At 39.8% G+C, this 57,535-nt stretch carries 53 protein-coding genes and 1 other RNA gene (1 of these 54 only partly in view); 38 read left to right on the top strand and 16 right to left on the bottom strand.

Annotated features, from left to right (window positions below):
• The 7 genes from AC559H_RS09855 to AC559H_RS09825 form a co-directional block, all read left to right on the top strand.
• A partial coding sequence (locus tag AC559H_RS09855) for a DUF559 domain-containing protein (protein ID WP_167331305.1) occupies window positions 1-2,009 on the top strand: 2,009 nt, incomplete at its 5' end.
• Window positions 2,010-2,033: 24 nt separating this feature from the next.
• Window positions 2,034-2,654: a type I restriction endonuclease gene (locus AC559H_RS09850; protein ID WP_036831804.1), complete on the top strand. Its 621-nt coding sequence runs from the start codon at window positions 2,034-2,036 to the stop codon at window positions 2,652-2,654.
• A 7-nt stretch (window positions 2,655-2,661) separates the two neighbouring features.
• Window positions 2,662-3,267, top strand: coding sequence for a Uma2 family endonuclease (locus tag AC559H_RS09845; protein ID WP_026794457.1), 606 nt, complete (start codon window positions 2,662-2,664; stop codon window positions 3,265-3,267).
• Window positions 3,257-3,859 carry a hypothetical protein gene (locus AC559H_RS09840; protein ID WP_026788984.1) on the top strand — a complete coding sequence of 201 codons (603 nt, stop codon included), beginning with the start codon at window positions 3,257-3,259 and terminating at the stop codon, window positions 3,857-3,859. Before AC559H_RS09845 ends, AC559H_RS09840 begins: the two co-directional genes overlap by 11 nt.
• 54 nt (window positions 3,860-3,913) lie before the next feature.
• Window positions 3,914-4,558, top strand: a complete 645-nt coding sequence (locus AC559H_RS09835) for a Uma2 family endonuclease (protein WP_026788985.1) — start codon at window positions 3,914-3,916, stop codon at window positions 4,556-4,558.
• 65 nt (window positions 4,559-4,623) lie between these two features.
• A complete protein-coding gene (locus tag AC559H_RS09830) occupies window positions 4,624-7,623 on the top strand; it encodes an ATP-binding protein (protein WP_026794456.1) in 3,000 nt (999 codons plus the stop codon).
• A gap of 479 nt (window positions 7,624-8,102) precedes the next feature.
• A complete protein-coding gene (locus AC559H_RS09825) occupies window positions 8,103-8,708 on the top strand; it encodes a hypothetical protein (protein ID WP_026794455.1) in 606 nt (201 codons plus the stop codon).
• A gap of 89 nt (window positions 8,709-8,797) precedes the next feature.
• Here AC559H_RS09825 and AC559H_RS09820 read toward each other — a convergent pair whose 3' ends face one another.
• A complete protein-coding gene (locus tag AC559H_RS09820; protein WP_026794454.1) occupies window positions 8,798-9,001 on the bottom strand; it encodes a hypothetical protein in 204 nt (67 codons plus the stop codon).
• Window positions 9,002-9,375: 374 nt separating this feature from the next.
• Between AC559H_RS09820 and AC559H_RS09815 the strand changes: the two genes are divergently transcribed.
• From AC559H_RS09815 to AC559H_RS09790, 6 genes are all read left to right on the top strand, one after another.
• Entirely contained in the window at window positions 9,376-9,822 is a 447-nt protein-coding gene (locus tag AC559H_RS09815; RefSeq protein ID WP_026794452.1) for a hypothetical protein, read from the top strand.
• A 266-nt stretch (window positions 9,823-10,088) separates the two neighbouring features.
• Window positions 10,089-10,217, top strand: a complete 129-nt coding sequence (locus AC559H_RS09810) for a hypothetical protein (RefSeq protein WP_267879825.1) — start codon at window positions 10,089-10,091, stop codon at window positions 10,215-10,217.
• Window positions 10,218-10,395: 178 nt separating this feature from the next.
• Complete coding sequence (locus AC559H_RS09805) at window positions 10,396-10,650, top strand: UPF0175 family protein (RefSeq protein WP_026794451.1); 255 nt, start codon at window positions 10,396-10,398, stop codon at window positions 10,648-10,650.
• A 229-nt stretch (window positions 10,651-10,879) separates the two neighbouring features.
• Window positions 10,880-11,002, top strand: coding sequence for a hypothetical protein (locus tag AC559H_RS09800; protein ID WP_267879826.1), 123 nt, complete (start codon window positions 10,880-10,882; stop codon window positions 11,000-11,002).
• A 206-nt stretch (window positions 11,003-11,208) separates the two neighbouring features.
• Window positions 11,209-17,646, top strand: coding sequence for a LamG domain-containing protein (locus AC559H_RS09795; RefSeq protein ID WP_026794450.1), 6,438 nt, complete (start codon window positions 11,209-11,211; stop codon window positions 17,644-17,646).
• 562 nt (window positions 17,647-18,208) lie between these two features.
• The gene (locus AC559H_RS09790) at window positions 18,209-18,436 is read left to right on the top strand and encodes a hypothetical protein (RefSeq protein WP_026798489.1); all 228 of its coding nucleotides are present in this window, start codon (window positions 18,209-18,211) and stop codon (window positions 18,434-18,436) included.
• 53 nt (window positions 18,437-18,489) lie between these two features.
• Here the strand turns inward: AC559H_RS09790 and ssrA are convergent.
• Window positions 18,490-18,880, bottom strand: a transfer-messenger RNA (tmRNA) gene (gene ssrA / locus AC559H_RS09785).
• A 117-nt stretch (window positions 18,881-18,997) separates the two neighbouring features.
• On the opposite strand from ssrA, the gene AC559H_RS09780 reads away from it, so the two are divergent.
• The 6 genes from AC559H_RS09780 (at window position 18,998) to AC559H_RS09755 (ending at window position 24,692) form a co-directional block, all read left to right on the top strand.
• Window positions 18,998-19,195, top strand: coding sequence for a hypothetical protein (locus AC559H_RS09780; RefSeq protein ID WP_026794449.1), 198 nt, complete (start codon window positions 18,998-19,000; stop codon window positions 19,193-19,195).
• A 2-nt stretch (window positions 19,196-19,197) separates the two neighbouring features.
• Window positions 19,198-19,449: a hypothetical protein gene (locus AC559H_RS09775; protein WP_026794448.1), complete on the top strand. Its 252-nt coding sequence runs from the start codon at window positions 19,198-19,200 to the stop codon at window positions 19,447-19,449.
• Between the two features lie 111 nt (window positions 19,450-19,560).
• Window positions 19,561-20,304 (top strand): DUF6884 domain-containing protein, encoded by a 744-nt coding sequence (locus tag AC559H_RS09770; RefSeq protein ID WP_026794447.1) that lies wholly within the window; start codon window positions 19,561-19,563, stop codon window positions 20,302-20,304.
• A 3-nt stretch (window positions 20,305-20,307) separates the two neighbouring features.
• The gene (locus AC559H_RS09765; protein ID WP_026794446.1) at window positions 20,308-21,801 is read left to right on the top strand and encodes a DNA double-strand break repair nuclease NurA; all 1,494 of its coding nucleotides are present in this window, start codon (window positions 20,308-20,310) and stop codon (window positions 21,799-21,801) included.
• Window positions 21,802-21,838: 37 nt separating this feature from the next.
• The gene (locus tag AC559H_RS09760; RefSeq protein ID WP_026794445.1) at window positions 21,839-23,632 is read left to right on the top strand and encodes an ATP-binding protein; all 1,794 of its coding nucleotides are present in this window, start codon (window positions 21,839-21,841) and stop codon (window positions 23,630-23,632) included.
• A 19-nt stretch (window positions 23,633-23,651) separates the two neighbouring features.
• Window positions 23,652-24,692, top strand: a complete 1,041-nt coding sequence (locus AC559H_RS09755; RefSeq protein WP_026794444.1) for a tRNA guanosine transglycosylase family protein — start codon at window positions 23,652-23,654, stop codon at window positions 24,690-24,692.
• Window positions 24,693-24,828: 136 nt separating this feature from the next.
• On the opposite strand, the gene AC559H_RS09750 is transcribed toward AC559H_RS09755, so the two are convergent.
• Genes AC559H_RS09750 through AC559H_RS09740 form a run of 3 tightly spaced genes read right to left on the bottom strand, consistent with a single transcriptional unit; the run spans window position 24,829 to window position 26,972 of the window.
• Window positions 24,829-25,650, bottom strand: coding sequence for a radical SAM protein (locus AC559H_RS09750; protein WP_026794443.1), 822 nt, complete (start codon window positions 25,648-25,650; stop codon window positions 24,829-24,831).
• Window positions 25,651-25,656: 6 nt separating this feature from the next.
• Window positions 25,657-26,550, bottom strand: coding sequence for a CPBP family intramembrane glutamic endopeptidase (locus tag AC559H_RS09745; protein WP_036831810.1), 894 nt, complete (start codon window positions 26,548-26,550; stop codon window positions 25,657-25,659).
• 23 nt (window positions 26,551-26,573) lie between these two features.
• Window positions 26,574-26,972 (bottom strand): AbrB family transcriptional regulator, encoded by a 399-nt coding sequence (locus AC559H_RS09740; RefSeq protein WP_026788990.1) that lies wholly within the window; start codon window positions 26,970-26,972, stop codon window positions 26,574-26,576.
• Window positions 26,973-27,234: 262 nt separating this feature from the next.
• On the opposite strand from AC559H_RS09740, the gene AC559H_RS09735 reads away from it, so the two are divergent.
• Window positions 27,235-27,387 carry a hypothetical protein gene (locus AC559H_RS09735; RefSeq protein WP_155806194.1) on the top strand — a complete coding sequence of 51 codons (153 nt, stop codon included), beginning with the start codon at window positions 27,235-27,237 and terminating at the stop codon, window positions 27,385-27,387.
• 61 nt (window positions 27,388-27,448) lie between these two features.
• Here AC559H_RS09735 and lpxD read toward each other — a convergent pair whose 3' ends face one another.
• Window positions 27,449-28,498, bottom strand: coding sequence for a UDP-3-O-(3-hydroxymyristoyl)glucosamine N-acyltransferase (gene lpxD, locus AC559H_RS09730; RefSeq protein ID WP_026794441.1), 1,050 nt, complete (start codon window positions 28,496-28,498; stop codon window positions 27,449-27,451).
• Window positions 28,499-28,780: 282 nt separating this feature from the next.
• On the opposite strand from lpxD, the gene AC559H_RS09725 reads away from it, so the two are divergent.
• From AC559H_RS09725 to AC559H_RS09705, 5 genes are all read left to right on the top strand, one after another.
• The gene (locus tag AC559H_RS09725; protein WP_026794440.1) at window positions 28,781-29,491 is read left to right on the top strand and encodes a hypothetical protein; all 711 of its coding nucleotides are present in this window, start codon (window positions 28,781-28,783) and stop codon (window positions 29,489-29,491) included.
• Window positions 29,492-29,644: 153 nt separating this feature from the next.
• Complete coding sequence (locus AC559H_RS09720) at window positions 29,645-32,497, top strand: SUMF1/EgtB/PvdO family nonheme iron enzyme (protein WP_051319526.1); 2,853 nt, start codon at window positions 29,645-29,647, stop codon at window positions 32,495-32,497.
• Between the two features lie 293 nt (window positions 32,498-32,790).
• Window positions 32,791-33,393 (top strand): Uma2 family endonuclease, encoded by a 603-nt coding sequence (locus AC559H_RS09715; protein ID WP_026794439.1) that lies wholly within the window; start codon window positions 32,791-32,793, stop codon window positions 33,391-33,393.
• A gap of 47 nt (window positions 33,394-33,440) precedes the next feature.
• Window positions 33,441-33,635: a type II toxin-antitoxin system HicA family toxin gene (locus tag AC559H_RS09710; RefSeq protein ID WP_026794438.1), complete on the top strand. Its 195-nt coding sequence runs from the start codon at window positions 33,441-33,443 to the stop codon at window positions 33,633-33,635.
• Window positions 33,632-33,847 carry a type II toxin-antitoxin system HicB family antitoxin gene (locus AC559H_RS09705; RefSeq protein ID WP_026794437.1) on the top strand — a complete coding sequence of 72 codons (216 nt, stop codon included), beginning with the start codon at window positions 33,632-33,634 and terminating at the stop codon, window positions 33,845-33,847. Before AC559H_RS09710 ends, AC559H_RS09705 begins: the two co-directional genes overlap by 4 nt.
• Before the next feature lie 98 nt (window positions 33,848-33,945).
• Here AC559H_RS09705 and AC559H_RS09700 read toward each other — a convergent pair whose 3' ends face one another.
• The 3 genes from AC559H_RS09700 to rlmD form a co-directional block, all read right to left on the bottom strand.
• Window positions 33,946-34,215, bottom strand: coding sequence for a type II toxin-antitoxin system RelE family toxin (locus tag AC559H_RS09700; protein WP_026794436.1), 270 nt, complete (start codon window positions 34,213-34,215; stop codon window positions 33,946-33,948).
• A complete protein-coding gene (locus tag AC559H_RS09695; RefSeq protein WP_026794435.1) occupies window positions 34,212-34,430 on the bottom strand; it encodes a hypothetical protein in 219 nt (72 codons plus the stop codon). Before AC559H_RS09695 ends, AC559H_RS09700 begins: the two co-directional genes overlap by 4 nt.
• Before the next feature lie 188 nt (window positions 34,431-34,618).
• Window positions 34,619-36,010, bottom strand: coding sequence for a 23S rRNA (uracil(1939)-C(5))-methyltransferase RlmD (rlmD, locus tag AC559H_RS09690; protein WP_036831813.1), 1,392 nt, complete (start codon window positions 36,008-36,010; stop codon window positions 34,619-34,621).
• A 470-nt stretch (window positions 36,011-36,480) separates the two neighbouring features.
• On the opposite strand from rlmD, the gene AC559H_RS09685 reads away from it, so the two are divergent.
• Window positions 36,481-36,966, top strand: coding sequence for an allophycocyanin subunit alpha-B (locus AC559H_RS09685; RefSeq protein WP_026794433.1), 486 nt, complete (start codon window positions 36,481-36,483; stop codon window positions 36,964-36,966).
• A 214-nt stretch (window positions 36,967-37,180) separates the two neighbouring features.
• Here AC559H_RS09685 and AC559H_RS09680 read toward each other — a convergent pair whose 3' ends face one another.
• Window positions 37,181-38,794 (bottom strand): HEAT repeat domain-containing protein, encoded by a 1,614-nt coding sequence (locus tag AC559H_RS09680; protein WP_026794432.1) that lies wholly within the window; start codon window positions 38,792-38,794, stop codon window positions 37,181-37,183.
• 649 nt (window positions 38,795-39,443) lie between these two features.
• On the opposite strand from AC559H_RS09680, the gene ruvB reads away from it, so the two are divergent.
• Together ruvB and AC559H_RS09670 are read left to right on the top strand one after the other, a co-directional pair.
• Window positions 39,444-40,577 (top strand): Holliday junction branch migration DNA helicase RuvB, encoded by a 1,134-nt coding sequence (gene ruvB / locus AC559H_RS09675; protein ID WP_026794431.1) that lies wholly within the window; start codon window positions 39,444-39,446, stop codon window positions 40,575-40,577.
• 39 nt (window positions 40,578-40,616) lie between these two features.
• Entirely contained in the window at window positions 40,617-41,963 is a 1,347-nt protein-coding gene (locus AC559H_RS09670; RefSeq protein WP_051319527.1) for a YegS/Rv2252/BmrU family lipid kinase, read from the top strand.
• 216 nt (window positions 41,964-42,179) lie between these two features.
• Here AC559H_RS09670 and AC559H_RS09665 read toward each other — a convergent pair whose 3' ends face one another.
• From AC559H_RS09665 to AC559H_RS09655, 3 genes are all read right to left on the bottom strand, one after another.
• The gene (locus AC559H_RS09665) at window positions 42,180-43,760 is read right to left on the bottom strand and encodes a hypothetical protein (protein ID WP_026794430.1); all 1,581 of its coding nucleotides are present in this window, start codon (window positions 43,758-43,760) and stop codon (window positions 42,180-42,182) included.
• A gap of 1 nt (window position 43,761) precedes the next feature.
• Window positions 43,762-44,286 carry a hypothetical protein gene (locus AC559H_RS09660; protein WP_026794429.1) on the bottom strand — a complete coding sequence of 175 codons (525 nt, stop codon included), beginning with the start codon at window positions 44,284-44,286 and terminating at the stop codon, window positions 43,762-43,764.
• 94 nt (window positions 44,287-44,380) lie between these two features.
• Entirely contained in the window at window positions 44,381-47,557 is a 3,177-nt protein-coding gene (locus tag AC559H_RS09655; protein ID WP_051319528.1) for a tetratricopeptide repeat protein, read from the bottom strand.
• Between the two features lie 436 nt (window positions 47,558-47,993).
• Here AC559H_RS09655 and AC559H_RS09650 point away from each other — a divergent pair, with 436 nt between their 5' ends.
• The 7 genes from AC559H_RS09650 to AC559H_RS09620 all read left to right on the top strand — a co-directional run bounded on the left by AC559H_RS09650 (window position 47,994) and on the right by AC559H_RS09620 (window position 50,210).
• Entirely contained in the window at window positions 47,994-48,227 is a 234-nt protein-coding gene (locus AC559H_RS09650) for a hypothetical protein (protein WP_026794428.1), read from the top strand.
• On the top strand, window positions 48,220-48,453 hold the full coding sequence (locus AC559H_RS09645) for a type II toxin-antitoxin system VapC family toxin (protein WP_202806300.1): 234 nt from the start codon (window positions 48,220-48,222) through the stop codon (window positions 48,451-48,453). The genes AC559H_RS09650 and AC559H_RS09645 overlap by 8 nt, the downstream gene beginning before the upstream one ends.
• Window positions 48,454-48,579: 126 nt before the next feature.
• Complete coding sequence (locus tag AC559H_RS09640) at window positions 48,580-48,789, top strand: hypothetical protein (RefSeq protein WP_026794427.1); 210 nt, start codon at window positions 48,580-48,582, stop codon at window positions 48,787-48,789.
• Window positions 48,786-49,028, top strand: coding sequence for a type II toxin-antitoxin system HicA family toxin (locus tag AC559H_RS09635; RefSeq protein ID WP_026794426.1), 243 nt, complete (start codon window positions 48,786-48,788; stop codon window positions 49,026-49,028). Before AC559H_RS09640 ends, AC559H_RS09635 begins: the two co-directional genes overlap by 4 nt.
• Window positions 49,029-49,180: 152 nt before the next feature.
• Window positions 49,181-49,432: a ribbon-helix-helix domain-containing protein gene (locus AC559H_RS09630; protein ID WP_026794425.1), complete on the top strand. Its 252-nt coding sequence runs from the start codon at window positions 49,181-49,183 to the stop codon at window positions 49,430-49,432.
• Between the two features lie 272 nt (window positions 49,433-49,704).
• Entirely contained in the window at window positions 49,705-49,998 is a 294-nt protein-coding gene (locus AC559H_RS09625) for a nucleotidyltransferase family protein (RefSeq protein ID WP_026789007.1), read from the top strand.
• Window positions 49,995-50,210 carry a hypothetical protein gene (locus tag AC559H_RS09620; protein ID WP_036831817.1) on the top strand — a complete coding sequence of 72 codons (216 nt, stop codon included), beginning with the start codon at window positions 49,995-49,997 and terminating at the stop codon, window positions 50,208-50,210. Before AC559H_RS09625 ends, AC559H_RS09620 begins: the two co-directional genes overlap by 4 nt.
• A gap of 48 nt (window positions 50,211-50,258) precedes the next feature.
• On the opposite strand, the gene AC559H_RS09615 is transcribed toward AC559H_RS09620, so the two are convergent.
• Both AC559H_RS09615 and AC559H_RS09610 read right to left on the bottom strand, forming a co-directional pair.
• A complete protein-coding gene (locus tag AC559H_RS09615) occupies window positions 50,259-51,740 on the bottom strand; it encodes an ATP-binding protein (protein ID WP_027250246.1) in 1,482 nt (493 codons plus the stop codon).
• A complete protein-coding gene (locus AC559H_RS09610; protein ID WP_026794423.1) occupies window positions 51,737-52,420 on the bottom strand; it encodes a response regulator transcription factor in 684 nt (227 codons plus the stop codon). Before AC559H_RS09610 ends, AC559H_RS09615 begins: the two co-directional genes overlap by 4 nt.
• Window positions 52,421-52,565: 145 nt before the next feature.
• Between AC559H_RS09610 and AC559H_RS09605 the strand changes: the two genes are divergently transcribed.
• The 3 genes from AC559H_RS09605 to serS all read left to right on the top strand — a co-directional run bounded on the left by AC559H_RS09605 (window position 52,566) and on the right by serS (window position 55,929).
• The gene (locus AC559H_RS09605; protein ID WP_043937987.1) at window positions 52,566-53,111 is read left to right on the top strand and encodes a ferric reductase-like transmembrane domain-containing protein; all 546 of its coding nucleotides are present in this window, start codon (window positions 52,566-52,568) and stop codon (window positions 53,109-53,111) included.
• Window positions 53,112-53,162: 51 nt separating this feature from the next.
• Window positions 53,163-54,542: a WD40 repeat domain-containing protein gene (locus AC559H_RS09600; RefSeq protein WP_051340001.1), complete on the top strand. Its 1,380-nt coding sequence runs from the start codon at window positions 53,163-53,165 to the stop codon at window positions 54,540-54,542.
• A 109-nt stretch (window positions 54,543-54,651) separates the two neighbouring features.
• A complete protein-coding gene (serS, locus tag AC559H_RS09595) occupies window positions 54,652-55,929 on the top strand; it encodes a serine--tRNA ligase (RefSeq protein WP_026789012.1) in 1,278 nt (425 codons plus the stop codon).
• 70 nt (window positions 55,930-55,999) lie between these two features.
• Here serS and AC559H_RS09590 read toward each other — a convergent pair whose 3' ends face one another.
• Window positions 56,000-57,535 carry the 3' portion of a chloride channel protein gene (locus AC559H_RS09590; RefSeq protein WP_026789013.1) on the bottom strand. Its footprint extends 327 nt past the window's final position, so only the last 1,536 of its 1,863 coding nucleotides appear in the window; the start codon falls outside the window, past its right edge; it ends in the stop codon at window positions 56,000-56,002.

Genomic DNA, 57,535 nt, shown 5'->3' with positions numbered 1-57,535 from the left:
TAGGAGAGGGGGACATGATAGTAGGAGATGGGGATAGGATAGGGGATAGGATAGGGGATAGGATAGGGGATAGGATAGGGGATAGGATAGGGGATAGGATAGGGAATGAAACTTCTCCCCTTCTACTGCGGGAGAAGGGGTCGGGGGATGAGGGTAATCTATCTGCTTTGGTGGGCGCAAAGCGACAAATTCCGCGTGTATTGCTAGAGAAGGCAAGAGAATTACGAAAGCAACAAACACCTGCTGAGGAGATTTTATGGGAATGTCTGCGCGATCGCCGATTGTTAAATCTGAAATTTCGTAGGCAGCATAACATTGGTCAATATATTGCCGATTTTTATTGCCATGAACTAAAGCTGGTCATCGAACTTGATGGAGGCATTCACCAACAAACCGCATTGCGTGACCAAGACCGCGATCGCTGGATGCAAGAACACAGCATTCAAGTCCTACGCTTCAAAAATGAACAAATATTCACCAATTTAGAAAACATTTTAGCTGAGATCGCCCATCTCTTGTCCCCATCTGAAACCCCATCTGAAACCCCATCCCATATCCAGTCCCCCTCTCCTGTGGGAGAGGGGCTAGGGGTGAGGGAAAAAGACCTAGCAAATGCAATTCAAACTTGCTTATCTTTAGCTGTTGATAGACAAGCTGATTATTTAACATCTCTTGTAATTTGGGCTAATTCAGGAGAATTTATTGCTCATACATTTGGGAGACAAGCTTTGCCTATAGTCTGGGAGTTTCCAGAATGTAATCTCTTTGCAGATGGTTCAGGTAATTGGATAGGTGCTTTGGACTGGATAAAACTCACAATAAAGGCGAATAGTGCAGAATATCTTACTAATGCCCAAATAGAACAAACATCAGCTACGAATCTTTACTATCTCCCTGATGATGCGGTTCAATTCTTTTGTACTGATCCACCTTACTATGATGCAGTTCCTTATGCCGATCTGTCAGATTTTTTCTATGTTTGGCTAAAAAGAACTTTACCTATAAATCTTTTGAAAAGTTTTTCTAATGAACTTACACCAAAAGATGAAGAGTGCATTGTTGACGAAATGAAAGGAAAAGATAAAGCCTTTTTCGAGCGCACAATGGGGCAAGCAATGGCAGAAGGTCGGCGAATTGTTGCTCCAAATGGCATCGGGTTAATTGTTTTTGCTCACAAGTCCACAGCAGGATGGGAAGCACAACTACAAGCAATGATTGATGCAGGATGGATTTTTACTGGCTCTTGGGCAATTGATACGGAAAGACCAGGTAGATTACGTTCTCAAAACTCTGCTGCCCTTGCCTCATCTGTTCACCTAGTCTGTCGCCCACGCAGCAATAATGAAATAGGCGATTGGCGCAATATTTTACAAGAACTCCCGCTACGGATTAAAGAATGGATGCCACGCCTCACCGAACAAGGCGTAGTAGGTGCTGATGCCATCTTTGCTTGTTTAGGCCCCGCCCTGGAAATCTTCTCCCGTTATTCCAGTGTTGAAAAAGCAAGCGGTGAAATCGTCCCCTTGCGTGAATATCTCGAATATGTCTGGGCAGCCATTTCCAAAGAAGCCCTCAGCACCCATCTGGAAAACCTGACTCATCTTGTCGAAGTTAAAGGCGACAAAGCCCGACTGCTACCTGTTAAAGAACGTGCTGCTTACCTATTTGGTAAAGAAGGCATTATTCCCGATATTCCCAAGAAAAAAGCCAAAGGTGATAAACAACTTACTCTTATAGGCGTACTTGATGAACTTCCTGAAGACGAACATGGGGAAGTCAAAATTTCTCGTATTGGTGAAACCATTTGCGATAAAGTACATCAGGCAATGCTGTTATTTAACTCTGGACGTAGTGAAGCACTCAAACGCTTTTTAGTTGATGAAGCAATTGGTAAAGATGCCAGATTTTGGCAACTAGCACAATCATTTTCCGCCCTTTATCCGGCGGGTACTGACGAAAAACGCTGGGTTGATGGCTTATTAGCTCGTAAAAAAGGTTTAGGACTTTAGAACTATTATAGGAGAAAAGAGATTATGCAAGCCAATGAAATCACACTTTATGAACTAGAAGAACGATTAAACCTACAAGTCGCTACCGATAGCAACTTCTTTACCGAATGGCTAGAACCCATCCCACTCTCTGAAGAAGAAAAAGCCAAGTGCGATCGCATCCGCAACCAATTTATGCGACAAGTGCTATATCGCCGTAAAACCATCGAAGTATTAGTAAAAATGCTGGTTTTATCGCCATTATTAGACATAGCAGGTTTTTATCAAGACCCCTTTGATATTTCTGCTGAAGATCCTGTTATCATTGACGAAGAAGACAATAATGAGCCTGTGCGTGGTCGGTTAGATGTGTTGGTATTTAATAGCGAATTATGGATCGCTGTTATCGAAGCCAAAGGCTTAAAATTCAGCACATATTCCGCCATTCCCCAGACCCTTGCCTATATGTATGCCAGCCCTAACCGCCGAGATCGTCCCATCTTCGGCATGGTGACAAATGGGAATAACTTTTTATTCCTGAAAATGGCAAAATCTAACCCGCCTCAATACGCATGGTCTGCCGAGTTTTCACTCCTCGATCCGCGTGAAAACCCACTGTATGAAGTGCTAGGCATTCTCAAACGTCTATCTACCAAAATTTCGTGAGGTATATATGATTGCTAACCTTCAATCACTCACCATGTCCCCCGCAGAATATTTCGTATGGGAAGCCGATCAAGATACTAAATATGAATACGAAAACGGCAAAATTATCGCCATGACAGGCGGCACAATTCCCCATAGCCAAATTTCCGCCAATCTTGCTGCCCTGCTAATTCCCCACTTGCGCGGTAAAGGTTGCAAAGTCGCCATCAGCGATGCCAAAGTCACTACCCCATCAGGCAAATATTACTATCCCGATCTCATTGTTACCTGTGACGAGCGCGATCGCTTTGCCCGTGACTTTTTGCAATACCCCACGATCATTGTCGAAGTGCTGTCACCCGCCACCGAAGCCCGCGATCGCGGTATCAAACAGCAACACTATATGCTGATCGAAACTCTGCAAACCTATATCCTAATCACACCAGAGCGACCCAGAATCGAGATCTACCAACGCCGTAGCGACTTAGCTTGGGAATATTTATCCCTTGCGATCGAGCCAACAGACTTGGTAGAAAACGATCCAGAAATTCACATCACCAGCCTAAACCTAACCTTTTCCCTCTCAATTATTTACGAAAATATTAACTTCCCATCCGAAACCAATGCCCTATAGCAACTTTACCCTCAGACAAGTAGAAAAAGACTTTCACTTGCAAATTGAAGAAAAAATCGATCTATTTGCCCATGTCGAAGCGATCGCTCCCAGTGACGACCTCAAACGCATTCTTGCCGAAAATATTCCCTTAGCCCTAGCTATTAATACTGAAAAAGCGCGATCAGAATTTTTAATTGCTCCCACCTTACTCGAACTTAGACGGCGATCACCTACTCCCGTCAGCTTATTTTCTGGCACAGAATTTAGCATTAGTCCCGAACAAGGTTTGTCAGGTTATTGTGATTATTTGATTAGTTTATCCAAACAGCAACTAATGATTAGTGCGCCAGTAGTTGCCATTGTCGAAGCAAAAAACGAAGATATTAAATCTGGACTAGGACAATGTATCGCTGAAATGATAGCCGCCCAATTATTTAACGAACAAGAAAACAACGATATTAAGACAATTTATGGCATTGTTACTTCGGGCGAAATCTGGAAATTTCTGCAAATATCTGAGCAAACTGTAGTGATTGATCTCACCGACTACTATATCACTAACATCGACAAAATTCTCGGTATTCTCCTACAATTAATTGTTAATTGTTAATTGTTAATTATCAATTTATTCCCGCACATCCATAAAATACCAGCACAGATCACCATGAAAATCACCCTTGACATACCCCAAAGTGAACTAGAAAAATTAGTTGCTCCGGCGATCGCTGAACCGCGCATTCCGCTCTATGGGATAACTTGGCAACAATACGAACACTTTATCGAGATGTTTTATGGACATCATAATCTACACCTAATTTATCTTAAAGGAGTCTTAGAAATCGTGACGCTTTCACCAGAACATGAAATGCTAAAAACGATGATTGCTAGGTTGCTGTATGTCTATGCAGATGCCCTAAATATTGACTTATTTAGCTGCGGATCAGCCACCTGTAAATCAGAGGCTACGGAGCGCGGTTTAGAACCCGATGAAAGCTTTTGTCTTGGTGAGCGTAAACAATTTCCTGATTTAGCAATTGAAGTAATTGTTACCAGTGGCGGTATTGATAAACTCGAAGTCTATCAAGGGTTAAAGGTTGCTGAAGTTTGGTTTTATAAAAATGAAAAATTTTCTGTTTATTCTCTCAAATCAGATCACTCTGGTTACGATGCGATCGCCCAAAGTCAAATTTTCCCCAATCTTGACTTAGACATTATGGCAGAATATATCCGTCCCGAACGCGAACCAGAAATGGTGAGAGCATGGCGTAAACTTGTTAATAGCCCAAATAGTTCAAATAATCAACTATAAATACCTAATTTAAAATAAACAAACTCAATTAAACTCATTTAAAATCAACAAACCAGATTAAACAAATGCCCCTAAAACCTTGGTACAAAATTGAAGGACTCACCCCACGGGAAGATTTACGGAATAACCGACCCCTTGATGCTTCGGAATTTGCTGTAAACCTTGATCATGTGAGGGAAAATCGCGCCCCCATTGACTACCAAGACCCCGAAAAATTCTTGAGCCGTACCTATCTCACCCGTTGGCTGGCTGAATTTGCCGGACAAGTAATGCGCCGTTTATCGGGTGTGAAAACAGAAGCTAATGCAGTCTATAACCTGGCGACTCAGTTTGGTGGAGGGAAAACCCACGCCCTCGCCCTGCTTTACCATCTAGCCCAAAATGGACAAGCCGCAGAATCATGGTCTGGTGTTCGCAAGATTATTACCCAAGCAGATATTAAAACCTTACCTACTGCTAATGTAGCTGTATTTGTTGGTACAGAATTTGACTCCTTAACTGGTCGCGGCGGTAATGATGGTACACCCTTACGCAAAACTCCCTGGGGGGAAATCGCCTTTCAGTTAGGTGGAGAGGAAGCTTTTAAAATTGTTGCCCAACATGATGCCGAATTTACCGAACCCAAGGGGGATGTGATTCGGGCTTTTCTACCTAAAGATAAACCCTGTTTGATTTTGATGGATGAAATCCTTAATTATGTTTCCAGCTATCGCAAATATGGCTATCATGATCGGCTTTATAACTTTATGCAGGCACTTTCAGAAACTGCCAGAGGTGAAGATCATATTGTTTTGATTGCTTCAATTCCGGCTTCAGTTATGGAATATACCGCCGCCGATGAAGCTGATGAACAACGTTTCAAAAAAATGCTAGATCGTGTTGGTAAAGCTGTTGTCATGTCTGCGGAAGCAGAAGCTTCAGAAATTATTCGCAGAAGGTTATTTGAATGGGATGAACGAGCGGTAACTGCCGAGGGTAAAATTATATTACCTAAAGAAGCGATCGCTACCTGTAATGAATATGCAGATTGGGCTGTGGAAAATCGCTCCTTACTTCCTAGCTCGTTTCCCATTGATAATGCCCGAGAAGCCTTTGCCGCCACCTATCCCTTTCATCCTACTGTAATTTCAGTCTTTGAACGTAAATGGGCAGCATTGCCCCGATTTCAGCGTACAAGGGGTATTTTACGCTTATTAGCTCTTTGGGTAGCTCACGCCTATCAAGAGGGTTACAAAGGCAACCACAAAGATGCACTGATTACATTAGGTACAGCCCCTCTTAACGATCCCATATTTCGATCAGCCGTGTTTGAGCAAATGGGTGAAAATCGTCTCGAAACCGCAGTTACAACCGATATCTGTGGCAAAAAAGACTCCCATGCGTTTCGACTGGATATTGAAGCAACTGAGGCGATTAAAAAGGCTAGATTACATGGTAAAGCCGCAACTACGATTTTCTTTGAATCAAATGGTGGCGTAGTTCGTGAAACTGCAACCTTACCCGAAGTTCGTTTAGCGATCGCTGATTCTAGTATTAATATTGGTGATGTGGAAACAGTCTTAGATACGCTCAAAACAGACTGTTATTACCTGATAGTTGAAAGCACTAAATATCATTTCAGCCTTTCGCCTAACTTAAATAAGATTTTAGCAGATCGCCTAGCTAGTGTGCAAACGGAAGACATTAGTAAGCGGATTGAAAATGAAATTAAAAAAGCCTTTCCTTCTGTATCTGGTGTAGATGTTAGTGTTAGACATTTTCCTAAACAATCTAGTGAAATTCCCAATGTACCTAAATTAACTTTGGCAGTATTATCTATTGATCGCCCCATGAATGACCCCAACACATTGTCATTTGTAGAAAAGCTGATTCGTGAGTCGGGTACATCTGATCGCACCTATAAAAGTGCCGTGATTTTTGCGATCGCTGACTCGGAAAACCTACTCAGAGATGAAGCGCGTAAAGTGTTGGCTTGGGAAAATATTGGTGACCAAGAATGGGATACATTAAATGATGTGCATCAAAAACAACTGAGTGTGAGTCTCAAAAAAGCCGAACGTGATGTTCAAGAAGCCGTGTGGCGTTCCTATAAATATACTATTTTACTGGATAAAAACAATCAACTACGCACGGTTGATATGGGAGTAGGTTCATCTAGTAGTGCCGATAGTTCTAAATCAATTACAGCACTTATCCTTAACCGACTTAAAACAGAAGATATCCTCCAAGATGCGATCGCCCCGCGCTTTTTAGTGCGTAACTGGTCACTCGTGTTTAAAGAATGGAGTACAAAAGCCATCCGTGATGTCTTTTTCTCGTCACCTAGCTTGCCTCGTCTTCTCAATGGTAATGCGATCAAAGAAACCATCGTCAAAGGTGTAAAAGAGGGCAGTTTTGCCTATGTTGGTAAAACATCTGATGGCAAGTATCAGCCATTTTATTTTAAAAATTCGCCCCTGGACATTGACAGCGTTGAAATTTTAGATGATATTTATCTGATTAAAGGTGAAGATGCCGAACAGTACCAAAAAGAACAGGAAGATCCATCTCGACTAACCACTTTAGAGATCACCCCAACAGATGTCACCCTAAAACCAAATCAAGGACAAACATTTACTGTCAAAGGAGTTGATCAACGTCATCAAGATATTGCGATCGCTAATGTCCTCTGGACAGCCACAGGCGGTAATATTGACGAGCAAGGAATGTTGATTGTTGGCGAAATCACCGGAAACTTTACAGTTAATGCTACCGTTGGTGCGATCGCTAATACCGTCAATTTTACCATTGAAAAAGAAACTGTTCCTAGCAATGACACTCCAGATCCAGATGTGGATGAGAAAAAAGTCGTACCAACACAATTAAAATGGTCTGGAGAAGTTACGCCCCAAAAATGGACACAGTTTTATACAAAGGTCTTATCCAAATTCTCAGCCACTAAGGACTTGAAACTAAAACTCAAGGTTGAGGTTGTTGTGGATGGTGAAATTTCAGAACAGAAAATTGAAGAAACAAAAGTTGCATTGCAAGAACTTGGTTTAGATAGCGACATTCAAACACATTAAGTTCAGTGGTGATTTTTGTCTAAAGTAGAAAAATGACTTTACAAAACTTTGCAGTATTTATCGGGTTTCAGCAGTATTTGTATTCACAGGATAGAGCCGCTTAATGGGTCAAGTCGTTACAATTAAACACCTCAGTTCAACGATTAACTTAAAGCTTTTGCGCGATCGCTTTGTACTGTTGGGCAAATAAAACCCCAGTTTTGCGCCTGGGTTAAAAGTCAGGGTGTTGAAGGTTAGCGCGTGTTCGGAGCGATCAAGATTCTACAAGTTTTGTAAAAACTATTGACAAAGCAAAATAGTTTATTTAGGCTGGTGAAACCTACCGAGAAAACTCTATAGAGGTATTATGCCATAATCTTCAGGTTGGTTGTAACGAGTTCTAGTGTATTTGCTATTACCTTAGTTATTATGCACTCAGATTGCATTTCAGCCTTCTCAAAATAATTAATTTAATGTTAACATTCTAACCAGGTTACACTATGATAAATGAAATAATAAAAAGCCTTGGGGAATTATTTAAACTTTTGCCTAATTTAATCGCTAAGTATCAGAATATTCCCAATTTGGAATTTCAAGTAAGTCATCAAAAGAACACAATAGAAGAGCAAGAAAAAAAGATAGAAAAACTTGAGTCTATTATTAAATCTCTTCATGCTAAACTGAAGGACGCAGGTATTCCGACGTTTGACATTTCTATAATAAACGAGAATATAAATACATACAGTGAAAGTTATAAGCTCTGTCAAGCTGCGGCAGCATGGGTAGATATGAAAAAATATGATTGGGTAAAACAAATTAAAAATATAAATTTAAGCACTTACAAGGAGGACTTAAATTCGGAAAGTAAATTAAAAAGTTTTGAAGAAGATATCCTTCATTATCTGGAATTACTTGCAGACAGCTTGCGTTCCACAATGTTTCTAAACATTTCTGCTGTTAAACCATCCATAAACTCTAATTCTTCTAAATTGCTTTATAAAAAAGTCTTAACTTATATCCGTAATATAGATGAGGTTCCAGACATATCTACTGAAGAATTTGCAAAGCTTAAAGAGTATTTTGATGTTATTATAGGAAATTTATAAAAAACGATAAATTTTGGCTGAATTAGAAGCTCTACAAAGCTAATGTTATATAAAACAATAGCTTTGTAGAGCTTATAGTGTATCAACTGTTATGGCTCATTCCAATCTGGTTGGTCAAGCCCATATCCTTCTCCTTTCTCCAATACCTTATTGAGTAAATCAAGGGATTTACATATTAAATCGTAAAGAACTTTCGCTTCTGAGCCTTCTGTTGCCTGGGGTTTTCGAGTTCTGGCATAAGCTTGAATACCCTTTACAAATTTCCTTAAATCGCTATCAGGAGGATGAGACATAAGAATACCTTGTAAACTCTGGTTAATTCTACTAACACCGAATTAAGGATCAGGAAAAGGGGGTTCGGCTTTGTTGGGTAGTGGTCGATTGTTGAATTGGTCTTAGCTTGGTTGCTCTGACATGGCAAAAATAGAAGGTTGGTGTCATCAGGTGCAGCCTTGTAAAGTTTGGTTAATTCCAAAGGACATTCAGGCGTTAAAACCTAAATACGGTTATTTGGTATTGGAAATAAACACTGAAACTTTTCTGTATGGACTGAATCAAAACTGGTCACTTCAACAAATCTTCAAATTTGGTTGTTATCCTTTCATCATTGCTATAATTTGCTTGAGAGAATCCAATTAGTTTTTGAATAATCAAATCAAGGAGAGTTATGAACAAACTGATGAGTTTAGTTATAATATTTGTTTCATTATCTATCAGCACCAATTTAGTATTAGCCCAAGCTAATTTATCAAAAGATACCAGTCAAGATACTATAGCTCAAAAAACATATTCTGAACCGAAATTACTCTCACCAATTAAAGTTAAATTTGCCAGAGGTTCTTATAAAGCAAAAGTCAAAGGATATATAGAGCCATTTACCATTCAACCCTATATCATTAGTTCTAAGGATAACCAACTTTTTAGAGTTCAAGTTTTTCCTGAAGGTGTGGAAGCCTCAATTTATTTTGTCAAGGGGAATTCTAAAAAATATATAGGTAGTGTTAGTGGAGGAGTTTGGTCAGGAGTTGTCCCCCAAACGGGTGATATGGTTGTAGAAATTGTAGCTAAAGGAGAGATTGGATATTCCTACACAGCCGAATTTACAGTTAGATAGGAGATTAATTATTTTCAACGAGAACGGCAATAAGAATTTAGGTAAAAGCCACGAATTTTTCAAATCACAACCCGTCGATTCTAGGAAAACTTGCTCTGGAACTCTGACCCCAATAACAACTCATCTTGCTTTAGTTGAGAAGCTTTGGGATAAGTATGCGGTTTCTAGTCGGGAGTTGGAGGCGGAGCGATCGCAAACTTTAACAGAGTTAAATGAATTTTTGGTTAAACTTGGGTATCTAAATTAAGTTAAGGAATATCAAAATTATGCGGTTAATTAAAAAGCAAATTGTGACAGATGAGGAGCTAAATGTCTTTCCAATTATGCAACTAGCAGAAACAGGTTTTGCTGAATGGAACGATCCAGAAGAGGATATTTATAATGATGTTGCCTAAAACCAATGAAATTTTGTAAAACAATTAGGTTTTCTACCTGTTGATTTAATTTCTTTGGTTCATAATGTCCTTAAAAAATCTCTGAATTTACCAGATTAAAATATCCTTTAAATAGAGTTCATATTGGCAAACTCAAGACAAATCCCAAACCACCAATTCAAAACCCGATTATTCCCCGATGCCCTACCAACTCACAATCAACTACCCCGAAACTTTCCCCGATGCCCTCCAACAAACAAAAGCACAATTTGAACAAGAGGCTAAATGGGCAATGGCAGTTAAACTCTTTGAACTCAAACGCCTTTCTTCCGGTATGGCAGCCGCGTTAATTGGGGTAGATAGAGTTACATTTCTCCTCAAATTAAAAGATTATGGTATCCCCATGATTGACTTGACAGAAGAAGAACTACTATCTGATTTAGAGAATGCCTAGCCCCGAAAGAATCTATTCAACAAATGATTAACCAAGGGATTCGATTAAGTACAACTGTGATTGAATTTGCCCTAAAACAAGCCGGAGAAAATAATTAATCAAGCTAAAAGCTAAATCTAATTAACTCGAAATCGAAACCTATCATCAGAACTTCTGTAGTCTGAATAATTTGGGTTATAATATTTTTATTCTCAATTCACGAATAAAGAACATAGCTGAGTAGATGCTCATGAAATATGCTCAAAAACCTCAAGATATGGTAATTTTGTTAAAGGTTCACTGTTTAGGTTCGGAGTGGACTTATGATGATTTGGCGAAAAGCATGACTACTTTAGAAAACTTTACATCGTGATAAATTTTGCGCGGATCTTGTCTTTACCCCTACAAAGCAAGTTTAGACTTGATTTAGGCTTGACTTTTGTTTAAGCCCCACTATCAACTTTACAAAAATTTTTTTTACTTAACAAATAAAATCTTGACAAAGCCGTCACATCCGTTTAGATTGGGGAAAGAAAGTGCGATTTCAATATTTTTTGATACTCTGGACCCCACCAATCTATGTACCTCACACAACAAAACCTGCAGCACATCAACAGCATTACCCACGAAGGAAAAGTCCTCGTCTTTGCTACCGATGCCACCGGAAAAATTTCCTATACTGTTAAACAAGATGGGTTTGAGGATAGCTACCTCAATACACCCCCAGACCAAAGAACGGGTTGGGAAAGTTGGAAATCTTTGGAATTACCAAATGAAACTGATGATAAGTCAGTAATTGACCAAGAAACAGCCAAACTCACCCACCAAAAAGACACCAGCAATTTTATTCTCAGGTCGCGCTACAAAACTGACAATCAAACAGCAGTCGCCCCTGTTCAGGCTATTTCTGCTCTGGGACATATTTATGTTTTCCGCCAGTCCAAGTCTAATACTCTGTTAGTAGACCGTTTTGTGTTAGATGGGATGACCAATAAGCTAAACCGGAAATTAGAAGTCCGGTTTAAGCGCAGTAAGGAGAAGCACACGCCCACAAAAAATATGAATAAGGGGTCTAATGGACTGGTTAATATTGACACCTTAGACTTTCGTGATGCCAATGGTAACTTTTTCTACGAACCCACTACAGAATTGTGTTTAATTAATAACCTGCACAAAGGCTGGTTTTCTATAGTATTAGTTCCGACAATTGAAAATGATGTTCATCGCTGGCATATTTTCGCCTACAACAGCCAAACCCAGAAAGTGGAACTAACCACTATTCGGACATCAGAAGAAGGGTTATTTGAGGTCAAAGATTATACTGTTTTTGAAGAAATCAATGAAACCCTAGTTCCTCGTCAAATTGCTGGAATCATTAAACGAACCCTAGACATATCAGGAACAACAATTACAAACGGCTTAACCGCTACCAAATACGACCTCCAACAGGAACAACAAACCCAATCCGGGGAAATGCAACTGTTAAAAACAGCTACACGATTAATGTTAGCCATTCCCACTGACAAAGGAACAGCTACACTTAATTTTGCCATTGCTGGAGACGGAACTCTCGCAGAGATTGATGAAACCCCCCACAAAACCATCATTCGCAGTAAGACCAGAGAAATCCTCCTGCCCTTAAACACCCTTGATGAAATCAAAGCCCTAGCCGACAGAACTCCCCCTCCCCAAGGGATGATCACAGGATTAGCCGAAGGGACAGACGAAGATGATGCGGAAAATTTAGTCAAAATTGCCACCCAAGGTAAAGCCAGTGAATTGACGAATGGCGACTTGGTGAAAATCATGGGAACCAGTGATTATCAAGGGCTTTATCAAGCCAAAACCGTTGATGAAAATACCTTTGACCTTGACTTAAAAGTAACCCAAGGATTAGGTTACTGGGAAAAACAAGACGAAGAAGAAGGCGGCTTAATTTTTGATGGCATGATTACGGCCTACGAAAAGACGGCTGATGGTAAATTACGAGTAACCTGTCCTAATCATGGCTTAGAAAATGGCGATGAAGTCCAAATTGCCGGAACAGAAAACTATAACGACAGTTATCCCGTCAAAAAACTGGATGATACCCATTTTGTCATTGAACGTCAATGGGCAATCGGATCGGCTATTAATATTAAATTAGTCTCTCGCAAACGACGAGGTATTGTCTTCGATGGTACAGATGACCATGTTGCCCTGCCGGAAATGAATCATAACTACTCCAAAGGCATCACCGTCGAAGCATGGGTATGGTATGACAGTTTTAACAGTTGGTCAAGAATTATTGACTTTGGCAGTGGATCAGGTGTAGAAAACATTCTCTTTGCCAATGAAGGAACAACCAATAATCTAGGCTTCCATGTCTTTCAGGGAACAACATCACAGAGTATTACAGCTCCAGGTGTCTTAGAAACTGGAAAATGGATGCACTTAGCCGCTAGTATTGACGAGTCGGGTATTGCTACTCTCTACAAAAACGGTGAAGTCATCAAAACAGGGTCTGTTCATCTTCCTAAAACCATTAATCGGACTAAGAATTACATCGCCCGTAGTAACTGGAATGATAGCTATTTTCAAGGCAAAATCAGCGATCTCCGCATCTGGAAAACAAGCCGTACGGCTGAAGACATCAAAAATAGTATGTACCTGCAACTGACTGGCCAAGAAGTCGGTTTAGTTGGTTATTGGCGGTTGGGAGCAATTGCAGAAGGACAAGTGATTGACTTTTCCATTAATGGACAGAATGGTACTGTCTATGGCGATGCTTATGTCAGTGCGGCAACGCTCAACCGCAAACTCGCTGGAGGAACAACAGCAGTTAAATATAGCAATTCTGAGCTATTTGCTGTCAGCGAACGGGCAACTTATGAGGAAAGTTTTGAGTTTAAGATTAACTCAGCAAATCCGGTCGATCTAGCTTATTTAGACAATGCCGATGGTAAAAATATTGGCACGAAGATTTTTACCCTATCCTATTGGGGAAAAACCAGCCGCAGTGCGGAAGAGAAAAAGACCATTTCTGCGGTACAAAACAAGTCTGAAGACTTGGGGAATGGCTGGTATCGCGCTTCCTGCAATGTAACAATTCCCGATGAAGTGAGTCTGTTACGTTCCTTTGAAATTGCCAATGTTCATGGTGACTGGGAATCCTTAGAAATTCGCAAACACCGCATCCGTTTGTTGTCCGATAGTATTACAGAGGCGAAATACACAGATGGTGTGAATTTGGCAACTTTGGTGGATGACCATGCCACATTAGCGGCGAAGTTAAAAGCACTGGAGTTGAAAGAAAAACAGGAAATTGTTCTGCTCAAAGAAAAGCGAGAGTTAGAAGCAAAAATTGCTGCCTACAATGCTCAGGCTGCGACTAGAGCAGAGATTCAGAAATTAGAGAGTAAAATTGCAGCACTGACAACTGAAGAGCAAACTCTTAAATCTGCGTATCAGAATGCAGTTAATAGCCCATTTAACTACTTTTGCCAAATCAAATGTGCTCCTGGTGTCAGGAATGCTCATGGTACGGATTTCTATATCTGGGCGGAGCGAGACAGAGGCTATATCGTTGGACTGCCAGCATGGCAACCACCAGATAAATGGCAATTCATTCATCAAGGAGGGGATTTTTATTCCATCAAATGTGCCCCTGGTGTCGAGAATGCTCATGGTCCGGATTTCTACATTGATGCGGAGCGAAACAGAGGCTATATCGTTGGACTGCCAGCAAAATTGCAACCACCAGATGAATGGCAATTCATTCATCAAGGAGGGGATTTTTATTCCATCAAATGTGCCCCTGGTGTCGAGAATGCTCATGGTCCGGATTTTTATATCTGGGCGGAGCGAGACAGAGGCTATATCGTTGGAGTGCCAGCAAAATCGCAACCACCAGATAAATGGCAATTAATAAAATGCGAACCCTCAAATACGAATATCGATCTTGCTATTAACAAGATTGGGAGGAAGACACAAGAACTGCAATTAGCAAAGAATGACTTACAAAGACTTCAAAAAATATTAACTGCGACTCCTGCGGATAAAGCTGCTTGGGATGCGCGTCTGGCACAAGTGATTGCTTTAATCACTGCGCTTCAAACAGAGTTAAATACCCTGAACACTGACTTCCTGAATGCTGTCAAAAACACCCAGGCAAAGCCCCAAACTATGCCCGAAGTGGCTAAAGATAGCAAGGGGTTAGTGACTCAAGGAGCGTTACTTGGTTTTGTCCAATCTGCCAGCCGCCTCAATGCCATTGAAACTTGTGAAGGCAATGTCCAATTGAGTTATTTGGACAGGGAAGGACGGATGCGACAAACGAACTATGATGCCACAGCAGACGGAAAAAATGCCGCCTTTGAACAGTGGATTCCTGATGCTCAACGGGCTTGTTTGAACTTTAGCAACAGCAATAGTGTCGTTAAGTTAAATCAAGCCTTGTATCTTACCCCAGACTGGAGTATTGAAGCTTGGTTCGTTTATCCATTACCCGAAGCGGCAGAATGGAATACTTTAGTCCGAGGCAAAGATGCGGATCATCACATCCTGGTCAGAAATCGTAAACAGTTAGGGATTTATCTGACCAATGATTCTTTGGGGCAGAACTTTTACGATAGCGGTTTCAATATGGAGTTGTTAACCGAGGGATGGCATCATCTCACTGCTGTCGGTCGGGGAGATACTACGCTGTTTTATGTTGATGGCAAAAAAGTGGGTGATGTGAAAGCAAAAGCCCTAAAAGATGCGGAAGAGAATCTGAATAAAAACCCCAACGATGCTGCCGCCAAGAAAAAGGTTGAAGACCTTAAGAAAGCTAGTCTGAAATCTAATAGCCATGTTTATGCCATTGGTAACTATCAGGGAGGTGGGCAACCTTTTGGAAAAGTTGCCGAAGTGCGTGTTTGGAAAGTTGCCCTAAGTGATGATGAAATTGCCGTCAACAGCACCCTACTTCTGAGTGGCAACGAACCCGGTTTGCTGGCTTACTACCCCATGAGTGAAGCGACAGGAGTGGAAGTGCGCGACCATTCCGGTAATGGCTATAATGCCACGGTATCGGGGGCAAATTGGTGGGGTTGTACGGCCCCCATTGGCAAAGTTGACAATCCCAGTAGTGTCGATGCCCTCGTCTCTGCTGAGTACAGCACCGTGACTGTGGAATCATCCACGAAAACCAAGGTTGCCATTATGCGGCGGTTCTTTGCTTATCCTGCTACCAATGGAGTCACCCTGCTACCAGATAAGCGGATTGAAACCTTAGAACTTAAATGGATTGGTAACGCCCAATTTGCTCCTACTTTGTTGGGTTATATTGAAGGGCCACCCCCCGTACCCAGTGAAAACCTAACGTTGTCAGACGATTACAACGGTGCGACATCTGTAGAATTAACCATGTCGGAAGATGTGGCGTTTAGCTGGAACAGATCCCAAGATAGCGGGTTAGGTGCGAATGCCGAAATCTTTGCAGGTGGCGATACAGAAATGAATGCGGGTCTTGGACTCACAACAAAAATAGGGGCTATGCGTGCTGGTGTAAAAGGTAATTTGGACTTCAACTACCAGTTCCAAAATGAGAGCAGCATCACTTCTAGCTCGTCTTTGAGCATGAGCGATAAACTGGAACTGCGGGGTACACCAGAAGAAAGAGCTAAGTTCCCCCATTTGGGCACACGATTTATTCCCAAGAACATTGGCTATGCGTTGGTCGTTTCTGCGATTGCAGATGTGTTTGTCACCCGACTGGCTCGCAGTGGCAAAATGGTCGGCTACCAAGTGCAACCCGTTGACGGGATTCCCCCAGATGTCAACACCATCACCTTTTTGATGAATCCGGCTTACACGATGAACGGTAGCTTAGATGGGCTCACAGGTAGCAGTGCCACCACCGATCGCTTCTTCAAGCACGTTCCTGAAATGCGATCGCAGTATGGTTCTCTCTATCCCGCCAGTTACTATCGCCTACAAGAAGCTTACGACCTCAAACGCCAGATTGAAGCGGAAGATAAACGCCGAGAATCTTACTTCTCTAACTTTGATGTGCGTTTAGTCGATGAAACCTCTTTGGATCGGAATATCGACAGTGGCCCTGCATCCAGCACGATTGGGGTACAACGGGAAGAAGACAAACCCAGCACCGACATGACTGAGGAAGAAAAGAAAAAAGCCGAAGCAGAAAAACTGAAAAATGCGAAGGCGGATGCTGAGGCGATAGTCAATGAGAAAAGTTCTGCCACAAAGGCAAAACAAGCCGAAATACAAAGCAAAATTGATGACCAAGAGAAACGAGTGCAAGCCACAAACAGTTTTGCGGGTTGGCAAAAACGGATGGAAGATCTGCAAATTCGGGCGGGTAAACGCAATATCGTTAATACCTACGTTTGGGATGCCGATGGTGGGTTGCGAACTGAAGCCCAAAGCTTTGCCAATACCGTAGAACATACCATTGGTGGCTCTTTTAGTCTGAATGCGGGTTTAGGAGTTGAAGGGAAATTTGCTGCTGCTGCTGCTGTAGAACTCACTGTCCAAGCGACTGTTAACTTGACCCAAACCATGAGCAAAACGGAAGCTCGGAGCAAGGGCTTTGAGTTGAATGTGGACTTGGGAGGTCTGGAATATAAAGGCATCACCGACTACAACGACAACCCCATTCTACCCGGGGAAAAAGTCGATCGCTATCGGTTTATGAGCTTCTATCTCGAAGGTAGCACCAATCACTTCCAAGACTTCTTTAACTATGTGGTTGATCCAGAATGGTTAGCAAGTAATGATGAGGAAGCACGAGCGTTGCGTCAAGCTCAAGCGGGTAAACCCAACAAAGCATGGCGGGTGCTACACCGGGTTACTTATGTGGAACGTCCGGCCTTAATGGGTTTTGGTCGAGATGTCCGTAAATTAAAAGCGGCGGCGACAACCTCCGAAAATCAACAACTGTTGGATAAAATTGCCAAGCTGGAGAAGGATAACCGCAAACTCGAAGCGAAACTCGATCAAATCCTCCAGTATTTGCAACAGTCCAAATAAAAAGAAGGCATTGAGCCGAGATCCGTGTCAGTGCGATTTGTTCTGAAAAAACCCAGTATATGGGGGATTTCAGGCTTCAGTAGAGTAACTCCGTCAAGAGTTGAGTCCGCACTTTAATCCTCTGCTGATGACAACTTGATATCCATGTAGGTTAAAAAGAAATTTTTCTTTTTAAGTGCTGTTGACCTGTGTAACGAAACGTCCTTGAATTTTAAATAAATTAATGGGTATTTGGCTTGAAAATCAGATATTTCAGACAATACCCTAGATATTTCTTTGTAGGTTAGGTTACAAGGTTAGGACAATATTAAACCTTGTAATAAGGGTCATAACCTACTGTTGCGGTGTTGCGGTGTTCCCTAGCGCGTAGTGCTATAACTTGCCCAAACTGATACAGAATAGAGTTTTCAGGCTGAATGATCAAAAAATAAGGGGGTTTTAGCAATGGGGGGTGACACCCATCATTTTATGTGTTATAGTTCAATTATTAAGTAGATGCACCCTGAATTTATCTCCCGCAGTACGAACTGATAGGGAGATTTTTGTTTAGTTTGAAATTCCTATGCTGTCTTTCCATGTTAAGGGACTCTCGAATCGACCTATCCTCAAATATGGTTTTTTGGTGCTGACTGCTTGTATATTGTCTGTAACTTTAGCAAAATTACCCAATTTGGTTAATTCCCATTCCCCCACACCCGAAAAGGAAATTTTGGTGCGTCATTTCCTTTCCCATAGCTCAGACATCGCCAGTCACTATCAGCAAAATCAAACCAATTCTATTCCTAACTAAACCTAACCAAAAACCACCTAGGAATTTTCCTAAGTGGTTTTAAGAGTATAGGGGAATGGAGCATATGGGAATCGAACCCATGTCCAGAACAAGTATTTACTCCTCGCTCATTCACAGACTTAGCCTTTCTAATCCTCAAGGCGGGAACCCCTCATTATCCCGAAGGGTGGGATGCAATGGTTAAGTCTTAACTAACTTTTCAACCAAAGAAACTAAGTTAGAGCATCCGTTGGGGGTTTGTCTATTGTCCTTAACGGAGTCAAACAGTAGACGCTCGAACCTACTAGAGGTGTTTAGGCAGCAACAGTAGCCGCTTTACGAGCAAAAGGAACGATGTTGTTCGCAGTTACGTTTTTGTTTGAGTCTTGATTTACGAGAGTTGACTCACTCTCGGCCTGCATCACTCGGTAGCTTTCCTTACCCTGTCGAAACCAGTAATGCCCCTTACATATTTACTATATTACACAATATTTTGGCGATCGTCAAGTTTTTTCCTCTCGTCCACACTGTTAAAACAAGGAAAAAGTTGTAAATTGAGAGTCTGAGGATTAAGGAAATGGTATGCTAAGACAAAAGAAACCCGACCAAAAACTAATCGCCCAATATAATCACATGGGAGAGTATCGGCAAGTTGCTGTTAAGATTATAGATGATCGAGGGATTGAAAGAAAGTTTGAAGATTATTCAATTAACTTAAGAGACTCGGTTTCTGGATCTATGCTAGAATCGGTTAAAATTTTTAATTTCAAGAGGATTTAACTATGATTTTAGCTATCAATAAAAAAGATGTAATTTTAGAGAACATCGAAACTCTAACAGTACAACAACAGGAAGCAGTTTTAGAATTTATTGAATTTTTGCGATATAAAGCGCAAAAGCAGGAGGAACAGGTAGAGGAAAAACAACCAATTTCTGCTTATGAAGCAGCGAAAGAGTGGGCGGGATGTGTAGACTTTGGCCCTGGTGATTTAGGGACAAATAAAGAATATTTAAAAGGTATGGGTAAAAAATGAAAAGAAACATATTACTAGATACAGGGGTGTTACTGACATTTATTAATAAAAGAGAAAAACTACATCCCTGGACAAAGGAACAATGGAAAATGACTAAAAATTCACGAAAAAATGGTTAGTTACTTAAAAGATTTATTGATTATCAATTGTTCTAAGTCTAAATATTCACAACCAGAATTTTTACCAGCAATTGAACGTTACAATGGCGTGGCTTTTCGAGTTGTACGAAAGTTTTTACAGGAACAAACAACTGATTATTTAGATATTTTTATTTTATCTGCTAAGTTTGGACTGATACCTGCTTATCAGTTGATCCCTAATTATGATCAGAAGATGGATCGGGCGCGATCGCAAGAATTAAAACCTTTAGTGAATGTAAAATTTAATGAACTTTTGCAAAGTGGTTTTTACAAAAGATGTTTATTGTGCATGAGTAAGGATTATGTCCAAATTTTTGACTATGATCAAAAAAATTTGCCTAAATCGATCACTATTACTATTGCCAATGGTACAATCGGGAGGAAACTTTCTGTATTATATCAATGGCTCTATGGTCAAGCTCCTGAATACTTACATACTCCCAAAGAAAATGCTATCAAGGGAAAAGCGGAGCTTAAGGGAATTGAAGTTAGTTTGAGCAAGGCGGAAATTTTAGCTATTGCTAGACAAGGTTTAAGGGAAAGTCAAGGTAAACCCTATAATTATCAAACTTGGTATATCTTAGTTGATAATGAAAAAATATCTCCTAAATGGTTAGTGAGTCAGTTAACTGGATTACCTGTGGGTTCTTTTCATTCTATTAAGGCTAGGCAAATGTTACAGCAATTAGGTATAGACATTTATTCTGATTTGTAAATTATGACAGAAGAATTTAATAGACAATTAACTTTATTTGATGTAGAAGAATTTACTCAAGAAAGTATAAAAATCCAACAGCAGCCTCATATTTTAATTAAGCTACAAGAAAACGCTTTAACTGTTGCTGAAAATTTACGAGGTAATTATTTTGAAAATACAGCTAAATTAATTAGTTTTTTGCGTCAGCAGAACCAAAAAAATAATCTTTTTAAAATTGAAAATATTGGTCAACCTCAATGGTCTGATTTTAAGAATGAAGTGGTAACTTTTATTGATGGTGGGGTTGGTCAAATTGAAATGGCAAGTCCTGTTCCTGTTTTAATAAGAGTAGGTTCTTATAAAGTAAAAACAGGAGAGCATGATATTTCTAAAAGAGAAGAATTTGCTTATTATCCGATCATTTTTGGTGATTTAGAAGGAGGAAGCAAAGAGCGAAAGGATTTTGTAGATATTGTTAGGATAACCTCTGAACTTTTAGGTGCAATTGCAGCTTTAGAAAGAACACCTGATTTAAAGGTTTTAATGATTCATGGCCCTTTAGTTTATATGATGAGTGCTTATGCGGGTCATAGTCCTTTTACGGAAAATGATATTGATTTATTTTTAGAACATTATGCTGGTTCTGAAAAATTTGCTCAAAAACTCAAAGAAGATTTCTTGAAAGATGCTGAATTAATTTATCCTAAGATGACTTCTCATCATCAAGATTTAATTAATAAAAGACTTTTTGAACCTTTAACTTGGATAGCTTTTCTTTATAAAAGATTAATAAAGGAAGCCAAAAGCAGTAAACGAACAATTAAACCTCTAATTATAGGAGTTATTGAACGCAATAACCTTAGAGAATTTAGTTTTCGTATTTTTAATGAAATTTTTGATGGTTTACGGAAAAATAATCAATCAGATTATTTTAATAAATTGTATGGAAGAAGTGATCTTAATGATCCTAAAGTTTTGTTAGATCGCTTAAATTATACAGATACTTTATTATTATCAATGCTTCTGGAGACTCAAGAATTTTCTGAACCTTGGGAAATTAGCAATAAATATGAAAACCTTGGTAAAGGCAAAATGTATTTGCCTAATGAATCTTCGGAAAAAGATTATAATTGGTCTTATTTGAAGCCATCTACTCAAAGAAAAAACTCTTTTCCTAGAATAACTGGTTTTTATTTAAAAGTTTCCGATACAACTGAACCCATAAGAATTGAGGTATTTAGCGATTTGGGAAAAGAACAAATTGCAGAAGCCACTAAACGAGTTTTTCTCTATAGTCAGCTATTACCCGGATATGGTTTTCCGGTTGGTTTGGATGTGGTTGATAAATATGCTAAAGTTCCTAAATGGATGACTGATGCTTATGCCAAACAGATTCAATATCATTTAGCCGTTAGTTTACAAAGTGGTAAAATAACAGATGAAGAAATGCGTAAACTGTTAATCCAATCTATTTGTATGACTAAAAGAGATTGGTTATTTCGCCCTAATGTTTAAACAAACAAATTAATTAACTTGAGTGAGGTAAATTACCATGACTAAAGCTACAGAAAAAAAACAACCCAATCAAACTGTTAATAATGATAATTATGTTGGCACTTTAGTAGGAGAAAGTACCAGCAGTGAATTTCGTTTAGCAGTAACACCAGAAGCAATCAAAGAACAAGATATTATCGCTGTTAATGCTGAATTAAACTCAAAGGAAAGTGATAAATCGGAAAATATCCGTATTTGGGCTAAAGTTCAAAAAATTGAAAGACAAAATCCTCTTTTTCCACAAGAATCAGGACATGAATTAGCTTTTACTCGTACTAATCCTTTTGACACAGTAATGTCATTAAGTCGGGAAATGGTAACAGCAGTTTGTAAAATTTTAGGTTGTGAATCCCTAGATAATCCTACCAGTGGTCAGTTGGAAAAATTACGTTATCCCCCTAAACCTGCTTCTAGTGCTTATCGTCCAGATAAGGAAGATATTGCTCGTATTGTTGTCGGTAAATTGGTACAAAATTTACAAGAAGATAGTATAGATCCTAGTTTAGATATTGCAACTCTTGCTAATCGTCCAGACATAGATGTAAAAGTTGATGGTGATGCGATAGTTACTCGTCACTTAGCAATTTTAGCAATGACAGGTGCGGGAAAAAGTTGGACTGCTAGAATAATTATTGAACAACTAGCACTAAAAAACTATCCTATTATTATTTTCGATCCTCATGGAGAGTACACAGTATTAGGCGAAATAGATAATTTGAAAGATAAAGTTAATCTTTATTCTACCCAGTTTCCTATATTTTCTGAAGATGCAGATAAAGTAATGACAATAGTTGAGTCTCTGTCAGGTTATAAGCTTTATAAAACAGCAAGTGAAAATTTTGGATTGATATTTGAAACAGCACAAAAAATCATTAATTTGCCAGAGCCCGCAAGAAAAGATATAGCCAAATGGTTGAAATTATCTAATCCTTGTAGTGTAAATAAAATAGGCGATATTCAGGAAAATTTATACTTTTTAGGAGATTTTTCTGAGGCTATAATTCAGGCAGGACTTTCTCAAAATAAAACTTTTTTTCAAGAAATTGAAGAGTACACGAAAGCTGAATTTATTAAAGACGATAAACTGGTAATTGATAAGACAGTATCTAGAAATATCAAGGGTATGGTTGGGAATATAAGAACGGCAGCTAAAAAGATTAGGCAAATGGAAATGGTTAATCAAAAAAGTTCAAAAACTCAAAAAACTATTCCACAAGATAGAAAAGAGTTGGTTCAATTTGGTAAGATTAGTGTCTTATCATTAGCCGGTTATGATGATAATTTCCGCTCTACTATATATAGCTTGATTGCAGAAGAAATTTTTGAAGCTCGTGTTAGAGATGAATTAAAATATCCTGTCTTATTTATTCTTGAAGAAGCTCATAATTTTGTCCCTGCACAAGCAAATAACTCATTAGCTAAAGAACGTTCAATTTCTATAACTAAACAAATTGCACAAGAGGGACGTAAATTTAAGGTAGGTTTAATGTTAATTAGTCAACGTCCCTCCAGACTGGATGAAACTACTTTAGCAATGTGTAATTCTTATATTATTATGCGAATGCTTAACCCTGCTGACCAAAGTTTTGTCAGAAAAGTAATAGAAAGTTTGGGAGAAGAAGAGACAAAAATGTTACCTGATTTAGCAGATGGCGAGGCCATTTTATCAGGAGAATTTACTACTTTTCCAATTCTTGTTAAAATGAAAAAACCACAATCTCAAGGTAAGCGTCAAGAAAAAAATGCGTTTGATGCTTTAAAAGACGAATATCAAAAATCAAAAAATAAATAATCAAAAAAGGTAAAAATATTTGCAAATTGTAGCTGGTTTTGGTTTAAAAGGAATAAAACCCCGTGTGTGGGATCAAACATCACCGTATTACTTAAAAGACTTACAAGCGGTGATGATTTCTTATGCTGATTTTCATAAAATGCCTAGTCAAAGAAAACAAGCAATGGAAAAAGGTTTACATGAACATTTAGGTGTACCTAAAAATGTGAAATTTTATCTTGATAATGGGGCTTTTTCCTTTGTCAAAAATAATGAAGAAGTACCTGTTAAAGAATATGTTGAATTTGTGAGAGAAGCAAAACCAGATTGGTTTCCTATTCCTCAAGATTTTATTCCTACTCCAAAAATGACATTAGAGGAACAAGAAGAATGTTTTAATAAAACAATGAATATGAACTTTCGCTATTATCAAGGTGATTATGTTCCTGTTGTTCATATTAGTAATTTTTTAGAAAAATATATTGAAAAAATTATTGAAAGTAAAGCTTTGTCAAATAAACCTTATATTGCTTTAGGAGGAATTGTCCCCAATTTATTAAGAGCATCTAAAGCAATTCCCTATAAACAAATTATAGATAATTTAATTCATTTTCGCCAACAATTTCCAGATCAAAAGTTACATATTTTTGGAATTGGGGGAACGGCAACCTTACATCTTGCTGGATTATTAGGTATTAATTCGGTTGATTCTAGTGGGTGGCGCAATCGTGCAGCCAGGGGTTTAATACAACTACCCGGAACAGGCGATCGCATAATTTCTCAACTAGGAAATTGGCGAGGGAGAACTATTAGTAAAGAGGAAGAAGAAAAGCTGAAACAATGTCAGTGTCCAGGTTGTAAACAAGGTGGTTTAGAAGGGCTTAAAATTAGTGGCGGAATTGGTTTTTATAATCGAGCAACTCATAATTTATGGGTATTACTAGAAGAAGCTAGACAAATTCAAGAACATTTACACATATTAAAAGATTATGAAACTTGGTATCAAGAACATTTAGATAATACAACTTATCGCCCTTTAATCCAGGAACTAATTTTAGAACTTAAATTATTTACAAATTAACTAATAAAAATTTGGTAGTGTTGCATTGATTGCTTTCTCTCAAAATTACCCGAATGGGAGCAAAAGAATTTAAAACAATTTTGGCTACCTACCTACTCACCCCAGCTAAATTTAATTGAGATCTTGTAGAAATTTATTAAATACGAAGGTATGGAACCGAAGCATAACGCACCGGAATACCTGTCTGATCTTGAATTTCTTGGGCAAAATTTTGTAAAACAGACGGACTAACGGATTTTAATTTTATGGTCTGATAGGGTAGGTTTTCTAGTGGGGAATGATTTTCCCGTCCAGCTAATTCATGTTTTAACGGTTTGGGACGGGTGGGAGTATTCAGTTGAATTTCAGTGGGTGCGATCGCTTTTACCCAACGGAGATATTCTTGGCGCTCCGACTCTGACCAAGGAGATAAAAGCATCGTTTGTAGTCCCAATTCTCCGGGGAAAATTCGACTAAATTCTTGAATATCATTAAGTAACTGGGTTAGATTAATTTCCTTTACGGGTCGATTTACTCTTTCCAGTTGGGCGGTAGAAATTCCATCGAGTTTTATAGAGACGCGATCGGCTAAAGCTAATTGTTTTCTAACTTGCGGATCAAATAAAGTTGTACCATTAGTTAATACTAATGTGCGACGATGAGTTAAGATTTTAATTGCTATCAGAATTTCCCCTAAATTCGCCGCCAAAGTTGGTTCTCCACTCCCGCTTAAAGTAATTACATCCACATCCCAAGGGGAAAATTCTATTAATGCTTGTAATATCCGATCCGTCGCCACATAAATTTGGCGTTGCTCGGTTTTTAGTTCAATTTCTCCCAGTTGACAATAAACACAGTTAAACGAACAGGTGGAAATCTCACCAATCGGATCAATTCCCAAGGATTTCCCATATCGCCATGAAGATACAGGGCCATAAACCGGGGTAAATTCTGAGGGGGATGGTTTTATAGTTGTCATATTAACTTAACCCATTTCTTGATAAACAATTCCCAATAGGCCAGCCACAAACAGTAACATCATAATTCCCAACAAACCCGCCAAGGGTTTACCTCCTAACCCCGTTACCCATTCTGGAACCTTCCCAGAAGCCGTAACACTTCCCAGGGTATCCACACTCGTGATTCCCCAAATCCAACCACCGTGTAGTCCGATAGCTAAACCTAAAGAACCTTGATCGTAAAAACAAGCGAAAGCCAACACCATTCCCATTAACCCCAGTCCGGGTAATTGGGGTAAGGTGTTGCGGACTTCCCAAAGCAGATGGCTGAGGGCAAAAATCAAGCTGGCGATGGTCGCCGCCACAAACCAGGAATAATCTTGCTGTAATTGTTTTTGTAAAAATCCTCGAAATATTAACTCCTCTGTACTGCTAATCCACAGAGCAATCAGCAAAATCGGCAGTAAAATAGATGCTTTTTTTCCTAACTGAATCCACCTATTTCTAGGGTGCAGATCGGCATTCAAGGTTGAGGACTGTTGATCGGTTTGCACAGATTCCTGGGGTCGCCAATGACTCAAACCCAGAACAAATTGAAATCCAAACAATAGGATCAGGCTGATAACAGCTAGACTGAAACCAATGGCAGTGGATTGAAAAAACTGCGATCGCCAACTTAAACCATAATCCCAGAAGGATTGACCCTGAACTTGGCTAATTTTCCACAAAACTATCGGGGCAATTCCATAAAGAGGCGCCAGCAACCCCAATTTTTGGGTTTCATTTAGGGGTTGAGGAGGACGCCAATTCAGAGTGATCGCACTGATAACAGCAATTGGCATCCATAGACCCATCCACACCCCAAAAAAAATTATAATTTTAATCGGGGTTGGTGCATTTACCAGCCATGAAAACGTCATTTTAATGGCTCAGGTGGTAGAATTTACTCTTCTTCGTCACCGCCAGCATCTTTACCATTTTCGACTTGAATCAGGTGAATATGCTTGTATCCGAGCTTGATATCAAACTCATCCCCCGGTTTAAGTCCCATTTCTTTGGTATAGGTTGAGCCAATCACAATTTGACCGTTTTTGTGAACGCTCACCATATAAGTTGCTTCCCGACCCCGACCATCTTTTGTACCATCGGGACTGAGCGGAATACCCCGTGCTTTGAGCACTGCGTCATAAAAATCCGTGAGATTGACCCGGACTTGACTGTCCTTTGTCGTGCTGTAATAACCGCACAGCTTTGCTGTTTCACGCCGAGGCATATGAGACAGTTCTTTTACTTTTTGAAGCAGAGCCTTTCCGGTTAAGGGAGTTGGTGCAGGTTTATTCATGTTCTTCTTAATCTCCTTACTTCTCTATGGGGTAATTTTTATCCAATTAAACTTTTTGGAGTTATAAGAAATAATATATACTTAAATACATCAATTTGACAAATATTTTTTTTCTCAGTTACAAATCTTTCCATATAGCGAATCACCATCTTCCCCCAGGGGAAAAAAGCCGGACTTAAAAATCCCATTATCATTGAACCGGGCAAGATTGACTTATTCGATGGTACTTGAACCCATCTGTTGTTTTTGTCTGGAAATTTCTATGGCCTTCCTCTTTGGTGGCTTCCGAGTCACACCTAAGCAATTTTTTAATCAAGTCTTCTGCCAAGGTAAAAATGCTCTATCCTCACCACCCCATCCCATTAAAAAAGATCCGCCATCAAAGCAGATCAATACATCCGTGATCACGGGGTAAGAGGTAATAGGTAAGAGGTAATAGGTAAGAGAAAGAGTTTACCTCCCCCTGCTCCCGGTGCTCAACGGTTAGACTTAATGATTTGTTCTAATGCTTTTAAAGAGCGGTAGAGTTCGGGTAATCGTCTATAAATAGCAGCAGTCTTTAAATAGAGTTTATTGGCGAGCGCCGGAGAACCGGAAACCACCTCTCCGGGTGAAATATTATTATGAACCCCAGATTGAGCCGTAACAATTACCCCATCCCCTACTTTGACTTGATTAGCAATGCCAACTTGACCCGCGAGTAACACCCCGTTACCAACGGTGACACCCCCAGCTAATCCCACTAGGGCGGCAAAGGCGCAATTTTGTCCAATCGTACAACCGTGACCAATATGAACTAAATTGTCTAATTTTGTGGCTTTCCCGATGCGAGTTTCTCCCACCGCCGGACGATCAATTGTGCTATTACATCCGACTTCTACCCCGTCTTCTAAAACCGTAATTCCCGATTGTTCCATTTTCAGCCAACCCGAATCTGTCGGCACAAAACCAAAGCCTTCAGCACCAATTACAGCCCCACTATGAATCACACAATCACAACCGATTTGGGCGCGTTCATGGATTGTACAATTGGCGTGTAAAATGCTGCGATCGCCAATTTTCACCCCTGGATAAATTACGACATTTGGATGTAAACAAACCTGATTTCCGATGGTAACTCCCCCTTGAATCACAACATGGGGGCCAATATAAACTTCCTCTCCAATTTGGGCACTTGGATCAATCACCGCCGTCGGATGAATTTGGGGTTGGGGTTGATAGGGTTGATAAAATAAAGCGATCGCCTGGGCGAAAAAAGCCCTAGGATTTGCTACGGAAATCCATGCCTTACCCCCGGCTGTGGCTTGATTTTGTAACGATTCATCTAAGGGCAAAATCAACGCACTCGCGGCAGAAACCTGCACAAAGGAAGCAAATTTTAATCCATCAATATAACTGAGAGTTCCAGAAGTTGCCGTATCCACCGCCGCCACTCCTTGAATATCGGGATTAAGGGTGGGGTCATGGATCAAACTATGAGCATCAATTCCAGGGTTGAGTTTTTCAACCAGTTCACTAAATTTCATTCTTAAGAAGAATACCAGGGGTAGGAAATTTTAATTTTAGGCAGTGGAATATAACCGATTATATTATTAATCCGATCTCCTGTTAACAAATTTTGGTCAAAAAAAATAAACAAAGGCTCCGGGTGCTAGTCAGACAGTTTTAATTGCAATGAAGCAAAACCCTTGGGGAGAAAACCATCTCTAGTATTAAAAGAGTGATCCTATAATATTAAATAGACTCGCGCTCACCAAGAATCCACTTGCCTTTAGGCAGTAGAGTGTCAACGAACTGGACTAATAAATATGAATAATCCTCTCGACAATGGCTCCCAATATGACCTAGATTCCATCTTTAATCAACTGATCCAATCCCTAGACATCGACCCCCAGCAACACCCTATTCCTGAACAGACACACCATAATATTATGTCTGTCCCTGATTTCAATAGTTACGACCCCCATCATCCTCATTTTGATATCTCTAACTCCGGTTGGAATGGGGAACATGATCAAGGTTTGCAGAGTTCTCCTCTCCCTAATTTTGACTATCCTACCCCGGAATTTAATACAATTGGGACGGACTTAGAACAATTTAATCCCTATCAACTACCCGAACAGACGGACTATTCCACAGGATATCAAACCGATCACCATTTGGGAGGCATGGGAGAACACTCGCAACAAATGTCTACCTTTTCCGCAATGCACAGTTCCGATCCTGTAGAAAAGGGAGATTCTAATAGTGTCACAATTTATTCAAATGGTGATGTTTATTGGGATAGAAGTGGCGGACAAGCTGGACATATTGATGGGCAAAAATTTTATAATACTGGCGACCATTATATCGGGCATTTAGGTGCTGATATGAAGGTCTATGATGCCCATGAAAAATGTATTGGTTGGGTGGATGCCAAAGGTCATGCTTATACCTTAGATGGGGCGATTTTTGCCGAAGGAAAGACACCAATTTGGGCGGCGACGGTGTTAGTTTATAACCTCTCTAGTCCCGCTTAAAACGTTGTTGGGCTTTAGCCCCCTCTGGATTTGTTGTTGGGCTTTAGCCCCCTCTAAACTCGTTGTTAGGCTTAAACCCTCAAGAAGAATGGGCTGAAGCCCAACAACGAGGGAAATTGATTTCTACAGAATTTATTAACAGGAGATGGAAAAATGGAACCTTGGAAATGGTTGAATATGGGTTTAGAAGTGGTATCTCGATTTGTGCTTCAAAAAGCCTTGGTAGATGGTCAAAGGGGAAATACGGATAAAATAGTAGCCAACAATGCTGCAATGGAGGAAAAACGACAACAAATTCAATTAGCACAGTACAAATTACAATGTGTACAAGTTGCGAATAATGCTGTAATAGAGGAAAAACGACAAGAAATTCAATTAGAACAAATTAAATTACAATATATCCAAAATCAAGAAAATCGAGAATTTCAAGCCCAACAAGGTGAACTCAATCATCAACGCCAAAAGGAATTACAAGAATATATCCAAAGCGTTAATTTAGCTATTCACAAAAGCAATATCGAATTTCAACGCTGGCGTTTTGAACAGGAACAAACCCTCCAAAAAGAATTAACAACCTATGGTCGAGAAACTCAATTAATAGTAGCTGAATATCACCGAGAAACCGCGCTCAAAGTTGCCTATAACCAAGCAGAAGTTCAGAAAATTTTTGCTAATTGGCCGTTAACATTAACTCCGGCGCAAATTTTAGAATCCTACAATAATAGTTTAATTCCCCTGCGAGTTATTACTGCGCCACCAAGAGTTGAGTTTGACCGTTTTGCCACCACGCCGCAAAATTTCCCTGATATTGAAAAATTCTTGGATCAAAAAATACGCGATTTTTTTGCTCAGTATTCTCAACAGGGAAGACCCATCGAATTTTTAGCCAGGGCTTGGGAAAGCAAACGCTTTCATAGTGAAGCCAGTACTAAAGCTTTATTCGGGATGCTAAAATCAGAACCGACATTAATATTAGAGTCGGAATTTGATGGAGATTATCTCAATTTCAGAATCGCCTATTGGACAATAGGACAACCCAATTATTCCTATCAAACCATTATTTCTCAACTGTCCTATCGGGATATTTTATATGATTCTGCTAAAACTCGCGCCCGCAAATGGAAAGTTACAAAAGACCAACTATTAGCAGGCGGAAAAACCCAAGATTATATTGATAAACGGGGCGGGGATAATGAAATTAATCTGAAAATTTTGGAAGAAGAACAAAGTTTACAAGAGGAGGGAATAGACATTGATGAGTTAGAAATTCACTATAAAATTAATAGCAAGCATTTTGAAGATTTGTACCAGTTTTTAATCACCTGTCATTGTCTAGTCGCAGGTTGGATAGCTGACACTCATCATTTATTTCTCCATGATTTCACGCCTTTATTACCGCAATTACTCCCAGATTTAACTCAGAATATCCCAGAAGGAGAAGTTGCAGATTCAGTAATATGGATGGTCATTTCTGGCTATGAACAAATCTACAAAATCCTAGAAGCAGAAAGTTCTCACCGTCTCCCTGAATTAATCCTAGAATTAGCCCAGGGTTTAGTCAATTTACCCAATAAATCTTGGGCTAAAAATCAATTAATTAATTCTGTAGAATCTTGGTTGAAGTTAAGAAACCCCAGAAACCCGGTTTCTGAATTATGGGATACCGTTAATTCCGTGGTCATGGCTAAGGATTTAGACTATATTGAAAAAATCAATAATTTGTTAGAATCCTTGGGAGAAACTCACCGCGTTAATATTATTCAATCTTGTTATCAACGGGGACAAAACCATTGTCAACAGGGAGAATATACTACCGCCATTGATGATTTTACCCAAGTCTTGTTACTCGAACCTAATTCCCCCGATGCTAATTATAATCGCGGATTAGCCTATAGTAAATTAGGGGAATATTCTGCCGCCATCGAAGATTATAACCAAACCTTGCGACTGAATCCTAATTATGTCGGAGCTTACAATAATCGCGCTAATGCCTATTATAAATTAGGAGAATATGAAAAAGCGATCGCAGATTACAATTCCTGTCTCGCCCTTAATCCTAATTTACCCGATGTCGCCCATAATCGGGATGTTGCTCAAGGAGTTTGGGATGAAAAACGCCGTCAGGGACAAACGGAAGTAGAAACAAAACGCCGTCAGGAGGAAGAAATAAAACGTCAGGAAGAAGCAGAAAAACGCCGTCAGCAAAAGGAATTTGAGTTTGATGTGATTACCGCTAACGCCCAAGGAAAGGAAACCAAACGAGAACGCCGTCGGGCTGAATTTTTTAAAGAAGATTTAGGCAATAATATCAGTTTAGAAATGGTATCCATTCCTGGGGGAACTTTTATGATGGGTGCAGTCCAAAATGAAGCAAATGCGAGTAGCGACGAATATCCCCAACATCCCGTTAATATTGCTGCATTTTCTATGGCAAAATATCCCATTACTCAAGCTCAATGGGAAGCTATTATGGGAAATAATCCTTCTAATTTTAAAGGCGCAAACCGACCCGTTGAGAATGTAAATTGGCATCAAGCGCAGGAATTTTGTCAGCGACTTTCCCAAGAAACAGGTAAAACCTATCGTTTACCTTCTGAAGCGGAATGGGAATACGCCTGTCGCGCTAAAACTACAACTCCTTTCCATTTTGGTGAAACCATTACAGCCGATTTAGCTAATTATGAATGTAATCGTAATCAAACCACCGATGTCGGTAGTTTCCCTCCAAATGCCTTTGGATTATACGATATGCACGGCAACGTTTGGGAATGGTGCGCTGACCCTTGGCATGAAAATTATACTGGTGCGCCAGATAATGGAAGTGTTTGGGAGTCGGGCGGAAATACTCAATTAAGGTGTGTGCGGGGCGGTTCGTGGATCTACGATCCTGCTGTCTGCCGTTCTGCTTATCGTAGCACCGTTCACCCCGACTACTTCTACGGCGACTACGGCTTTCGGGTTTGTTGGGTTGTTGGTGCGTCCCTGGTTAGTGTGCAGGACTTTTAGCCCTGTTTTCTTTAGCCCTTTAGCCCTTTACCCTTCTTTCTTCTTTTCCCTTCTTCCCTTTTCGCGCGTCAGCGCGTTTAAAAATTTTTTTTTCAGGGGGAGCCCCTTGTTCCCTGGTTCTACCAGGGAATGCTATCTTAGAGGCTCCGCCTCCGTTGAACAGCAGGCGGAGCCTGCCAGAAAGCATTGCGAGGTAGAACCTCGCAACGAGGAAAGATGACTGAAGAAACCCGATTTCTGAACACCTATAAGTATTCCGAGACTTCTACCTTATGATTATAGGAAACCAAACTATGACAACAACACAGGTACAAAAACTAACATTTGACAACTTTTTAGAACAATGTCCAGAAACAGGAATCTATGAATTTGTGAAGGGAGAAATTGTAGAAGTGAGAGCAACAAGAAACCATGATGATGTAGCCAATTTGCTTTTATTCTGTTTTAATGATGAAATTAGAAGACTTAATCTTAATTTAGTTGTAACTAATACTGCGGTGATCAAAACGGTAACAAAAGATGGCTTAGAACAGGGTAGAAATCCTGATGTTAGTGTGATTGACCGAACAATTTGGCGTTCTAATCGTTCTGATTATAATGCCTTAGAAGTGCCAATTCAGTTAGCAGTAGAAGTGACATCAACGAATTGGGAAGATGACTATGTAGATAAATTAGAAGAATATCAACGGTTAGGAATTTCTGAATATTGGATTGTAGACTATTTAGCGATCGCTTCCAGGGCTTACTTAGGAAATCCTAAAATTCCGACTATCTTTGTTTACTCTCTGGATGAAAAAGGTCAGTATCAAAAAACTCAATTTATAGGAACTGATCGGATTATATCACCCACTTTTTCGGAATTATCCTTAACAGCAGAACAAGTGTTAAATGCTTAAAAAAAATCTGGTTTCTGTACGGTATAAATATGTGGGAAAATTAATTAATGAAAGTTCGTGAGGTACTAAAGCGATTAGAAGCGGATGGATGGTATGAAGCAAGAATGCGCGGAAGTCATCGAGTGCTAAAACATCCTAAAAAATCCGGTATCGTTGTTGTACCGGGTAATTTTTCTGATGAAGTTGCCATTGGAACTCTCAAAAGTATCTGGAAACAAGCACAATTAGAGGATAAACCATGAAAGAATATATTGTAATTTTTGAATTGGCTGGGAGTAACTATTCTGCTTATGTTCCCGACTTACCCGGTTGTATTTCTACAGGAAAAACCTTAGAAGAAACCGAAAATAATATTAAAGAAGCGATTGAATTGTATATTGACACGCTGCGGGAAGATGGTCAAGCTATTCCCGAACCTTCTCTAACGGTTAAGGCAATTTCTGTAGCCGCTTAACGAGTCGAGAAACCGGGTTTCTGACTTAACCTTTGCTGCATAATAGAAAGATAGCTGAAGAAACCCGATTTCTGAACACCTATCAGCAATTGGAGAAATTACAATTGAGACAGTAATCTCTCATAATCTGTGTGTGAACCAATCCAAAACCAAATAATGATATCTCCTTCTAACTGTCCAACGGCTCGATAATCCTTGTTAATTCTAGCCGAATAAATTGGTAATTCTGGATGTACCTTTTTGAAACGAAGGCTTGGATAATGGGGATCTCGTTTGAATTGTCGATAAGCTTCACGAGCCTGGTTTTGGACTTGCTTTGGCAGAGTGGCAAATGCTTTACGGAAAGAGAAAGTTGTTCGTGATTTCACAGCGTTTCTGGATCTAACTCTTGGGTTTGTCCAGCGTGGTATTCAGCCATTGCATTAGCTGCTAGTTTAGCAAGAGCATCGGGTGATTGAGCAAAGGCACTATCCCACCGCATTTCTGCTTCGAGTTCCTGTAAAATTAGAGTGGCGATCGCATCTTGTTCAGTGGGGGATAAAATTTTCAATTGGGCGATCGCACGTTCAAGTAACTCGGTCATATTCCTAAAAGATATCTCAAAGATTACTGATAGCAATTATAGCACTAATCCCGAACCTTGCCTGAAGATTAAGGCAATTTCTGTAGCCACTTAACGAGTCGAGAAATCGGGTTTCTGCCTTAACCTTTACTGCATCATAAAAAGATGACTGAAGAAACCCGATTTCTGAGCACCTAGATCCGAATTGCTTATAAACGCCGCAAAAATGCCATAGACTCAACATGGGAGGTTTGTGGGAAAAAATCCGCAGGTTGTACCCGTACTAATTCATAAACTCCGGTTTCACATAAAATCTTCAGATCTCGTGCTAGAGTAGCAGGTCTACAACTAATATAAATTAAGTGTTGCGGTTGCATATCTAGTAGGGTTTCTAAGACCGTGCGATCGCATCCTTTCCGGGGAGGATCAAGCAAAACAATATCAGGTTTATACCCCAAATTGGGTAATAACTTTTGCACCGTTCCTAATTTAAACTCCACTTGATCAAGTTGATTAAAAATCGCATTTTTTCGAGCTTGTTCTATGGCGGTTTCTTGGACTTCTAAACCCATGACTTGAGGAAGATCGGAGCCCTGAATTGAACCTCCTTGTTTTTTCAATAAATAGGAAGCTAGGGGTAAAGTAAAGGTTCCAATGCCACAATAGGCATCAACAATGCGTTCAGTTCCTTGTAAATTAAGTTGCTGTAGCATTATTTCTAATAACCCTTCCGCCACTTCCGTATTCACTTGAAAAAACGTATCGGGGCCCAGAAAAAACGTTAACCCCCCAAATTCTTCTTTTAAATATGGATGACCCGCTAAACATCGGGTTTCCTGACCAAAAATCACATTAGTTTGATCGGGATTTAGATTTAAACAAACTCCTTGTAACCCCGGATATTGTTCTAACCAAGTTTCCGCCTGTTCGGTGAGTCCGGGTAAACTAGCTTGGGTGGAAATTAGGGTTAATAACATTTCCCCGGTACGCCGTCCAATTCTCAAGGATAGATGGCGAAGTTTACCCCGATGTTGGGCTTCATCATAAATTGACCATCCCCGGTTTTGAATATCCTGTTTAATATTAGCTAATAAAGGATTTAACCGTTGATCCTGTACCGGACATTGATTTAAGTTAACCAAACGATGGCTATGTTTTTGGAAGTAACCCGCCTGAACTTGACCCGTGGCTGACCTTCCTAGGGGATAGGTAACTTTATTGCGATAGCCTAATTCCGACTCTCCTGCTAATACCTGATCTACCGGAGGATCAATAAATCCTCCAATTTTTTCTAAGGTTTTAACCACTAAATTTCGCTTACTTTGTAGTTGCAGCGCATAATCAATATGTTGCCACTGACATCCCCCACATTTATCCGCCACAATACATCGAGGGGAAATCCGATCATTTGATGGGCTTAAAAGTCGGTCTAACTTGCCTTCTGCATATTTGCTTTTAACCCGCACTAACCGCACCCGCACCATATCCCCAGGAACCGTATCAGGAACAAATATAACCCGCTCTTGGTAACGACCGACGCCACTACCTTCATCGGTCAAATCTGTAATTTCGACTTCAACTTGTTGCCCTTGTTGCCACATTATTAATCAGTTATCAGTTATCAGTTATCAGTTATCAGTGTAGAGACTGCCTTCACCCTATGGGCGCGTTTGTACCAGTTATCAGTCGTAATTGGGTTGATCAAGATTTTAGTTGATTTAAAAAAATCTCTCCAGAACCTGCCTCTACACGCTAAACAGTGAAATAAAGTCAAGATTTATTTTACTCCAAATAACTGCTAACTACCTCTTAACTGATCGCTGATGACTGATGACTGATGACTGATTAACCGTTGAGGGTTAAAAATTAAGAATTGTTAAGGGTATTCATACTGAACCTGGGCAGATAACTCTTGACTCTGCCTGCTCTCCACGACTTTGCACAGGTGTTTCCACCCGACTTTGATCACCATAGGCGAAAGTTTACGGGGTTATGACTTCCCCTGTTCCCCTCAAGTCGCTAAACTACTTAATGGTATCTTGAAAAACTTTAATAGCCCTTGAGGTTTTAGATGACAGTAATTAGCCAAGTTATTCTCAAAGCTGATGATGAACTCCGTTATCCTAGCGTTGGTGAACTCAAAAACATCAATGACTTTTTAAAAACGGGTGAACAGCGCGTGCGAATTGCTTCGACCATTGCGGATAATGAAAAGAAGATTGTAGACCGTGCTAGTAACCAACTGTGGAAAAAACGCCCTGATTTTATTGCCCCAGGTGGTAATGCTTCAGGATCACGGGAGCGAGCCCTATGTATTCGGGACTATGGTTGGTATCTGCGGCTGATTACCTATGGAATTCTTTCGGGTGACAAAGATCCCATCGAAGATATTGGTTTAATCGGCGTCAAAGATATGTATAACTCTTTGGGTGTTCCGATGCCTGGGATGGTGGAAGCGGTTCGTTGTCTCAAGGAAGCGTCTCTGGCGTTACTCGATGACGAAGATGCTAAGGAAGCATCCCCCTACTTTGACTTTATCATTCAAGCCATGTCGTAATTTTGAGCCTGGTTTTCAGGTATCTGTGAAGATGTCCCTAGCGTCCGTCTTCACAGATTTTTTGTATATGGCGGGGAATAGGGAATTACGACTGATATAGCAGTTGCCGCATCTATGCTGTTCACAGTAAGTATTTACCTATTGCCCATTGCCTATTCCCTCCCCCCCTAGCCCCCCGTGCACGGGGGGTTTGGGGGGTTTGTTCCCTATTCCCTTAAGAATTGGGAAAAGAACGCCGATAATTGCGTAGGGTTTGAATTAATCTGCCTCCTCGTTTTAGGGCAATATCGGCTAGTTCTACAATCCATTGATTCGGTATAGCTTGGGGCTGCACCGCCGCAATATAATTGAGAGCTTCCGTTTCTTTTCCGATTCCTAAACGATATGCATATAGGGTAAATGCGATCGCAGTTGATCGGCTAATTCCCGCTTGACAATGAATTAATAAATCTCCTTGATGGGCGCGAACAGATTTCATAAAATGAAGGGCTTTTAAAATATGTTGAAGATTGGGTAAAACATATTCAGGATCATAGTAGGGGGTATCAATATCATCAAATTCTAATCGTAACCGATTCGGAACTTGATCAAATCCTTCAGGAAGTTCACTACCCGGACTACCAATAGAAATTAAATGGCTAATATTTGCGCCTCGAAATTGTTTTAAAATATATTCACCTACTTCTGCCCTAGAAGCAATCCAGAGTTTGGGTAAATTAGCATGGGGAGAATCAATACCAGAATCAAATAATATTTTAAATAGGGTTTTTGACGAAGGAGAATCTAATTTTTTTAAAGCTGTTTCTGCCCAGGAACGAACATAAATATCCGTATCATTTAAGGCGATTTTTAGCCCCCCAATAGCTAAGGGAGTATTCATAGATTGAATGGTTTCAACCACTTTTGCCCGCACAAACGGATCGGGATCATAAATTTTATTTAATAATTTATTGACAATAAAATCTCCTCCAATTCGACCTAAAACCTCAACAACACGGATTCTTACATCTGAATTACCATGATTAAGAGCCTCTAACAACACCTTAACTGCAAAGGAATCGCCAATGGTTTCTAAGCCATAAACAGCATTAGTATAAACATAAAATTCTCGATCATCAAGGGAATTTTTTAACCCAATAATTGCTGCCGCTCCCCCTAAACATCCCAATGCAGTTGCCGCCCGACCTCGAACATAATGATCGGGATCGGAGACTAAAATTTCTCTTAATTTTGTTATGGCTAAACGATTTTTAATTTTTCCTAAAGCGGTGGCGGCTCGCCAACGAACCTGACTATCTTCATGGTGCAAAGCCAGAATTAATCCTCGAATTGCCCGATCGCTGCCAATTTCTCCTAACCCCCAAGTTGCCCAAAGACGGACTTTTTGCTGGGGATCTTTTAAGGCTTTTAATAAAGAAGATTCAGCAACTTGACCGATTTGAGCGATCGCCCAAGCTGACCAAGCATTCACCAATTGATTGTTATGATGTAATCCTTTAAGGAACCAAGATAGTAATAGAGGCGAACGGGTTTGTCCCAACAGACGAATTTTTAAAGCCAGGGGAATATTTAACTGGAGTACCAGAGAAAAAGCTTTAATTTGAAATTCAGGTTTAACATTTTTTGTTAATAGTATTCCTTGAATAATATTCAATTTTAAACCAAAATTTACCAATCGCAGAATTAATTCTTCGGACTCAACCTCTACCAAAACCTTTGCCAGAAAATCAAAAGTCAATTTCCCCCGCAAATAGTCTTGTTTGAGTTGTTCATCACTTAACTGATGCAGTTGTTTTTTGAATATCTCAACATCTGAATAATTAATCATTGAATTGGGACAGACAGGGGAGCACCGGGAGCAGGGGACATCTCAACGTAGTGAGTCCTTTAGGACTCTCTGAGAGGGATTACCGGGAGGTAAACTCTTGCTATTACCCATTCCCTAATTGCCTATTCCCTTATTCAGTTCTTATTTTATCAGAAAAATGGGTTTAAAACCCCTAAGTTCTACTTAGGCTTTTTATTGAGTTGTCAAGAATATCCAATAGTGTTACCATAACGATAACAGGAAAGGTAAATAACCTGTATAAAAACCTAGTTGCCTAACGGTAAAACACGCTCACCTTGACAAGTGAATCTATAGGGTTCTACTGCACAGTTTTAGCCTCTCCCCAGCAGTGGGTAAAAGATTCGTGGGAGCTAGACAACCAGTTTTTGAAACTAATTTGTTTCAATTAAAAAAGAACTCGCATTCATGCGAATAGGGTAGGGCATACCCAAATTTACGCTTGGGGAGAATCCCACCTCTGGTTAAAGCACTGCAAGGTACTTTGATTAAGTGGTTTCGCCGAACCAAGAATCCCCACGCCTTCAGGCACCGGGAGTGTCAAATTGGTTTGGAGACTAATAATAGGATTAGTTTCACCCAAAACCTGCTAAAGTTGGAACCTGTAGCCCCGGTATGGCATAGGTCTATTATGGCGATTATTTCTTCAAAAAAGCAGTCCCCTGAACCCGAACCGTCTGATGAGTTTTCTGGGTTGGCGGCTCCCATGGCTAAAAAATCCAGAAAATCCAAGAATAGTGAGCCGACGGATGAATTGGATTATTTGTTAGAAGCGGAAGCGACACCCGAAGAAGAAATTAATCGTCAACAGGATGAGAAAATCCGACCCCATCGTTTAGAAGATTATGTGGGACAAAAAGATTTAAAAGAGGTTTTATCAATTGCGATCGCCGCTGCCAAATCCCGTCAGGAACCTTTAGATCATTTATTATTATATGGCCCCCCAGGATTAGGAAAAACCACCATGTCCCTAATTTTAGCTTCGGAAATGGGGGTAACTTGTAAAATTACCACGGCTCCAGCCCTAGAAAAACCCAGGGATATTGCGGGATTATTAGTCAGTTTGAAACCAGGGGAAGTATTATTTATTGATGAAATTCATCGCTTATCTAAAGTGGCGGAGGAAATTTTATATCCGGCGATGGAGGATTGTCGATTAGATATTACCATTGGTCAGGGAAGATCGGCAAAAACTCGGAGTATTCCCCTGAAACCTTTTACGATTGTGGGCGCTACAACCCGGGTAGGTTCTTTAACGGCTCCCCTGCGCGATCGCTTTGGAATTATTCAACGGTTACGCTTTTATGAAGTAGACGAATTAAGTTTAATTATTCAACGGAGTGCGAAGTTATTAAATACTCCTATAACCCCAGAAGGCGCGATCGAAATTTCCCAACGGGCTAGGGGAACACCTCGAATTGCTAATCGTTTATTACGTCGAGTTCGGGATTATGTACAAGTTAAAAGTACGGGGGAAATTAATGCAGAAGTGGCGAATATTGCTTTGGAATTATTTAATGTTGATCCCCTGGGATTAGATTGGACGGATCGAAATATGTTAACAGCTATCATTGAAAAATTTAAAGGGGGGCCAGTGGGATTAGAAACCATGGCGGCAATTACGGGGGAAGATACCCAAACTATTGAAGAAGTTTATGAACCCTATTTAATGCAAATTGGGTTTATTCAACGGACAAATCGGGGTCGTGTGGCGACGCCTGCGGCTTGGAAACATTTGGGATTAGATCATCCTGAAAATAGTTAAATTAGCTATACTAAGAATTGCAATAATCATGGGTGAATTATGTCAGGGACGATTTTTCTCTTAGCTGATGAGACTCAGCAAGAAACTCTGGTGGACTTTGTGACTCAACACGCGAATGTTCTTTCCCATTATCATCTAGTGGCTTTAGACAATATCGCAACGGCTTTAACTCAACAGACCTGGTTAAAGGTTGAGACGGTTTTGCCTTTGCGACAAGGGGGAGATGTGGTGATCGCGTCTAAAATCACTGCAAGAGAAGAAATTGTAGCTGTTATTTATTTAGTAGAATCCACCCAAACCCACCTTTATGAATTCCCGCTTTTAAATTTATTAAGAGTTTGCAATATCTATAATATTCCGATCGCCACTAATATTGGAACCGCCGAAGCCATTGTTGTGCAATTGCGACGAACTCGTTCGGCTCATTTGATTTTTAATCCCGTTGCTGGAGTAGGAAATGCCAATCAAGATTTATTATTAATTCGGCAATTATTAGAACCCTATTTTCACTTAAAAGTTTGTTTAACAACCAGAGAAAATGATCCGACTCAATTAGCTCAAGATGCGATCGCAGAAAATGTGGATTTAGTCATCGCATCGGGGGGAGATGGTACGGTTTCCGCCGTAGCTGGAGCCGTGATCAATACTAATATTCCCTTGGGAATTATTCCTAGGGGAACTGCTAATGCGTTTTCGGTAGCCTTGGGAATTCCAACTAATATTCAAGGAGCTTGTGAAGTAATTATTGCCGGATTAACCCGCACCGTTGATATGGCTTATTGTAATAGTTTACCAATGATTTTATTAGCAGGAATTGGGTTTGAAGCGGAAACAGTTAATAAGGCGGATCGAGATGCAAAAAAACGCTGGGGGCCCTTAGCTTATATTATGGCGGGATGGCAACAATTAAAAGAACAAAAAGACTTTGAAACAACAATTGAAATTAATGGCGAAATTAATCAAGTTGAAGCCGCCGCCATTACCATTGCTAATGTCGCCCCTCCTACTTCGGTTTTAGCCCAAGGTTTAGGACAAATTGTTCCTGATGATGGATTATTAGAGGTTTTAATCTATACATCTCCGGCGAATAAAATGCAGGCGGTGGCGGGAATGATGGGTTTATTGGGGGCGGGTTTACTGAAAGTAGAAATTCAACGGGATAATTTGATTGCATTTAGAACTCAACGGATTAGAATTTCTACAAATCCACCCCAAAAAGTAGTTGTAGATGGGGAAATTATTGGGACAACACCGATAGAAGTGGAATGTGTTCCCAGGGGATTAATAATTATGACCCCGGCTTTTTCATCTTTAGCAACGGTTGAAAGTATAGAAGCTATTGATGGGGTTAAAGTTGATCAAATAGGGAATAGTTTAACTGATTGATAACATTGTTTTTAGAGAAGGCGATCGCCTAAGTTATCCTCCATTTACCGAACCAAATTAATAACATAACCATGAATAATTCCCTCGACAATGACTCCCTAGTCCCGCTTAAAACGTTGTTGGGCTTTAGCCCTCTCTGAACTTGTTGTTGGGCTTTAGCCCCCTCTGAACTTGTTGTTGGGCTTTAGCCCTCAAGAAGACTAGGCTGAAGATATCTTATCGTTTCTTACCATGATTCCTTAATCCCAGCAACCGGATAACTAACCCCGTTAACCCCGCCCCGATCAAGCCTATGATCAGGCTCAAAAACAGTGAAATAAAGGGCATTAACGCAGATTCTGGAATTGTCAAACTCCTCAAAACTTGCCCTAAATTCTGCTCTACAAGGGTTTTTGCTTCCTCTGATTTGATAATAGTAACAGGTGCAACAACATTGGGGAATTGTCCAGAAATCGAAGCCGTTACAGAAGCCGCAGCTAAACCCGCACCGACAATACCGAGTGTATTTTGAAATGTGCGATCGCTCTTTGCTTCTCTGACTTGCAAGTTAACTCGAATTAAGTTGACTGCAACTTCTAGCATTTTTACCCCTGCACTCAGATTTTCGTAGTCTTTGCGAACTTGTTTTAAGTATTTATTTCGAGCGTCGGAATGAAACTGCTCTAAGCATTTTACTTCATATTCTGGGTTTTTTTCAAATACCTTTGCAACTAATTCTTTAAGCTGTTGGCGGTAGTTATCCAGATTAACTTCAATCGTACTTCTCTGAAATTCTAAATAACTGAGATTGATGGCATAATCAGAAAATAGATTGTCAGCATCACTGACTTTTTTACTAAGTTGGCCCAAATTATACCCTTCGTATCCTTGAGTTTTAAAGTCTTTGACGTAACTTTGAACCTCTACAAATTTAGCTTCTAAATCTCGTTTAAGCACCCGACTTTTTACATAAGCCCAAAGAATTTTATGGCGATGACAAAACAATTGCATCCAGTGATCAATTAATTCTGCTGCGTTTTCTATTGCCTCTAAATTAGGATATAATATAATAATTACATGAGGATTTTTTTGCTCTAAATTGTAGGGTGCTTTTTGAGGAATATCGTTTAAATTATCGGGGTTCCATTCAAAGAATCTTCCCCCTAATAACTTTCCCTTACCTTGGGGTTTTCCTTGACAATCTGGTTTTTTTTCTACTAGCAAATTGTAACATTTTTGAGCCAGATTTTCAACATCATCTGAATCATCTGATTCTATTTTAATATCTGAAGGGAGTATACCACTAATTAACCAAGTTTGCCCTAAGCTACCCCCTTGATAGTTGAGAACCTTCTCACCAACTATAATTTCTTTGAGCTTTGTTATTTCTTCAATAGAAGTATTAGACTTCTTATCGCTTACCGAACAGTCAACCATCAGCGCATCAGTATCACTCAGTTGCACCGGATAGTAATATCCTTCATATTCAGGCGGAAGGTTGAGCGTTTCTGTAAATTCGCATTCCTCTGTTAATAACTCTACAAATTCTGTTTTCCACTCCATTTTTTCAGGCACGGGAGATGCTTTAATAGAATTTTTTTGAGGGTAATCGCGCTTTCTGAATGCCTCCAAAATTTCTGTTTTCCATTTAGTTTTTTCTGGAAATTGGGAAGATATAATATCCTTTTTTAAGGAGAGAGGCAATTTATCTAAAAATACTAGCTCATTCTCTTTCAGAGTAGCCAAATCCTGCCCTAGTCCCTGACGCAAATCGTAGAGATAGAGGTCAATTGTGGGATAAATCAGATGATCTGTCATATTAGAATAGAGGAGGTAATGTTCGTGGGAGTTTATCTGAATCAGCAGAAACTTGTGACAACTTGTCTAATAGAGGCTGAAAGAGCTTTTTGCTAACTTCCGGCGGATTATTACTTTTGAGAATCGGGACAACAATATCATTAATAATTGTGAGACTTGGAGAACGCTTTGATTTTTTAGGTTTAGGACCTAGCTTTTCCATTTGGTTGTGTTCATTACCAGCCTGAAGTGTTTCTAACACTTCTTCTGAAGTTGGCAAGTAATCTAAATTTTCACTATTTTCTGTTGCTAGAAAACGAATTAATGCTGTTTGATACTTGGTAAAACTTTCATTTAATTTATCGTTTGATTGGATTACAGACATTAACTTAGCGTGGGTTTTGTCCCTCATTTCAGGATGGCGTTTAAGCTGTTCTCCTATTGTAAAAAGTTCCTCTTGCTTGTCATCGTTAAGAGCGACATCTGGATGATCTCTAATTGCCAGAAGCAGGGCCAGGAGAGTAGGGAGAGCAGGTGGTTGGCTCATGCTGGGGGTAAAGTAAGTTAGAATTGCTCTTAATTATAGTAGAATCAGACGCGATCGCATTCTTGCTTTGATTTTTAATCTCTTTCATTCCTCTTTAGATTTCATCATCAAGCGCCCACTCTCGTTCCATTTTCTCTAAGTCTTTAGCTGCTCCCAATTGCACAAAGATTTGGTGGGCTGTATCGTAATGCTGTTGGGCAATTTCGGTATTACCACGCCGCCTTTCAAGCTGTGCTAAATCGTAGTTAGTTTCGGCAATATGCCAAGTCATTCCTAATTCTTCCATTTTCGCCAAAGCTTCTTTTAATAACTTTTCGGCTGCGTCTAAATTACCTCTACCGAGTTCATTTTCTCCTAGACAACCTATTGATATCGCGATCCCAGACTGATTGCCCAATTCTGTCCTTAATTCCAAAGATTGGCGGTAGAGGGCTTCGGCCCCATCCCAGTTCCCTCGATCGCGCTCGATATCTCCCCACGATGCCCAAGAGGATGCCATGCCAGCACGATCGCGCAATTCTGTCTCAACTTCCAAACATTGGCGGTAGAGGGCTTCGGCCCCATCCCAGTTGCCTCGATTGCTCTCGATATCTCCCAACAATCCCCAAGAGGATGCCATGCCAGCGCGATCGCGCAATTCTGTCTCAACTTCCAAACATTGTCGGTAGAGGGCTTCGGCCTCATCCCAGTTCCCTCGACAACTCTCTATATATCCCAACGATGCCCAAGTAGCTGCCATGCCAGCGCGATCGCGCAATTCTGTCCTTACTTCCAAAGATTGGCGGTAGAGGGCTTCGGCCTCATCCCACTTCCCTCGATTGCGCTCGATAGATCCCAACACTCCCCAAGAGGATGCCATGCCAGCGCGATCGCCCAATTCTGTCTCAACTTCCAAACATTGGCGGTAGAGGGCTTCGGCCTCATCCCAGTTCCCTCGCTTGCGCTCGATATCTCCCAACATTCCCCAACAGGTTGCCATGCCACTTTTATTTTGCTTTTTTTCTTCAATGGCTAAGGCATCCTGAAAATATTTCTCTGCTAAATCCCAATTGCCAGTATCGCGATAAATTGAGCCTATGTCTCTTTTATACCAAGCAATTTCGTCATCATCAACATAAGGTAAAATTTGCTCGTATAAGTCCTTTAATAAAGTCCAGTGTCCCCAGAGTCGGAGATATTTTTCTAGCGTCCCCATCAATAAGCTAGAAGCCTCGCGGTAATTGCCTAACTGAAAAGCAAAATATTGAGCTTCTAAAACAGGACGTAAATCATCTAAATTCTTAGGATTTTCGACATTCTTACCGGAACTATAAAACTTATAAACACTTTGCATCAAGTCAGGTAATACATCTTGATATTCCCCTTGCAAAAACTCCACAATTACCCGATGCAAATCATAAAAATCTTCTCCCTGCTCTTCGTCATAGCGACTTTGCACCAAACAACTATCTAGCAAGCCCTCTAAAATTAATCGTGTTTCCCCAATTTCAACCTCGGTAAATTCGGCAGGTTCTTCTAATATTGCGGCCATCTCAAATCTATGATCTTTTTCCAAGACATCTGTATACAAGCGCAAGAAAGTCAAACCTCGAATATCTATCCCCACCCGCAAAACGCACATCCGCCGCAACAAATCCCGTGCAGCTTCACTTTGTCGCGATAGTTGTTCTCGCAGCATGGGTTCTGCCTTGCGCGTCACCAGGTGCGGGTGCTTGCGGAGATACCCCGGTTTATCTTTCCCCAAACTAATTAACTGATTCAGTAACAAAACGTGCCCTCCCACCCGTTCCGCGATCCAGTGCAAATCAGCCTCACAATCCTTTAACTTGCGCCGCAAAATTTCTATTGATGCGGCCACTGATACCCCAGGCACAGTTTCGATCGCGACCAAATCGGCATCGGGTTCGGAATCAGGATAACGCAAATCAGCCAAGTCAGCCGGAACTTCTCGACTGGTTAAAATCACCTGAGAAGAATGGTTGCCGTAGGCGAAAGCATTCAGCAACTTACCCCATTCTGGTAGAATCGCGTTACCAGCTTGAGGGTGACTAGCCGGATACAAAATACTTTCGAGGTTATCGAGTAAAATAATGGAGCGTTGCTGACGCAAACCCGTCAAAATCAGGTTAATTTTATGGGTGGCATTTGTGATAGTTTCATTAACATCAATTTGCAAACCTCGCAACAGAAACCCCGCGACTTCATCAAAGCTACTGCCCTCTTCTGCTTTGAAACAGATCGCGCCATTGTAGATACTATCTGGAGCTAAAGAGGCTGTAGTTAAATTTGCCCCCAATGCTTCTAACAATTTGGCCGCCAAACTAGACTTACCAATACCCCCTTGTCCCACCAAAACCAGCATTTTCAAGAGTGTTTCAGGAGACACTAACTTATCTTTGAGTTGTTGGAGCAAATCATCACGTCCCACCCACACGGGAACAGTGCGAAGTGCCTCTATCCCCACTACCGTTTTTTCTTTAATAGCAATAGTAGGTGGCAGCGTACTAACTGTTTCTTCCTGATCAATTTTTACTCCCTGAATGAGTTGAATTGCTCCGCCAGAATTGTTAAAAACTGGACGCTGGGGAAAGTTTCGCCAGTATTCATTAGTTTGTATTTGTTGCTTAAAGAAAGCTGCTAAAGAAAGGTTATCTATCCATTCGCCAACTCGACACTGATAGGGGTCAAGTCCTTGTAAAAGAATGCTAGTTAGTAGGCCGTGTTCACCAGTTGCGTAAGCAATTTCCGAAGCACTACAGGAGGCAATACAACAGCGATCGCTACCCGGATCGGCTTTATTTAATACGTCGATAAATTGGCCACCATGACAACAATCCAGCCAGATAATCTGCTGTTTAACATTACTTTCTAGTAAAATATCTCGCAGTGAATTTAAAGCTAAACCATATAATTCTTGCTCAGGATTAGTGTCACTGGTAGCTAAAAATCCTTCTTTTAAACCTCGCGGTTTTCGCAAACCGTGTCCAGCAAAAAACAGCAAGGCTGTATCAGGGCAATCTTTTTCTCCTATGCCAAACAGTTGGAGAATTTCTTCTTCTAATACCTTGATGTCAACTTCTTCTTCTCCATAACCAGGTTTAGGATTGACCTTGAATTTCTGATCAGCAATACCAGCAGGTAATCGGCGCACCTTAAAACCGCCGTAGGTTTCGAGAAGATGGGCGATCGCCTCCGCATCGAAAGCCGGTCTTTTCAAATTGTCCAGATTAAGATATCGGTTAATGCCGACTACCAACGCCTGTCGGTTCATGTATGATTAAGGCTACTCAGGCTGAAAGATTTTGATATCAACTATACCCTAAACCATCCCTGAATAAAATAATCAATCTTAAGTGCCACATTTGAGAGGAGAAATCTGGTTTCTCTGAAAGATTGTCGGTGGGAAACAATAAATTTATGCAGAAACCCGGTTTCTAGGTCGCTTGTGGGTTGTCGAGAATTATCGAGTCGAGTTAGTTTAATTGATTGCTAAATTTCAATAGTTTAATAGTTGCTTTTCATGCCTGGAGTGATAGAATTAAGGAAACTGCGATCATCCTATACCTAAAGGTTATTTAAGCCATGACGGAAATCATTTTCCTAGTAGAACCTGATGTTGAAGGGGGGTATATTGCCCAGGAATTAAAATGCTATGATGGGATTAATCTAAATCATCAAAAAACTTGCTTGAGAGGATTTTAATCATTATGATTCAAGAAATCAATGCCATATTTGATGGTAAATCCCTGCAACTGGAATCTCCCTTAAACCTAGATGTCGGTACAAGGGTTAAAATTATTGTTGAAACAATATTACCCCAAAAACAGCCCCCTAAAACATTTCTTGAAACCGCTCAGTCCTTACAGCTACAAGGCAATCCAGATTGGTCTGAGAAAATTGATCAGTATTTATATGGGGAAACTGTTTCTGATCATGAATGAAGTTTTTTTAGATACTTCCTTTGCCATCGCGCTTTCTTCAATTACAGATCAAAATCATGCACGGGCTGTTCAATTGGCTCATCAACTGCAAGCTAGTCAAGCCCGTTTAGTCACCACTCAAGCTATTTTACTAGAAATTGGTAATGCACTTTCTAAATCTAAATACAGAATGGGGTTTAGTAGATTGTCTGTCATTTATCGTCATGCGGAATCGAGGAATTACTGATGCTCTAACTGCTGATACTCATTTCCAGCAAGCCGGATTTCGAGCATTACTAAAAAACTAGATCATGCCTTGAGTGATAGAATAAAGGAAACTGCGATTATCTTGTACCTAAAGGTTATTTAAGCCATGACGGAAATCATTTTCTTAGTAGAATCTGATGTTGAAGGGGGGTATATTGCCCAAGCATTAGGGGAATCAATTATTACCCAAGCTGATGATTTAGAAAGCTTAAAACAAGAAATAAAAGATGCTGTTCACTGTCATTTTATTGATGAAACATTACGTCCTAAGATCATCCGACTGCATATTGTTCAGCAAGAGGTAATTGCTTTATGAAATTACCCAGAGATGTATCAGGTCAAGATTTAGTAAAAGCCCTCAGAAGGTTGGGTTATGAAGTTAGCCATCAAACCGGGAGCCATATTCGATTAACTACACAAGAACAGGGGGAACATCACATTACCATTCCGGCTCATAATCCTTTAAAAGTGGGTACATTGAATGCAATTTTAAAAAATGTGGCTAATCACTTAAAGTTAGAGCGAGAAGAATTAATCAGTCTATTATTTGAGTAATCAATTAAGTATAGTCTTGATACTGGTAAAAGTCCCTATTATCAACATACTGATGTTAATATAACTGCCTTGATTTTGTTTATGAATTGAAGCGATCGCGCCTTTCATCTAACCTATGATATAATAGAGAATATTATCCTCGATTAAAACTTATGACCAACTTAAATCTTTCTATTCCCGAATCAATGAATCACTTTATTCAGGAGCAAGCAAATCAACAGGGTTATCCCAGTCCCAATGACTATATTTGTAGTTTAATTATGCAAGCACAAAAGCAAGTGGAACAAGAGCGATTAGAGCAATTATTAATAGCAGGATTAGAGAGTGGAACATCTATCGAAATTACGGATGAATGGTGGGAGAATAGAAGAAATCAATTAATTCACCAAGTCCCAATTTCTTAACGGGTTATCAGCCATTTAATCCTGTTTATTATTATAGTATAGTCAGGAGGCGATCGCTATGTCTATCGCATTGCTAATAATCAACATACTAATGTTAACATAACTGCCTTGAGTTGGTTTTTGAATTGAAGCGATCGCACCCTTAACCCCACCCATTTATAAGAGAAAAAGTACAATTTCCAGTTAACCTTAATCAATATCAACCTAAAAATATGCTATAATTGTGCTGAATTAAACTACCAATAAAATCGACTACTCAACAGATCTCAAAAATGAAACTCAAACAACATTTACAGAAAAACCGAGAGGCAATCGTAGAAATTGCGGCCAAACATGGAGCCTTTAACGTGCGGATTTTTGGCTCAGTCGCTAGAGGAGAAGAAACCGAAAATAGTGATATCGACTTTTTAATCGATTATGATTTATCTAAAATTTCTCCTTGGTTTCCCGGAGGATTATTGATGGATTTACAAGATTTACTCAAATGTAAAATTGATATTGTCACAGACAAAGGTTTGAGTCCTTTAATTAGAGAAAAAGTTTTAAAAGAGGCAAAAATATTATGAATCGAGAACGAGATATCGTCTATATCAAGCATATTTTGGAATGTATTGATCGCATCAAAGACTATACAGAAAATGGCAAAGATAGTTTTATGAATGAATCTTTACAGAAACCGGGTTTCTCTGAAAGATTGTCGGTGGGAAACAATAAATTTATGCAGAAACCCTGTTTCTATATCGCTTGTGGGTTGTCGAGAATTATCGAGTCGAGTTAATTTAATTAATTGCTAGATTTCAATCGTTTAATCGTTGCTTTTCATGCCTTAAGTGATAGAATCAAGGAAACGGGGAAGGGTAAAAGTGAAGGAAGTTTGACCAAATTGAGGCGGATCTAAGGTCAGATCTCCTTGATGGGCGTGGGCGATTTCCCGTGCTAAACTTAATCCTAATCCGATTCCTTCTATTTGGCGAGTTCGAGCCGGATCACCCCGATAAAAGCGATCAAAGAGGCGATCTCGATCTTTAAGCGGAATATCTTTAGAGGCGTTACTAATATTAATTATAACTTTTTTTCCTCGTTGATAACTTTGAATTTTGATCCAACCTTCCGGGAGATTATATTTAATGGCATTACTAATTAAATTTTGGACAACCTGGGTTAATAAATCCTGATCTCCTAAGACAATTAATTCGGGATCAATTTCAGTTTTAATGATTAAATCGGGAGCTAATAATTCTATATCTTCCATCATGTCTAATAACACAGGATATAAATTCACCTGGGTTTGATATATCCGCATTTGTCCAGCATCTGCTAGGGATAATAATAATAGCTTGCGGGTGGTTCCTCCTAGGCGTCTAACTTCATCTAGTAGATGACTTAATGCTTGTTGTGCAGATGATTCTGTTTCAGCTTTTTGTAACATTTGTTCTAATTCTCCTTGAAGAATTGCTAGGGGAGTTTTAAGTTCATGGGCGGCATCTCCACTGAAGCGAGACGCTTGTTTGAAACTACGTTCTAAGCGTTCTAACATTTGATTAAAGACTTGAATTAACTCTACAAATTCAATATCTGTTGTATTAAGAGGAATCCGTTGATCTAGTCCTCTAGCGGTGACTTGTTGAATAATATTTGTTAATTTTTGAATCGAATGTAATGCACTACCGGATAATGCCCAGGAACCTCCAGCAATCAGTAATAATAAAATAGGAATCGAGACTAAAAAACCATTGCGAACCGATGCCATTTCCTGATCAATAATACTCAAATTAACAGCGATCGCCACTTTTTGATCGGGAAAGCTGACTAAACCAACACGCCACAACCCCGTAGGAGAGCGTCGGGTGATGATTTTGAGTTGAGGAGGAATGGGAGGTAAAGGGTTGCGGGGGGGACGAGGAGGATGGGGAAAACCCAAATCATCGGGAAAACCAAAATCATTGGGAAAATCGGGAGGATGGGGAGGACGAGGGGGATGGGGAAAATCGGGAAAATTAGAAACCTGAAGGTTGAGGTCTGACCCATTAATTGACTGATATCGGGTATAACCGTCTCTATCAAGTACCCAAATTTTGATTGCGGTATCCTTAAAATCACGGGTTAATTGAGTTTCATAAACTTCTAATGAGGGTTGCTCTTGGAGATGGTTGGTTTGTAATAATTTATTTTTTAGTTCTGCGTCTAAACGGCCTGAATAAGCATTATAAATCAACCACCAAAATACAAAACTAAAAGCGATTAAAGAAGCTCCGGTAATGGTTGCTGATAATAGGGCAATACGAACTCGAAAAGATGGTTTTTTCATGATTCTGACTCTGGTTTACGAAAGCGATAACCGACACCGCGTACACTTTCAATACAATCATTTCCACCAATACCATCAATCTTTTTTCTAATCCGTTGAATACAGACATCTACAACATTTGTATTTGGGTTAAAATCATAACCCCAAATGTGTTCTAATATTTGGGTGCGGGTTAATACTCGTCCGGGCGATCGCATTAAATATTCTAACAAGTTAAATTCCCGGGTTGTGAGTTCAATAATTTGTTGATTACAGGTAACTTCTCTGGTAATTCTATCTAATTTGAGCGACCCATAAGCAATAATATTTTGACGTTCACCGATATTCCGACGGACGACAGCATGGATACGAGCGATTAATTCTTCGACAAAAAAAGGTTTAGAAATATAGTCATCTGCACCTAAATTAAGTCCTTCGAGTCGGTCTTCTAATTCATTGCGGGCGGTGAGTAAAATCACAGGAATATTGCGTCCGGCTTTGCGGAGACTTTTGAGAATAGATAATCCATCTTTTCCGGGGATCATAATATCGAGAACAATGACATCATATTCGTTGTTCATCGCTTGTAAATACCCGTCATCGCCGTTGTCGTAATAGTTGACGACAAATCCTTGTTCTTTTAGACCCATTTGTACAAAGTTGGCGATTTTGGGTTGATCTTCAATCAATAGAACATTCATAATTTTAATGAGAATTTGATGAGAGCTTCCTTAATAATAGTTTGATTAATGGTTTTATAATATTACAAATTTGTAATCTAAGGGAGTGAAAAGCGGTAATCATAGTTTGGCTTAATAAAAACATCAAGGATTAGGGAATTAAGCCATGCAACTGTTTCAACTTGAATTTAATCCGGTTTCCTTTGCGGCTTTATTAGGATTTTTAGCCGTTGGAGCTTATATTTTAACGTTACTTCCGACAACTTTAAGAATTGTTTTTCCAGCCACAACAAAAAGCGGGATTCCTAAATGGTTGTTGAAATATCGGCGTTGGATTGGTCTTTTATCCTTTTGTTTGGCTGTCGGTCATGCTTATATTTATTTTAAACAAAGAAATTTTGATTTGTGGGATATTAAAACCTATTGGTTCTATTTTCAAGGTGTTTCAACGTTGACTATTTTTACTTTATTGGCGATTACTTCTAATAATTGGAGTATGAAAAAACTCAAGAAGAATTGGAAGAAATTACAACAGTTAACCTATTTAGCGATGTTTTTATTAACTTGGCATATTTGGGCAATTATGGCTCACCATTGGACATATTTAACTCCGATTGGAATGATGGCAATGTTGATGATTATTGTTTTATTTCTCTATCGTAAATGGATTGTTCAGCAAACCTCAAAAACCGGGTTTCTACAAAAGTCTTGATTTCTATTCCAGAGAAAACGATTAGAAACCCGGTTTTTTTATTTATTATTAATGGAGTCAGATCAAATGTTTGTTAAACAAATTAATTGGAAAATTCCCACAATTTTATTGGTGACAACTGTAATGGTTACAGGGGTTGCTTTGACCAAAAAAATATCAGGATTAAACGCCACATTACCGCGTCTTAAATCTAGTTTATCTTTGCCATCTATGCAAACCTTAAAAGATGATTCAGGATGGATTTATGCGATCGCAATGACTCCCGATGGGAAAACATTAGTGAGTGGAGATTATGGCGGTTTAATAAAAATTTGGGATACGGAAACAGGTAAATTACAAAAAACCTTAAATGCTCACGTTGATGCGATTGAATCTTTGGCTATTAGTCCTGATGGTAATTTAGTTATTAGTGCGAGTTGGGATAATGAAATTAAACTCTGGAATCTGAAAACAGGTCAACTAATTAATACCCTTAAAGGTCATACCGATGATATTAAAAAAATTGCTATTAGTCCCGACGGAAAATTGTTGGCTTCTGGGAGTACAGATAAAACAATTTGTCTGTGGAATTTGTCTAATGGTAAACTGATTAAAACCCTGGAAAATCACGATTGGGTGAAATCTCTTGCTTTTAGTCCCGATAGTCATACCTTAGCAGCCGGAAGCGAAAATGGCAATATCACAATTTTGTCTTTAATTGACGAGGGAAACTATATTTTAATGCAGCATTCTGGGGCGGTTCAATCCCTAGCATTTAGTCCCAATGGTAAGACCTTAGCCAGTGGAAGTGCTGACCATACGGTGAAATTATGGCAGTTTAAAACCGGGAAGGTTTTAAGAACATTAAATCATCATTCCGCCGCCGTTTTGTCTGTTGTTTTTAATCCCAAAGGGGATATCTTAGCGAGTGGAAGTTATGATAAAACAATTAATTTATGGAATCCCAATACTGGGGAATTGTTAAACAATTTATCGGAACATAAAAATCCAGTCTGGTCATTGGTATTTAATTCTGAAGGTACAATTTTAGTTAGTGGAAGTGGAGATGAAACTATTAAGTTTTGGTCAATGAAGACCCCTAAAAACCCGATTTATGCTGCTGCTAAAACTCGAATTAAAAAAGCACCTGTAATGATCACAAAACCAGAATTAATTCAACGCTTAAATCAACAACTATATGCTATAATTGATCAACGTTGGCAAACAAATTTGATGATTAAGGATTCATTAATTTATCAAGTTACTTTAAACGAACAAGGAAAAATTATCGAGTATCAACCATTTAACTCAGCAGCAGTTCGGGAGATGCAAAAAACCGCCCCTATTTTTCAACCTGATACTAAATCTCAATCTCAATATGATGCTCAATTTCGAGTGGTGTTATCTCCCTCTGGAACCCTGGAAGTTAGTCCTTGGGAGGGGTGGAAATAGTGTGTAAATCTATAATTTTTCGGTTTCCTTTTGTTTGATGTTCCCTAAATGCAGTAAACTATAAAGATGAACCAATAATCAAAAATCGAGCAATATTAAAGGAAATGCCGTGTTAGATATCAAATTAATTCGGGAAAATTCAGCCACAGTGCAAGCACGCCTAAATTTGCGGGGCGAGTATGATTTGCAACCTATTTTAACCTTAGATGAACAACGTCGCCAACTGGAACAAGAACGAGTTGTATTACAAACCCGGAGTAATGATATTGGTAAATTAGTTGGGGAGAAAATTAAATCAGGATGTGACCCCAAAGGCGAAGAAGTTAAAGCGTTAAGAGAGGAAGGTCAACAACTTAAAATTAAGTTAAGTGAATTGGAGCCAAAAGAGAAAGAAATTGATGCTCAAATCACTCAATTATTATTACCAATTCCCAATTTACCCAGTGAATCAACTCCTGTGGGAAAAGATGAACGGGAAAATGTAGAAATTAGACGTTGGGGAGATGAATATATTCCTACAAATCCTAATATTTTACATCATGCGGATATTGGGGAAAAACTGAATATATTGGAATTTAAACGGGCGGTTAAAGTTGCTCAAGCGCGATTTGTAGCGTTAAAAGGGGCGGGTGCAGCTTTAGAAAGGGCGTTAATTCAGTTTATGTTAGACCGCCATACAAATAACGGTTATATTGAGGTAATACCGCCCTTATTAGTTAATAGTACCTCCTTAACAGCAACGGGACAATTGCCTAAATTTGCGGAAGAAAGTTTCAAATGTGATGCTGATGATTTATGGTTAATTCCGACATCGGAAGTATCAGTGATGAATTTGTATCGAGATGAGATTTTAGAAGCGGAACAATTACCGATTTATCACTGTTCTTATACCCCTTGTTTTCGTCGAGAAGCGGGAAGTTATGGTCGGGATACTAGGGGGTTAATTCGGTTACATCAATTTAATAAAGTGGAAATGGTAAAACTGGTTCATCCTGATAGTTCAGAAGCAGAACATGAGAAATTAGTTCAAGATGCAGAAGGGGTTTTACAGGCGTTAAAATTACCTTATCGGGTGATAGAATTATGTACAGGAGATTTAGGATTTTCGGCGGCAAAATGTTATGATATTGAGGTATGGTTGCCTTCGGCCGGAACCTATCGAGAGATTTCTAGCTGTTCCAATGTTAGGGATTTTCAAGCTAGACGGGCTAATATTCGGTTTAAAGAAGCGGGCAAGAAAGGTACACAATATATTCATGCTTTAAATGGTTCCGGGTTAGCCGTTGGTCGAACTATGGCCGCGATTTTAGAAAATTATCAACAACCCGATGAAACCATCCGTATTCCTGATGTTTTACAACCCTATTTAAGACGGGAAATTCTCTAATTCGTAGTGAGCCCTTCAGGGCTCTCTATCTTTAATCCCTCTAACCCCTGAAGGGGTTACTACGAGTTTACTACGAGTTTGGTAAATAGGGTTGTAAGGCATCTTTGGTAACAGCAATATTACAAGCTAAAGCAATTTGTTCTTTTTCAATAATGCCAACCAGTTGACGCGGATGTTCACGGGTAACAACGGGTAATTGGGGTAAATCTCTTGCGGCCATCCGTTCTAAGGCGACCTGAACTGGTTCATCTTCATAGGCGCAGAGGATTTCTGTTGTGCAAATTTCCTTTAATATTTGCTGTCCCAAAGCTAAAGAAGAATCGGGGTTTGTAGCCTGAAAAATGGAACGACGGATATCTGTAACCGTTACTAATCCGGCTAATTGAGAGGTTTCATCTAAGATTAAAGCTGTATGACAATTCAGTTGTACCATCACCGCACCTGCCTCTAAAATAGGCATGGAACAGGGAAGGGTTAAATAGGATTGACCCATCACTTCAGAAATTCTAATAGTTTGTAAGATTTCTAATTCATTGGGTCGTTCTAAATAAACCCCCATTTGTTGTAAATTTAATCCAGAAGTCGATTGATTAGATTGCACCACATCCACAATTAAAACACTTACCCCCACCGCCGCCATTAACGGTAAAATAATTAGATAATTTTGAGTCATTTCAAATAATAATAAAATCGCCGTTAATGGTGCTCGCACACTCGACGCTAATACCGCCGCCATTCCCACCATGGCATAGGCGGCCGGGGGTGCAATATCCGGTAAAAAAGGGTGTACTAATCCCCCTACGGCTTGCCCATAGGTTGCTCCTAATGTCGCCCCAATAAACATCGCCGGAGCAAAAATTCCCCCCACTAATCCACTGCCCAAACTAACAGAAGTGGCAAGAATTTTCAGCACTAATAAAATCATTAATAAAGCCAAGGAAAACTGCCCCTCTTGTAATAGGGCTTGAATTGTGCCATAACCCGGGCCGAGAATATGGGGAAATTGAATGGCTACAATTCCGACAAATAATCCACCCAACATCGGGTGTAAGGTGCGAGGAATTTTGGTTAAACAGAAGAAAGCCGGAACTTCTCCTCGAAAACAACGTTGGGAAAATTTAATCGCTTGGGTATAGGCTAAGGAAACAAAACTAGCTAAACAGCCTAATCCTAAATAAAGTAATAATTCCCAATTGCTACGAACCTCATAAACGGGCGGAGAAAATGCCGGATGGTCACCAAAAACAATTCGGGCAACTACAGAAGAGACCACCGATGATAAGAGGACTAAACCCACACCTGAAGCCGCAAAACTTGAACCTAAAATTACTTCTAAAGCAAAGAAAACCCCAGCAATAGGAGCATTAAATCCAGCAGCTAATCCGGCGGCGGCTCCGGCTCCTAATAATAGACGATAGCGCTCTTTAGAAACTTGAAAATTTTGACCTAAAATTGCTCCTAAATTCGCCCCAATTTCTACACTCGGCCCTTCGGGGCCCAAAGAAGCACCCGTACCTAAAGAAATGGCGGCGGCCAAAAGTTTAATAAATGGTCTAAAAGGAGAAATAATTTGGATTCTTTGAGTATTAATTAAAGAAGAAATTCC

Source organism: Planktothrix prolifica NIVA-CYA 540, assembly GCF_963864145.1.
GTDB lineage: Bacteria > Cyanobacteriota > Cyanobacteriia > Cyanobacteriales > Microcoleaceae > Planktothrix > Planktothrix agardhii.
The sequence above is the reverse complement of the archived record's forward strand: the minus strand, read 5'-3'. Positions and strand labels throughout refer to the sequence as shown.

What these genes read in the sequence shown, in the direction of transcription:
- AC559H_RS09850 (WP_036831804.1), top strand. Translation starts at nt 2,034, where the DNA reads ATGCAAGCCAATGAAATCACACTTTATGAACTAGAAGAACGATTAAAC.
- AC559H_RS09845 (WP_026794457.1), top strand. Translation starts at nt 2,662, where the DNA reads ATGATTGCTAACCTTCAATCACTCACCATGTCCCCCGCAGAATATTTC.
- AC559H_RS09840 (WP_026788984.1), top strand. Translation starts at nt 3,257, where the DNA reads ATGCCCTATAGCAACTTTACCCTCAGACAAGTAGAAAAAGACTTTCAC.
- AC559H_RS09835 (WP_026788985.1), top strand. Translation starts at nt 3,914, where the DNA reads ATGAAAATCACCCTTGACATACCCCAAAGTGAACTAGAAAAATTAGTT.
- AC559H_RS09830 (WP_026794456.1), top strand. Translation starts at nt 4,624, where the DNA reads ATGCCCCTAAAACCTTGGTACAAAATTGAAGGACTCACCCCACGGGAA.
- AC559H_RS09825 (WP_026794455.1), top strand. Translation starts at nt 8,103, where the DNA reads ATGATAAATGAAATAATAAAAAGCCTTGGGGAATTATTTAAACTTTTG.
- AC559H_RS09820 (WP_026794454.1), bottom strand. Translation starts at nt 9,001, where the DNA reads ATGTCTCATCCTCCTGATAGCGATTTAAGGAAATTTGTAAAGGGTATT.
- AC559H_RS09815 (WP_026794452.1), top strand. Translation starts at nt 9,376, where the DNA reads ATGAACAAACTGATGAGTTTAGTTATAATATTTGTTTCATTATCTATC.
- AC559H_RS09810 (WP_267879825.1), top strand. Translation starts at nt 10,089, where the DNA reads ATGCGGTTAATTAAAAAGCAAATTGTGACAGATGAGGAGCTAAATGTC.
- AC559H_RS09805 (WP_026794451.1), top strand. Translation starts at nt 10,396, where the DNA reads ATGCCCTACCAACTCACAATCAACTACCCCGAAACTTTCCCCGATGCC.
- AC559H_RS09800 (WP_267879826.1), top strand. Translation starts at nt 10,880, where the DNA reads ATGAAATATGCTCAAAAACCTCAAGATATGGTAATTTTGTTAAAGGTT.
- AC559H_RS09795 (WP_026794450.1), top strand. Translation starts at nt 11,209, where the DNA reads ATGTACCTCACACAACAAAACCTGCAGCACATCAACAGCATTACCCAC.
- AC559H_RS09790 (WP_026798489.1), top strand. Translation starts at nt 18,209, where the DNA reads ATGCTGTCTTTCCATGTTAAGGGACTCTCGAATCGACCTATCCTCAAA.
- AC559H_RS09780 (WP_026794449.1), top strand. Translation starts at nt 18,998, where the DNA reads ATGCTAAGACAAAAGAAACCCGACCAAAAACTAATCGCCCAATATAAT.
- AC559H_RS09775 (WP_026794448.1), top strand. Translation starts at nt 19,198, where the DNA reads ATGATTTTAGCTATCAATAAAAAAGATGTAATTTTAGAGAACATCGAA.
- AC559H_RS09770 (WP_026794447.1), top strand. Translation starts at nt 19,561, where the DNA reads ATGGTTAGTTACTTAAAAGATTTATTGATTATCAATTGTTCTAAGTCT.
- AC559H_RS09765 (WP_026794446.1), top strand. Translation starts at nt 20,308, where the DNA reads ATGACAGAAGAATTTAATAGACAATTAACTTTATTTGATGTAGAAGAA.
- AC559H_RS09760 (WP_026794445.1), top strand. Translation starts at nt 21,839, where the DNA reads ATGACTAAAGCTACAGAAAAAAAACAACCCAATCAAACTGTTAATAAT.
- AC559H_RS09750 (WP_026794443.1), bottom strand. Translation starts at nt 25,650, where the DNA reads ATGACAACTATAAAACCATCCCCCTCAGAATTTACCCCGGTTTATGGC.
- AC559H_RS09745 (WP_036831810.1), bottom strand. Translation starts at nt 26,550, where the DNA reads ATGACGTTTTCATGGCTGGTAAATGCACCAACCCCGATTAAAATTATA.
- AC559H_RS09740 (WP_026788990.1), bottom strand. Translation starts at nt 26,972, where the DNA reads ATGAATAAACCTGCACCAACTCCCTTAACCGGAAAGGCTCTGCTTCAA.
- AC559H_RS09735 (WP_155806194.1), top strand. Translation starts at nt 27,235, where the DNA reads ATGGCCTTCCTCTTTGGTGGCTTCCGAGTCACACCTAAGCAATTTTTT.
- lpxD (WP_026794441.1), bottom strand. Translation starts at nt 28,498, where the DNA reads ATGAAATTTAGTGAACTGGTTGAAAAACTCAACCCTGGAATTGATGCT.
- AC559H_RS09725 (WP_026794440.1), top strand. Translation starts at nt 28,781, where the DNA reads ATGAATAATCCTCTCGACAATGGCTCCCAATATGACCTAGATTCCATC.
- AC559H_RS09720 (WP_051319526.1), top strand. Translation starts at nt 29,645, where the DNA reads ATGGAACCTTGGAAATGGTTGAATATGGGTTTAGAAGTGGTATCTCGA.
- AC559H_RS09715 (WP_026794439.1), top strand. Translation starts at nt 32,791, where the DNA reads ATGACAACAACACAGGTACAAAAACTAACATTTGACAACTTTTTAGAA.
- AC559H_RS09710 (WP_026794438.1), top strand. Translation starts at nt 33,441, where the DNA reads ATGAAAGTTCGTGAGGTACTAAAGCGATTAGAAGCGGATGGATGGTAT.
- AC559H_RS09705 (WP_026794437.1), top strand. Translation starts at nt 33,632, where the DNA reads ATGAAAGAATATATTGTAATTTTTGAATTGGCTGGGAGTAACTATTCT.
- AC559H_RS09695 (WP_026794435.1), bottom strand. Translation starts at nt 34,430, where the DNA reads ATGACCGAGTTACTTGAACGTGCGATCGCCCAATTGAAAATTTTATCC.
- rlmD (WP_036831813.1), bottom strand. Translation starts at nt 36,010, where the DNA reads ATGTGGCAACAAGGGCAACAAGTTGAAGTCGAAATTACAGATTTGACC.
- AC559H_RS09685 (WP_026794433.1), top strand. Translation starts at nt 36,481, where the DNA reads ATGACAGTAATTAGCCAAGTTATTCTCAAAGCTGATGATGAACTCCGT.
- AC559H_RS09680 (WP_026794432.1), bottom strand. Translation starts at nt 38,794, where the DNA reads ATGATTAATTATTCAGATGTTGAGATATTCAAAAAACAACTGCATCAG.
- ruvB (WP_026794431.1), top strand. Translation starts at nt 39,444, where the DNA reads ATGGCGATTATTTCTTCAAAAAAGCAGTCCCCTGAACCCGAACCGTCT.
- AC559H_RS09670 (WP_051319527.1), top strand. Translation starts at nt 40,617, where the DNA reads ATGTCAGGGACGATTTTTCTCTTAGCTGATGAGACTCAGCAAGAAACT.
- AC559H_RS09665 (WP_026794430.1), bottom strand. Translation starts at nt 43,760, where the DNA reads ATGACAGATCATCTGATTTATCCCACAATTGACCTCTATCTCTACGAT.
- AC559H_RS09660 (WP_026794429.1), bottom strand. Translation starts at nt 44,286, where the DNA reads ATGAGCCAACCACCTGCTCTCCCTACTCTCCTGGCCCTGCTTCTGGCA.
- AC559H_RS09655 (WP_051319528.1), bottom strand. Translation starts at nt 47,557, where the DNA reads ATGAACCGACAGGCGTTGGTAGTCGGCATTAACCGATATCTTAATCTG.
- AC559H_RS09650 (WP_026794428.1), top strand. Translation starts at nt 47,994, where the DNA reads ATGATTCAAGAAATCAATGCCATATTTGATGGTAAATCCCTGCAACTG.
- AC559H_RS09645 (WP_202806300.1), top strand. Translation starts at nt 48,220, where the DNA reads ATGAATGAAGTTTTTTTAGATACTTCCTTTGCCATCGCGCTTTCTTCA.
- AC559H_RS09640 (WP_026794427.1), top strand. Translation starts at nt 48,580, where the DNA reads ATGACGGAAATCATTTTCTTAGTAGAATCTGATGTTGAAGGGGGGTAT.
- AC559H_RS09635 (WP_026794426.1), top strand. Translation starts at nt 48,786, where the DNA reads ATGAAATTACCCAGAGATGTATCAGGTCAAGATTTAGTAAAAGCCCTC.
- AC559H_RS09630 (WP_026794425.1), top strand. Translation starts at nt 49,181, where the DNA reads ATGACCAACTTAAATCTTTCTATTCCCGAATCAATGAATCACTTTATT.
- AC559H_RS09625 (WP_026789007.1), top strand. Translation starts at nt 49,705, where the DNA reads ATGAAACTCAAACAACATTTACAGAAAAACCGAGAGGCAATCGTAGAA.
- AC559H_RS09620 (WP_036831817.1), top strand. Translation starts at nt 49,995, where the DNA reads ATGAATCGAGAACGAGATATCGTCTATATCAAGCATATTTTGGAATGT.
- AC559H_RS09615 (WP_027250246.1), bottom strand. Translation starts at nt 51,740, where the DNA reads ATGAAAAAACCATCTTTTCGAGTTCGTATTGCCCTATTATCAGCAACC.
- AC559H_RS09610 (WP_026794423.1), bottom strand. Translation starts at nt 52,420, where the DNA reads ATGAATGTTCTATTGATTGAAGATCAACCCAAAATCGCCAACTTTGTA.
- AC559H_RS09605 (WP_043937987.1), top strand. Translation starts at nt 52,566, where the DNA reads ATGCAACTGTTTCAACTTGAATTTAATCCGGTTTCCTTTGCGGCTTTA.
- AC559H_RS09600 (WP_051340001.1), top strand. Translation starts at nt 53,163, where the DNA reads ATGGAGTCAGATCAAATGTTTGTTAAACAAATTAATTGGAAAATTCCC.